This is a genomic window from Stappia sp. (genome assembly GCF_965276915.1).
Taxonomy (GTDB): Bacteria; Pseudomonadota; Alphaproteobacteria; order Rhizobiales; family Stappiaceae; genus Stappia.
This window is the reverse complement of record NZ_OZ255709.1, coordinates 3118656-3174421: the sequence shown is the minus strand read 5'-3', so window position 1 is coordinate 3174421 and position 55766 is coordinate 3118656. Positions and strand designations below refer to the sequence as shown.

The window sequence follows — 55766 nt, the reverse complement described above, 5'->3', positions numbered from 1 at the left end:
GGATCCCAAGCAGCTCAAGCAGCTGGTCGCGCATCTGCTCAAGGCAACGCACAACACGGCCGATTCCAACAAGCAGCTGGAGGACCAGCTGGTGGAATCGCGCAAGCAGATCGAGGATCTGCAGGAAAGCCTCGAGGCGATCCGCTACGAGTCGCTCACCGATGAGCTGACGACGCTCAGCAACCGCAAGCATTTCGATCACACGATCGAGCGGATGGTGAAGGATGCCTCGGAAAGCCAGGAGCCGCTGTCGTTGCTCTTGACCGATATCGACCATTTCAAGAAGTTCAACGACACCTACGGCCACCAGACCGGCGACCAGGTGCTGCGCCTCGTCGCGCTCGCGGTGAAGCAGAACGTCAAGGGCCACGACGTCGCCTGCCGCTATGGCGGCGAGGAGTTCGCGATCCTGCTGCCGCATACCTCGCTGCGCCAGGCCGTGACCGTGGCCGAGCATATCCGCCGCGCGGTGCTGTCGAAGGAACTGGTGAAGCGCTCGACCGGCGAGAATCTCGGCCGGATCACGATCTCCATCGGCGTCTCCACCTTCAAGCCGGCGGACACCACGCAATCGCTGATCGGCCGCGCCGACAGCGCGCTTTATGCGGCGAAGGGCGCCGGGCGCAACCTGGTGCGCTGCGAGACCGACCCGGATGTCGAGGAAGACAGCCGCGTGGCGTGACGCGGCGGTGTAGTGCCGGACGACCGCCGGCGCTTTCGGGCCCGCGCGCCGCGACGGACGGGATTTCTTCCCCATATCGCAGAATTGAAACCAGCCCCCGGACGCCCGCACGCGCGCCGTTCCGGTGACGCGCGGGCCGTTGCCCGTTGTCATTCGCCGTCGTCGATTGCCCGGCGGCCTGCCGCGCCCCCGCCTCAGGCTTGCGAGGCCCCGGCCCCGAGCGGATCGCCCTCGGCAGCCTTCAGGTTGACGGATTCGCCGCAACCGCAGGCGGAAACCTCGTTGGGGTTCCTGAAGACGAAGCCCGAGCGGAACTTCGAAATCTCGTGATCCATCTCGGTACCGAGAAGGAAGAGAGCGGCGGAGGGCTCGATGAAGATCTTGACGCCCTTGTCGTCGATGACATCGTCGCCGGCACGCGCCTCGTCCACGAGGCTCATGTCGTATTCCATGCCCGCGCAGCCGCCCTTCTTGATGCCGACCCGAAGGCCGAGGGCGGGCGTTGCGGCATTGTCGACGATCTCGCGCACGCGATCAGCGGCGGCGTCGGTGAGTGTCAGGACCTGAAATCTGGAAGCCATGAGTGTCGAATTCCCGAATTTGAGGTGCCGGGCCGCCGGCGGCATGGATCGGTCCAAGTCGGACCACGTCCATCGCGCGGCGGCATATCGTTACCCGTAATATAGGGTCAAGACCGGCTCAGTACCAGTTGAGCGCGACCTTCGCCTCTTCCGACATGCGCTCCGGCGTCCACGGCGGATCGAACACCATCTGCACGTCGACATGGCCGATGCCGGAGACGGACGCGACCGCGTTCTCGACCCAGCCCGGCATCTCGCCGGCAACCGGGCAGCCCGGCGCGGTCAGCGTCATGTCGATCTTGACCGAGCGGTCGTCCTCGATATCGACCTTGTAGATCAGGCCGAGCTCGTAGATGTCGCAGGGAATTTCCGGGTCGTAGACCGTCTTCAGCGCCCCGACGATATCCTCGGTGAGGCTCTTCAGCTCGTCCTCGGTAAAGGCCGAGCCGGCCGCCCCGATCTCGGCCTGCAGCTCCTCGGCGACCGTGTCCGCCGGCAGTGTCGTCTGTTCGCTCATCTCGCCCTCATGCGAAAAAGTCGTGGGCCTTTTGCAGCGCCTCGACCAGACGGTCGACCTCGTCGACCGTGTTGTACAGGCCGAAACTGGCGCGGCATGTCGATGTTACACCATATCGTGCGAGCAGGGGCTGCGCGCAATGGGTGCCGGCGCGCACCGCAACGCCCTCGCGGTCGATGATCGTCGACACGTCGTGCGCATGCACGCCCTTCATCTCGAACGCGACGATGGCGCCCTTGCCGGGGGCCTCGCCGAAGATGCGGATCGAGTTGATCTGCTTCAGCTGCCGATGCGCGTAGTCGCGCAAGGCCGCCTCGTGCGCCGCGATCCTGTCGCGGCCGATGCCGTCCATGTAGTCGAGCGCAGCGGCAAGGCCGATCGCCTGGACGATGGGCGGGGTGCCGGCCTCGAACCGGTGCGGCGGGCTGTTGTAGGTGACGTTGTCCTCGGTGACATCGAGGATCATCTCGCCGCCGCCGTTGAACGGGCGCATCCGCTCCAGATGCTCCATCTTGCCCCACAACGCGCCGATGCCGGAGGGCCCATAGACCTTGTGGCCGGTGAAGACGAAGAAGTCGCAGCCCAGATCCTGCACGTCGACAGGCATGTGCACGGCCGACTGGCTGCCGTCGACCAGCACCGGAATGCCGCGCGCATGGGCGATCTGGCACAGCTCGCGGATCGGCACGACGGTGCCGAGCACGTTGGACATGTGGGTGATGGCGACGAGCTTCGTCCGCGGCGACAGGGCCGCCTCGAAGGCCTCCAGGTCGAAGGAGCCGTCCTCGCGCACAGGGACCCATTTCAGCACGGCGCCCTGCCGTTCCCGCAGGAAGTGCCAGGGCACGATGTTGGAGTGGTGCTCCATGATCGAGAGCACGATCTCGTCGCCCTCCCCGATCCGCTCCGCGCCAAAGGTCTGGGAGACGAGGTTGATCGCCTCGGTCGTGGAACGGGTGAAGATCACCTCGTCGACGGACGGCGCATTGAGGAAGCGGCGCACGGTCTCGCGCGCCGCCTCGAAATTGTCCGTGGCGGTGTTCGACAGATAGTGCAGGCCGCGATGGACATTGGCGTATTCGTGGGAATAGGCCTTCGTCACCGCGTCGATCACTGCCTGCGGTTTTTGCGCCGACGCGCCATTGTCCAGATAGACGAGCGGCTTGCCGTAGACTTCGCGCGACAGGATCGGAAAGTCGCGGCGCACGGCCGCCACGTCATAGGGCGCGGCGAGCGTATCGGGATTGGCGGTCAGCGTCATGTCGGTCCCCTTCCGGAGGGAAGTTTGGCCCGTTTCCGGGCACAAGATCAGGCGGCCTGGTCGAGCCAGTCGCGGATACGCGCCTCGAATGCCTCGACAATGACCTCCTCGCCGATTTCCTCGACAGCCTCGGCGAGGAAGGCGAGCACCAGCAGGGTGCGGGCTTCCTTTTCCGGAATGCCGCGCGCGCGGAGATAGAACAGGAGGTCCTCGTCGATCTCGCCGCTGGTCGCGCCATGGGCGCACTGGACGTCGTCGGCGAAAATCTCCAGCTCCGGCTTCAGCGCCATCTCCGCGTCTTCCGACAGGAGAAGCGACTGGGTCATCATCTGGCCGTCGGTCTTCTGCGCGTGCGGGCGGACGATGATCTTGCCCTGGAAGATGCCCTTGGCGCCGTCGTCGACAACCGTCTTGAACAGCTCCCGGCTGTCGCAATTGGGCACCGCATGGTCGATCACCAGCGTCTGGTCGACATGCTGGCCCTTGCGCACCATGGTGATGCCAAGAAGGTCGGCACGGGCGTGCTCGCCGGTGAAGGAGACGAAGGCCTGGTGACGGGCAAAGCCCGATCCGATGCCCGCCCCGATCACCTTGACGGCGGTCCTGGCGCCAAGGGTGACGACGGCGGTGCCGACATGGGTGGTGCCGGCGGCCTCCGCCTGCAGGCGGGCCACGGTGAGCTTGGCCCCGTCTTCGGCGCGAATGTCGGTCAGCGTGTTGGAGAAGGTGCCATCGGTGCCGCCCAGGAACGTCTCCAGGACGATGGCCTCGGCGCCTTCCCCGGCCCGGATCACGACCCGCTCGGCGGTGCTGGCCGCGGCCTGTCCGAGCGCATGGACGATCTCGACCGGCTTCGACAGGGTCACTCCGGCGGGAACGACCAGCTCCAGCCCGTCGGCGCAGAAGATGGCGTTGAGGCCGATGGCGGCGTCCTTGGTGGCGATCGCCGGAAGGTCCATCAGCGTCTCGCCGGCCTCGGCCAGCGCCTCGGCGAGCGGACGCGCCAGGGCGCCGTCGGCGGCCAGCGCGGCCATGTCGGAAAGGCCCGCATGGAAGTGGCCGTCGACGATCACCAGCCGGTGGCGGTCGACGTCGCCATAGACGTTGTCGAGCCCGGCCAGAACGGATTTGGCATCCGCCTCGTCCCGGCGCGCGGCGAAGGGTGCGACGCTCTTCAGCCGGTTGCGCAGGTCGGAATACTTCCATTCCTCGACGCGGCGATGCGGCAGGCCGGTCTGGCGGAAGGCGTCGAAGGCGGCCTTGCGGCGGCCGGCGACGGCCTCGTTGCCCGGGAGCGCGTCGCGCTCCTTGTACCAGGCTTCCGTCAGTTCGGTTTCGGCGCGGGTTTCAAGCGCGCGCGGTTCGATGGTCATGTCGGGTCCCCGCTTGTTCACGCGGCCGCGTCGACGAAGTCGGCATAGCCGTTCTTCTCGAGCTCGAGCGCCAGGTCCTTGTCGCCGGTCTTGACGATGCGGCCCTTCGACAGGACGTGGACGACGTCCGGCACGATGTGGTCGAGCAGGCGCTGGTAGTGGGTGATGACGACGAAGGCGCGCTCGGGCGAACGCAGCGCGTTGACGCCGTCCGAAACGACCTTCAGCGCATCGATGTCGAGGCCGGAATCGGTCTCGTCGAGAACGCAGAGCGAAGGCTCGAGCAGCGCCATCTGGAGGATTTCCGAGCGCTTCTTCTCGCCGCCGGAGAAGCCGACATTGAGCGGGCGCTTCAGCATGTCCATGGTGATCTGGAGCTTCGCAGCCTTGTCCTTGACGCGCTTCATGAAGTCGGGCGTCGAAAGCTCGCCCTCGCCGCGCGCCTTGCGCTGCGCGTTGAGCGCGGTCTTGAGGAAGGTCATGGTCGCCACGCCCGGGATCTCGATCGGGTACTGGAAGGCGAGGAAGAGGCCGGCGGCGGCGCGCTCGTCCGGCGACAGCTCCAAGAGGCTCTCGCCATTATAGAGAATGTCGCCCTCGGTGACCTCGTAATCGGTCTTGCCGGCGAGGATGTAGGAGAGCGTCGACTTGCCGGATCCGTTCGGGCCCATGATGGCGTGCACTTCGCCCGGCTTCACCACAAGGTCGATGCCGCGCAGGATCTCGGTGCCGTCATCGGCGATGCGGGCGTGCAGGTTCTTGATCTCAAGCATGATATCTTCCGTTCAATAGGTACGTGCTTCCAGCAACTCGTAATGGGCGGAAAGCTCGTCAAACCGTTTCAAGACAGCTCTCGCAGCAGGCGGGACGTAACATTTCTCGTAGTCGTCCCCGACGAAGGCCTTGATCGCATCGATGTCGTCGAATTCCATGATCGTCACGAATTCAACCTCATCAGCCAGGGGACGCCGCATCATCTCGAAGCGCCGAAGCCCGGAGATCTGCATCGCCTCGATGCCCACGGACACCTCTTCGCGCAGCAGCTTCTCATAGGTGTCGGCGTTCTCAGGTGTCGTCCATCCGTGCCAGACCCGTTTGACCGTCATCCAACGCTCCCCTCCAGGCTGATCGAGATCAGCTTCTGGGCCTCGACCGCGAACTCCATCGGCAGCTGCTGGATGACGTCCTTGACGAAGCCGTTGACGATCAGCGCCACCGCTTCCTCGTCGCTAAGGCCGCGCTGCTGGCAGTAGAACATCTGGTCGTCGGAGATCTTCGAGGTGGTCGCCTCGTGCTCGAACACGGCGGTCGAATTCTTCGATTCGATATAGGGAACCGTGTGGGCGCCGCAGTCCTGGCCGATCAGCAGGCTGTCGCACTGGGTGAAGTTGCGCGCGTTGGAGGCCTTGCGATGCGCCGAGACGAGGCCGCGATAGGTGTTCTCGGACTTGCCCGCCGAAATGCCCTTGGAGATGATCCGGCTCGACGTGTTCTTGCCCAGATGGATCATCTTGGTGCCGCTGTCGATCTGCTGGCGGCCGTTGGACACGGCGATCGAGTAAAACTCGCCGCGCGAATTGTCGCCGCGCAGGATGCAGGACGGGTATTTCCAGGTGATCGCCGAACCGGTCTCGACCTGGGTCCAGGAGATCTTGGAATTCCTGCCCCGGCAGTCGCCGCGCTTGGTGACGAAGTTGTAGATGCCGCCCTTGCCCTCGCTGTCGCCCGGGAACCAGTTCTGGACGGTGGAGTACTTGATCTCCGCATCGTCGAGCGCGATCAGCTCGACCACGGCCGCGTGCAGCTGGTTCTCATCGCGCTGCGGCGCCGTGCAGCCCTCCAGATAGGAGACGTAAGCGCCCTTCTCGGCGATGATCAGCGTGCGCTCGAACTGGCCGGTGTTCTTCTCGTTGATGCGGAAATAGGTCGAGAGCTCCATCGGGCAGCGCACGCCCTCGGGCACGTAGACGAAGGATCCGTCGGTGAAGACCGCCGAGTTCAGCGTCGCGTAGTAGTTGTCGGTGACCGGAACGACGGTGCCCAGGTACTTCTTCACCAGTTCGGGATGCTCGCGCATCGCCTCGGAGATCGAGCAGAAGATGACGCCGGCGGCGGCGAGTTCCTTCTTGAAGGTGGTGACCACCGAGACGCTGTCGAAGACGGCATCGACGGCGACGCGGTTCTTCGGCTCGACACCGGCCAGGATCTCCTGCTCGCGCAAGGGGATGCCGAGCTTCTCGTAGGTGGCGAGAAGCTCCGGGTCGACCTCGTCGAGGCTCTTCGGCCCCGGCGCCGATTTCGGCGCGGAGTAGTAGTAGATGTCGTTGAAGTCGATCTTCGGATAGCTGACGCGGGCCCAGGTCGGCTCGCTCATCGTCAGCCAGCGGCGATACGCGTCAAGCCGCCATTCCAGCATCCATTCCGGCTCGTCCTTCTTGGCCGAGATGAAGCGGATGATGTCCTCGTTGAGGCCCTTGGGCGCCTTGTCGGACTCGATGTCCGTGAAGAAGCCGTACTTGTACTGATCCACATCGATCGACCGGACGCGGTCGATCGTTTCCTGAACTGCAGGCATGCGTGTCTCCATCCACTGCGGTGTCAAGGACCGCGGGTTGTCGCACTATGTAAGGACGCGGCAATGCCGCCGCATCCGGTCGTGATGGGTCGGACCCTCAGGCGGCGCGTCCCGCGCCTGCCTGCCTGATCCGTCCCGAAATCTGCCGCCAGGCGGCAAGAAAGCCTTCAATTTCCCCTTCGCCGCTGTCGCGGCCGAGGCTGACCCTGATGGCGCCGCGCGCCAGATCCGCCGAAACGCCCATGGCGAGAAGCACCGGCGAGACGCCGACCTTGCCGCTGGAACAGGCGGAACCCGAGGACACGGCGATGCCCGCAAGGTCGAGGGCGATCAGCGCGGTCTCCGCCGAAACGCCGGGAACGGCGAAGCAGCAGGTGTTGGCCAGGCGCGGCACGCCGGCCCCAAAGACGACGGTGTCGCTCCATATATGGCAAAGCGCACGTTCCAGACCATCCCGAAACGCGGCAATTTCGCCCCAGCCGCCGGTTTCCGCCAAGGCCAGATCGGCGGCAAGGCCGAAACCGGCGATGGCGGCGACGTTTTCGGTGCCGGCGCGGTTCCAGTTTTCCTGGCCGCCGCCAGTCAGAAGCGGTGCCGGACGCAGGCCCGCATCGCGCAGGACGAGGGCGCCCGCCCCTTGCGGTCCGCCGATCTTGTGGGCCGAAAGGGCAAGGCTGTGCGCGCCCCAGCCGGCCATGTCGATCCCGATGCGGCCGGCCGCCTGCACCGCGTCGACATGAAGGATCGCGCCGGTGCCGTCAAGCACCCGGGCGATTTCGGCGAGTGGCTGCAGCACGCCGGTTTCGCTGTTGGCGGCCTGGATCGCGACCAGCGGCATCTCGCCGGCCTCCGACAGCGCCTGAACTCTTGCGGCGAGCACGGCGACATCGACAATGCCGCCGGCATCGACCGGCAGAAGCTCGCGCGCAGCAGCGGGAAAACGGCCGCCGGCGATCACGGACGGATGCTCGGTGTCACAGGTGAGCAGGTGCGTGAACCGGCGCTCTCCCCTGCCCGCCTTCCAGACAGGCGACAAGGCCGTGACATTGGCCTCGGTCGCGCCGGAGGTGAAGGCGACATGGGATGCGGGCACGCCGCAGAGCCGCGCCACCTGGGCGCGGGCCGTCTCGACGAGAGCGCGCGCGGCGCGGCCCTCGCCATGGACGGAGGACGGATTGCCGGTGCGCGTCAGCACCTCGCAGACAAGCCCGGCCACGCGCGGGCGCAGCGGCGCCCCCGCATTGTGATCGAGATAGATCCTGCCTGCATCCGTCATCGTCAAACGTGCCATTCCCGCCGGAACCCGGAAATGCCGGGCCCATTCATGAAAACCGCGCCCGGCTTCCCTCTTGTGCGATGCAATCCTTGCAATTCCGCGTGGAGATCGGTTTAAGACATGCCTATATACCACGCTGGCCGGACAGGCTGATCCGACAGACCGCCCACCTGAACCGAAGGAAGCCCGGCGCGAGCCGTCAACTTTCGAACGATTCTAAAGAAGTTGTAGGAACCAGGGGCATCCGAGTCAAGCCGGAGCCAGGTGGCAACCCTGAGTTTTCGCGACGCGCGCCGCCCGGATCACGAGGCCAGAAAACAAGGAATACGAGCCCCATGAACGAGGTGGTCCATGCCTGAAGTGATTTTCAACGGTCCGGCCGGCCGGATCGAAGGCCGCTTTCAGCCGGCGAAATCGCGAACGGCGCCGATTGCGTTGATCCTGCATCTGCACCCGCAGTTCGGCGGGACGATGAACAACCAGATCGTCTATCAGCTCTACTACATGTTCGCGAAGCGCGGCTTCGCGGTTCTGCGCTTCAACTTCCGCGGCGTTGGACGCAGCCAGGGCTCGTTCGACCATGGCCAGGGGGAGCTCTCCGACGCGGCGGCCGCGCTCGACTGGGTGCAGACCGTTCATCCGGACGCGCGCTCGTGCTGGATCGCCGGCTTTTCCTTCGGCGCCTGGATCGGCATGCAGCTCTTGATGCGCCGCCCGGAAGTGGAAGGCTTCATCTCGGCCGCACCGCCGGCCAACCTGCATGACTTCTCGTTCCTGGCGCCCTGCCCCTCCTCCGGCCTGATCATCCACGGCGATGCCGACAAGGTGGTGCCGAACAAGGACGTGCAGACGCTGGTCGACAAGCTGAAGACGCAAAAGGGCATCGTGATCGATCACAAGATCATTCCCGGCGCCAACCACTTCTTCGAGAACCACATGGACGAGCTGATGGGCGAATGCGGCTCCTATCTCGACAAGCGGCTCGGGGTGACCACCGAACGCGCCTGAGGTTCCTGAGATTCCGCCCGCTTGCGGGCGGGTGTGAGCCGAAACGAAAAACCCGCAGCCGCGAACAGCGACTGCGGGTTTTTCGTGTTCAGTTGCAGGCAGGCCGGAACCGGCCGCCAATCAGGCGAGGTCGGCGGCGACCTTCAGCGAGACGATCTTGTCCGGGTTGACCACCGGCTCGCCGCGCTTGATCTTGTCGACGTTCTCCATGCCCGACAGGACCTGACCCCAGACGGTGTACTGGCCGTCGAGGAAGGAGGCGTTGTCGAAGCAGATGAAGAACTGGCTGTCGCCGGAATTCGGATCCTGGGCGCGCGCCATCGAGCAGGTGCCGCGCAGGTGCTTGCCGGCGTTGAATTCGGCCGGAAGCTTCTTGCCCGAGCCGCCGGTGCCGGTGCCCTTGGGGCAGCCGGTCTGGGCCATGAAGCCCTCGATCACGCGGTGGAAGACGATACCGTCGTAAAAGCCGTCGCGCGCCAGTTCCTTGATGCGGGCGACATGGCCCGGGGCCAGATCCGGCCGCATCTCGATGACAACCTCACCCTGGGTCGTCTCCATCACCAGGGTGTTTTCTGCGTCCTTGTAGTCAGCCACCTGAGCGTCTCCTTGTTCGGTGGTGGGCGGCGCGGCCCGGGCGCACCCGGGGCCGCACCTGCGTCACTGTTCACTTGGCGTCGGCGGCAACCTGCAGCCTGACGATCTTGTCCGGGTCCTGGACCGGCTCGCCGCGCTTGATCGCGTCGACGAACTCCATGCCCTCGACCACCTCGCCGAAGACCGTGTACTGGCCGTTCAGCCAGTCGCCGTCGGCGAACATGATGAAAAACTGCGAGTTGGCGCTGTTCGGGCTCTGCGAGCGGGCCATGCCGAGCGTGCCGCGCGCGAAGGACGCATCGGAAAACTCCGCCTTGAGGTCCGGCAGCTCGGAGCCGCCCATGCCGGTGCCGGTCGGATCGCCGGTCTGGGCCATGAAGCCGTCGATCACCCGGTGAAAGACGATACCGTCGTAAAAGCCCTGCCGGGTCAGCGTCTTGATGCGCTCGACATGGACGGGCGCCAGGTCCGGGCGCAACCGGATGACGACGCGGCCGTCCTCGAGATCGAGATAGAGCGTGTTTTCGGCATCGGCCTGCTGCGCCGAGGCCGTGCCGAGCGAGGCCGGCAGCGCGAACGCCACCACAAGGGCGAGCGCGGAAATCATGGAAAGCAGTCGGGTCATCACGAAGGGCTCCCGGAACGGATGAAGCGGTGTCAGGATTTTTCGGCCAGGCGCCGGGCCAGGCAATCGGCGACATGCGCCGGCACGAAATGGCGGACGTCGCCCCCCATCTTCGCGATCTGCCGCACCAAGGTGGCGGTGATGTGACGCACCTCGGGCGAGGCCGGCAGGAACACCGTCTGGACCTCCGGCGCGAGCGAGCGGTTCATGCCGGCCATCTGCATCTCGTAATCGAGATCGGTGCCGTCGCGCAGGCCCCGCACCAGGAAGGCGGCGCCCTGGCGGCGGGCCGTCTCGATGACAAGGTCGTCGAAGGCTATGACCTCGAGGCGGGCCGCGTCATCGGCGCCGAAGGCCGCGCGGGCGACCTCGCCGATCATCGCGACGCGCTCCTCGAAGGAGAACATCGGCACCTTGCCGGGATGAACGCCGATCGCCACCACGACGCGATCGGCAAGATCGAGCGCGTGTCGCAGGATGTCGATATGGCCGTTGGTGACCGGGTCGAAGGAGCCCGGATAGAGCGCTGTGCGAGTCATTCCGTGTGTGTACAGAGGCCGCCGCGGCTAGACAAGCACCGGATTGAACCTGTGTTGCGAAAATGACGCTGGGATGGAACTTATTTCTCAATGCCGCGTTTTCTGCTAGACTGTTGCCAATAAGCATAAGGAGGCGTCCATGCGTGGCATTGCAGCTTTGGGCCTTGGCGGCCTCGCCGCCGCAGCCATCGTCGTCGCGGCAGCCGGCTTTGTCCTGCAGCCGACGGACAGTATTGCAGCCAAGAAGGGCGACCGCCTGTCCAGGGTGGTGCAGGTCGCCTGCGGCACGTCCACCGTCTCCGACACCAAGAGTTGCGACGAGCTTGCCCGCGCGCTGGTGCCAAACTCCGGTCCCGTCTATGCAACCGTCGCTTCGACGGAAGGCACAACGACGGTGCTTCGGCGCATGCGCGTTTCAGAGTGATCCGAAAAACCTGACCTCGGACCTCTAGACAGCGTGACGGCGGGTTCCCCGGCCCGCCGTCATGTTTTTGTGCAGCGCGCATCGACCGCGGCCGATCCACGGTTTCCGCCTGCGATCCTCCAGGTTCTTCCCCTTCTCTTCCTTTCCCCTTTGCCGGCCAGGGCCGGCGTCGACCCGATTGCCGGTCGTCGGGCGGGCCCGATCCTTGAAGGCCGGGGGCCGTTCACGCGAAGGTGACCGGCATTTGCCGTCGCGGCGCCAGCCAGCGGACGTTTCATTGTTTCCCGGACGGCGCGAGCGAATGTGCATTGCCACCTGGCGGCGCGATTGAAGAAAAGCCGGATACGCACCATATGCGGGATATCGGGTTCAGCCGGGGGACTGGCGCAGACTTGGGCCGATGCCATGCAAAGAGCGCATGGCAGCCATGTTTATTTGTGCCCGGCTATCATTTAACTCCCTGAAACCGTTCACGAAACCTGTACTCTCCGTTCACGCTTTTCTGAAGCGGGGGGATATTGCCGTGGGCTCCAAAAGCGCCCATATGACGCTCATGATGACGATTCACAAAATTCATCAGCTGTCGCTACCGATAGCCATGTGGGGCGCCGGCATCGCCGTGTTCGCCACCACGCTCAGTCTCGGCGTCGCCTTCTCGGACGTGGAAGCCTCCGTCGAGGCGCTCGAGCAGCAACCGGCGATGACGCAGTCCCGCGCCATCGCCTCGACCATCGAGCCCGCATGCGAGGGCATTATTTTCCGCGAGGAGGACCCGGACTGCTTCAGCGGAGGCCCGGCTTCCGAAGCGGCGCCGATGCCCACGCTCGCGGCCGAACCGGCACGTTCGTCCCAATCCGCCGGATCGTGACGCAGGTCACGGTTTCCTTGCCGGTCCCGGGGCATTCTGGCCCCATCAAAAGACGGTAACCAGCAGGGACGTGACGACAATGACCTTCATTTATGACGAGCACGAACAGCATACCCACCGCATCCGCGACCTGGCCATCGCCACCGTCGCAGCCCTTGCAGTCTTCGGAGGCATGGTGAGCATCGCCCACTCGATCCGCACCGCTTCCGCCAGCGCTGTCGAGGCTCCGGTCGTGGCCGCCAAGACCGACCGCATCGCCTCCGCACTGCCGGGCGCATGCAACGGCGAAAGCTGGGGCAACTGGTCGCCGGCCTGTGTCGCGGCGATCAGCGGCAATGGCAGCACGCGCCAGGTGCGGTTCGAAACCTTCGAGGCCCGTCAGCCGGCCGCCAACACATCCGTCCTGGAGCGCGTTCCCGCCAACTCGTAAGACGGATCGCGGGAAACGATCCGGCCGCAAGACATGACTGCAAAAGGCGACGCCCTGCGAGACGCAGGCGTCGCCTTTGCCGTTTCAGGGGCCAGGGCGCTTCAGGGGCCAGGGGGCTTCAGGGGCAAGGGCGCTTCAGGGACCGCAAATCCCGCCAGGGGTCCGAGCCGGGCGGCGCTCAACCCTCCCCGCCCCCATCAGCTCCTCCGTTCGCTCTCCCACTCACGCCCCGTCCGGGCCGCCGGCGAGCGCGCTCCGTTCAGCCGCCAGCATCTCGTCATGGTGATGGCTGGCCTGCACCTCGATGAAGACCCGGCGGACGATCGGGAACCGGTCCTTGATGCCGATCTCCAGCGCGTGGATCGCCTCCTCCACCTTGCCGGCGGTGAGGTTGTTCTCGAAATCGATCGACAGGGCGAGCAGAACGTCCTGCGGGCCGCGATGCAGGGTGCGGATCTCGTTCATGCGATCGACGGTCGGCGTCGCCTCGACAAGCGCGCGGATGGTCTCCACGACTTCCGGATCGGCCCCCTCTCCCACGATCAGCCCCTTGGTCTCGTAGGCAAGGAAGGCGGCGGTCGCCGCCAGGATCAGGCCGATGGCGACGGAGGCGGCCCCGTCCAGCCAGGGAAGATCGAATATCTGCACACAGGCCAGGCCGATCAGCGCCACGAGGAGGCCGGCCATGGCGGCGGTGTCCTCGAACAGCACGGTGAAGACGGCCGGGTCCTTGCTTTCGCGCACGGCCTGCAGCACGCCGCGCCGGCCGCGCGAGCGGTTGAACTCCTTGTAGGCGATCCACCAGGCAACGGATTCGAAGACGATGGCGAGCCCGAGCACGACATAGGCGATGATCGGAGAGGAGATCGGATGCGGATGCAGGATCTTCTGCACCCCCTCGTAGATGGAGATGCCCGAGCCGACGGCGAAGATCAGGATGGCGACCACGAAAGCCCAGAAATAGAGCTCCACACCATAACCGAAAGGATGTTTTTCATCAGCAGGCTGCGAGGATTTCTTCAACCCGTACAGGAGGAGACCCTGGTTGCCCGTGTCGACCAGCGAGTGAATGCCTTCCGACAGCATCGCCGAGGAGCCCGTATAGGCGGCGGCAAAGAACTTGGTGACGGCGATGAGCGCATTGCCGACCAGAGCGGCATAGATGACTTTCTTCGAACCGGTCGCCGCCATGCGGGCTTCCTCCTGTGCTGTGCCTGCCGATACGTTCGAGGAACGCGCGGACGTGAAACGGCGTGACTCGCAAGTTCCCGCGCCGGGCGCTAATGAAGGACGTCCAGCCCCGGAAGATCAACCCGCAGGAGAAGACATGACGATGACACGGCGGGCGCGGGCTCCCCGTCGCGTGGACGTCTCTCCGCCTGGTGGGCACCGGGGCATGTCGGATACAGGTCGCTTTTGCAGGCTCTGCCTCTCATCGGCAAATATCATGCAATGAACAGTCGGAATTGAAAGGCAGTACCGTGAAAAATCTTTGGAGCGCTATTGCTATTTCGTTCGCGGCGCCTGCGTTCGCAGGCGATCTCCTGTATTTTTCGGCAGATGGCCATCAGTACAGATATTCAAACAACGAGAACGGTGCCGTTCTTCAATCCGTGAACCCGATCTCTCGCTTCAAGGGACAAGGAGCCGCGACGGAAATCGTCACTGGGACAGAAACCATTTACCTTGGAAAATCATGTGATGCCTATTCCGAGTTTTTCGGAAGTGGCACCTGGGGATGGGCGAATGGAGGCTTCATCGTCGACTTCCAGAAGGGGGCGGTGCGCTTCCCGCGCCAGGAAATCGACGTTCCGAGCGGTATGCATTGCCGGCTTTGAGACCACCCCGCAGGAGGAGACATGACGATGACAGGCCCTGCAATCCGCCCTCTCCTTGCCGGTTTCGCGGCGGCGGGCATCTGGATTTCGGTCTCTGCGGCGCAGGCCGGCGAGGCCGACGTGCTCGCCGCAAGGGCCGAACAGGCGGCCGACGGCACGTGGCGGTTCGAGGTGACGGTGGCGCATGAGGACGAAGGCTGGGAGCACTATGCCGATCTTTGGCAGGTGCTGGCGCCGGACGGCACGGTGCTCGGCGAGCGGGTGCTGGCCCATCCGCATGTGGAGGAACAGCCCTTCACGCGCGCACTCGGCGGGGTGGCGATCCCGGACGCGACACGCAGCGTCGAGATCCGGGCGCGCGACAGCGTGCACGGGTTCGGCGGCCGGCGCGTAAGCGTGGAGCTGCCGCGCTAGATCCGGCTCAGCCGGCGGCGATCATGGCGCGCACGCCATCGGCGATGAACTGGATCGACAGGGCGGCGAGAAGCACGCCGAGAAGCCGGGTGATCACCACGGCGGCGGTGTCGCCCATCAGCCGCTCTATCCGGTCGGCGAGCAGGAACGAGACGAAACAGCTGCCGATGATCACCAGGATCACGCCGACAAGGCCGGCGAGCGAAAACGTGTCGGCGGCCTGCGACGACAGGAGGATGACCGCGCTGATCGCCGCCGGGCCCGCGATCAGCGGGATCGCCAGCGGAAAGACGGCAACGTCATGCAGCTCTTCCTGATGGGCCACGGCCTTCTCGGCCGTCTCCGACTTGCGCCGGTTACGCTTCTCGAAAACCATCTCGATGGCGATGATCAGGAGCAGCAGTCCGCCGGCGATCTGGAAGGCCGGCACGGAGATGCCAAGCACGCCGAGAACGCCCTTGCCGGCAAACAGGAAAAGAAAAAGAATGCCGCCGCCGATCAGCGTGGCACGGATCGCGATGCGCTTGCGCGTCTGCGCCGTGGCCCCGGCCGTTACGGCCAGGAACATCGGCGCCAGCCCGACCGGATCGATGGTCACGAACAGCGTCGCGAAGGCATTGACGAGATAGTCCGGCACCATTTCGCAGCCCCCCAAACGACTCGGCTGGCCCCCTTATATCAACGAAAAGTCACGCTGTCGGGCATGGCCGGCCACCCGCTTCCCCAAGTTTCCCCAGGGATATATTCAAGGCATTGTTTTAATTGTATTTTTTTGCCCTCCAAACTGGTGTCATAATTTGGATGTGAACGCGGAATCGTCTATAAGACGGGTTCAGATTCAACAAGTGCGAGAGATCCCTTGACAGATCGGGACACGAACGCTCCGTCGGGCGGCCTGCCGTCCGACATCCGGCCGATTTCCATTACCGACGAGATGAAGCGCAGCTATCTCGACTACGCGATGAGCGTGATCGTCAGCCGCGCCCTGCCGGACGTGCGCGACGGGTTGAAGCCGGTGCATCGGCGCATTCTCTATGCGATGCACGAGAGCGGCTACGACTGGAACAAGGCCTACAAGAAGTCGTCCCGCGTCGTCGGCGACGTGATGGGTAAATATCACCCGCATGGCGACAGCGCGATCTACGACGCCCTGGTGCGCATGGCGCAGGACTTCTCGCTGCGGCTGCCGCTGATCGACGGCCAGGGCAATTTCGGCTCGGTCGACGGCGACCCCGCCGCCGCCATGCGTTACACAGAGGTGCGCCTGGAGAAGGTGGCCCACAGCCTTCTTGCCGACATCGACAAGGACACGGTCAACTTCCAGGACAACTACGACAATTCCGAGAGCGAGCCGGTCGTCCTGCCGGCAAAGTTCCCGAACCTTCTGGTCAATGGCGCCGGCGGCATCGCCGTCGGCATGGCGACCAACATCCCGCCGCACAATCTCGGCGAAGTGATCGACGCGGCCATCGCGCTGATGGACAATCCGGCGATGACCACGGCCGAGCTGATGGAGATCGTGCCGGGCCCGGATTTCCCCACCGGCGGCATCATCCTCGGCCGTTCCGGCATCCGCTCCGCCTACGAGGTGGCGCGCGGCTCCATCGTCATGCGCGGCCGGGCCGAGGTGGAGGAGATCCGCAAGGACCGCTACGCCATCATCATCACCGAGATCCCCTACCAGGTGAACAAGGCCTCGATGATCGAGAAGATCGCCGAGCATGTGCGCGAGAAGCGGCTGGAGGGCATTTCCGACATTCGCGACGAGTCCGATCGCTCCGGCATGCGGGTGGTGATCGAGCTGAAGCGCGACGCGGTCGCCGACGTGGTGCTCAACCAGCTCTACCGCTACTCGGCGCTGCAATCGACCTTCGGCGCCAACATGGTGGCGCTGAACGGCGGACGGCCCGAGCAGCTCGGCCTGAAGGACATGCTGAGCGCCTTCATCGCCTTCCGCGAGGAGGTGATCGGCCGGCGCACGCGCTTCCTTTTGAAGAAGGCACGCGACCGCGCCCATGTGCTGGTCGGTCTCGCCATCGCGGTCGCCAATATCGACGAGGTGATCGCGCTGATCCGCACCGCGCCGGACCCGGCGACGGCCCGCGGCCAGTTGATGGAGCGCCACTGGCCGGCACGGGACGTGGAGCCGCTGATCCGGCTGATCGACGACCCGCGCCACATGGTCGGCGAGGACGGCACCTACCGCCTCTCCGAGGAGCAGGCGCGCGCCATTCTCGACCTGCGCCTGCAGCGCCTGACGGCACTTGGCCGGGACGAAATCGCCGACGAACTCAACAAGATCGGCGAGGAAATCCGCGACTACCTGGAAATCCTGCGCTCTCGCGCGCGCATCCTCGACATCATCCGCGAGGAGCTGACCTCCGTGCGCGACGAGTTCGCAACGCCGCGGCGCACCGAGATCATGGACGGCGGCGCGGACCTCGAGGACGAGGATCTGATCCAGCGCGAGGAGATGGTCGTCACCGTCAGCCATGCCGGCTACATCAAGCGCGTGCCGCTCGACACCTACCGGGCACAGCGGCGCGGCGGCAAGGGCCGCTCCGGCATGTCGACCAAGGACGAGGATTTCGTCACCCGCATCTTCGTCGCCAACACGCACACGCCGGTGCTGTTCTTCTCCTCGCGCGGCATCGCCTACAAGATGAAGGTGTGGCGCCTGCCGGTGGGCGGACCGACCTCGCGCGGCAAGGCCCTGGTCAACATGCTGCCGCTGGAACAGGGCGAGCAGATCACCTCGATCATGCCGCTGCCGGAGGACGAGGAGGCCTGGGGCAATCTCGACGTGATGTTCGCGACCCGTCGCGGCACCGTGAGGCGCAACAAGCTCTCCGACTTCACGCAGATCAACAAGAACGGCAAGATCGCGATGAAGCTGGAGGACGGCGACGGGATTGTCGGCGTCTTCACCTGCACCGAACATGACGATGTGCACCTGACCACCTCTCTGGGGCAGTGCATCCGCTTCCCGGTGACGAGCGTGCGTGTCTTCGCCGGGCGCAATTCCGTCGGCGTGCGCGGTGTCGCGCTGGCTGCGGGGGACGAGGTCATCTCGATGTCGATCCTGCGCCACTTCGACTGCACGGCGGAAGAGCGTGCGGCCTATCTGCGCTGGCGCCGCCTGATGCGCGGCGAGGCGGACGATGCCAACGGCGAGAACGGGACCGAGACGGGCGGCGATGACGAAGCGGTCCCGGCCGGGGAACTGAGCCAGGAGCGCTACGCCGCGATGAGCGCGGCCGAGCAGGTCATCCTGACGGTTTCGGAAAACGGCTACGGCAAGCGGTCTTCTTCGTTTGAATACCGGGTGACAGGGCGCGGCGGCAAGGGCATCACCGCGATGGCCGTGACCAAGCGCAACGGGCCGCTGGTCGCCTCCTTCCCGGTGGAGGACAACGACCAGATCATGCTGGTGACCAATGGCGGCCAGCTGATCCGCTGCCCGGTGGACGGGATCCGCATCGCCGGACGCGCCACCCAGGGCGTTACCGTCTTCAACACGGCCGAGGGCGAGGAAGTCGTCTCCGTCGAGCGTGTTTCCGACGAGAGTGGCGAGGCGGATGTCGAGGACCTTCCGGGCGTCGACGGCGAGACCGGCGGCACACCGGCCGAGGGCGGAACCGCTGATGGCGACACTGCCGGCGACGGACCGCAGGACGATGCGCCCTCCGGAAACGATGGTCCCTCGGACGAGGGCTGACGCCGACCGGCGAGAGCGAAACGGAACTTGGAAAAAGGGCGCGGAGAGTGATCTCCGCGCTCTTTTTCCTGCCGTGCAACAGCCGGCTCAGCCGGCCTGGTGCAGGGCCCGTTCGCGGGGAAGCCGCAGGCCGACAAGGACCGTCACGCTGAGGGCGGCAAGCACCAGGGCGGCGACGCGGAACGCATCGACATAGCCGATCGCCTCCACCGCCGGCTGCATGGCAAGCGGCGAGATGAACTGCCCGAGGAAGATGCTCGTCGTCAAGGCGCCGCTCGCCAGCCCGCGCCGCGCCGGCGGCGCGACATCGAGCGCAGCGGCAATGAACCCGGGCAGCACAAGGCCGAAACCGCAGCCGACGAGGGCGACGGCCGCGGCAATGACGGGAAGCGACAGCGCGGCGGACAGCAGCAGGAAACCCGCGCCCATCACCGTAAAGCCGAGCGCCGGCGTGCCGCCAGGTCCCATCCGCCGGCGCAGGGCGCCGAAAGCGAAGGCCGCGCATCCGGCGGCCAGCGGCACCGTGGCGACGACGATGCCGGCCGCGGCCGGTTCTCCGTGGCCGATCCGGGCCAGATGGAAGGGAACCTGCGTCGGCACCACGTAGAAGAGAACGAAGGTGACGCCGGCGAGAAACACGAGAAAGGACAGTTGCAGGACCCAGGGACCGGAGCCGCCTTCTCCCCCGTCCGTTCCGGCGGCGGGAGTATCGCGCGGCGGGCGCGTTGCCGGAATGGCGCGCCACAGGAACGGCAGGTAGAGGAGCCCCACCCCGTAGAGCGCGAAGACCCAAAACACGTTCACCCCTGCGAGCCAGCCGGCGAGGGCAACGAAGACGAAGCCGCCGAAATTGGTCGCCGCCATCTGAAAGCCCATGAACCGGCCGCGGGCCGCGCCTTCGAACAGGTCGCCGACAAGCGCCGCCTGGGCGGTCATCAGCATCGCCAGTGCCAGCCCGAGCAGCAAGCGGCTGGCAAGAAGCATGTAAAGGTCGGGCACTATCAGGCCGGCACTGCCCGACAGGGCGAACAGCGCCACCCCGGCCAGCAGGAACGGCCGGCGCCCGTAGCGGTCGACCGCCATGCCGGCAAATGGCGCGATGAGCGCCACCGTCAGCGACGGTGCCGTGACGAGCAGCCGGGTGAGCAGCGCCGCGTCGGGCGTTCCGGCGAACCAGGCCTCGATGCCCGGCAGGGCCGGGCTGATCGTGGCGTTGGAAAGGATCGTCAGCGACGCCGCAAGAAGCAGCGCCAGGGCCTGACGGTCGCGCAGGAGTTCCATCATGCGGCCCTCTTTTCATAGGGCCGCCTTTCGCGTGCGGCGCGCAAGGCATGACCCCACCAGGCGAGAGACGCACCGAAGGTCGCCATGGCGGCATCGGCCCTGGCCGCCTCGTCCGCATCCATCATCTCGCCGTCCTCGCCGAACCGGTTGAAGGGCATGGCGAAGCTGACCGTGTCACGCAGGGTCATCGCATGAAGCTCGGCAAAGACCGGGCGCAAAGTCTCGGACGCACGCAATCCGCCGGAAATCCCGCCATAGGAGATCAGGCCGACGGGGCGGGCCTGCCATTCGGCACTGGCGGCATCGATCAGCGTCTTCAGCGGACCGGGGGCGGCGTGATTGTATTCCGGCGTGACGACAACGAAGCCATCGAGGCCGCCCAGCCGCTCGCGCAGGCGGTCGGCGGCCGCCTCATCGCCGGTCTGCAGCGGCAACAGGTGCGGATCGCGCGGGTCGATGCGCCGCAGGGAAAAGCCCTGCCCTTCCAGGCGGCGGGCGGCCCAGCCGGCGATCCTGTCGTTGAAGCGTCCCTCGCGAATGCTGCCCTGGATGAGGCCGATCCGAAGTATGGCAGTCATGGCAATCTCCTTGCAAAACGGGTCGATGGTCGGCACCCTAAAGCCTCAACTATAGTTAAGGGCAAGGACGAAGTTTTGAAAAATAACCAGCAGAATCAAGCGCCGGAAAAATTTCTCACGGTCGGCATGCTGTCACGGCGCAGCGGTGTGCCGGTTTCCGCCATCCATTTCTACGAGCGAAAAGGCCTGATCCGGTCGGAACGGGACGCGTCCAACTATCGCCGGTTCCCGCGCTCGGTGCTGCGGGTGCTGGCGGTCATCAGGGTGGGACAGGGGGCGGGCATCCGGCTGGAGGAGATCCGCCAGAGGCTCGGCGATGCGGCGCAATCCTCGACGCTTACCGCAAGCGACTGGGCGCGCATCTCGGCCGGCTGGGAGAGCGATCTCAACACGCGGATCGCCGCGTTGAGCCGGATGCGCGACCGGCTGACCGGCTGCATCGGCTGCGGCTGCCTGTCGATGGCCTCGTGCCCGAGCATCAATCCGGGCGACCGCGCGGCCGGCGACGGGCCGGGCGCCCCCGGCCTCGACGGGCGGGTGTAAGGAGCCCGCCGGCTCGGCGCGCGCGGTGCGGGGGCAAGCCTATTTAAGAAGGCAGCGGGTGCGCGGTGCCCAGATCATCACCTCGTCCCTCACCGCGTCCCAGAACCGGTCCGAGCAGGTGTATTCGGAGCTTTCGCCGACCTTGGTGCGCCACAGGTGCCGTCCCTCGATCTCGCTTCGCCGCAAGGTGCAACGCTTGCCTTCGGTTGGGGACAAACCTCCACCACCGATCCCGTTCTCCCCCTGTATCCAGCCCTCGATACCGTACCCCATCCAGAAATCGGTCTCGGCGACGACAAGGCAGTCGACCAGCGGTGGCGGTAGCAGGATGTAATGCTCGCCATGCTCTGTGCGCCCGGCGATTTCCACCGTGCTGTGGAGGTCGATCGGCAGGAAGCGATGCACGCCAGGCTCGAGGTTCTCCAGAAGGTCTCGAATCTTCGGAGTGATAAACAGGAGCGCGGCCAGAAAGCCGAACACTGCAGGGATACCGGTTGTGCCCCCAAAGCGAGCCTCGATGATCATCCTTGGTTGTCGCGGAAGCGCAGCGATCTCCGCGTCGGAGAGCATGTCGCCTGAGAGGCGCGCCTGTGTTCTTTCGTCTATTTCCGGCTCGAACGGAAAAAACCCTTTCGGGTTTCCTCCAACCAGAGAATGGCGCAGCACATAGGCGTCCTTCATCGGCCGGCGGCCGGCAAGGCTGATCAGCTCGCCGGTCCGATCCGTTCCGGAACGGGACACCATCGGTCCCGACCTCCCGCCGGCCGCCCCGCTCAGAACGGGATTTCGTCGTCCATATCGCCCGGGCCGCCGAAGCCGCCGCCCGAGGACCCGCCGCCGCCGGAGCTGCCGCCCGATCCGCCGCCATAGCCGCCACCGGAACCACCGCCCGAGCCGCCGCCATAGCCGCCACCGGAACCACCACCCGAGCCGCCGCCATAACCGCCGCCGGACGAGCCCTCGTAGCCGCCCTGCCCGCCGCCGCCGGCACCACCTTCGCCGCGCCCGTCAAGCATGGTCAGCGACGAGTTGAAGCCCTGCAGCACGATCTCGGTCGAATAGCGGTCCTGACCGGACTGGTCCTGCCACTTGCGGGTCTGCAGCTGGCCCTCGACATAGATCTTCGATCCCTTGCGCAGGAAACTCTCGGCGACCTTGGCAAGGCCCTCGTTGAAGATCACCACCCGGTGCCACTCGGTGCGCTCCTTGCGCTCGCCCGAATTGCGGTCCTTCCAGGTTTCCGAGGTCGCCACGCGAAGGTTGACCACGGGGCGTCCGTCCTGCATCCGACGAACCTCCGGGTCCGCTCCCAGATTGCCCACGAGGATCACCTTGTTGACGCTTCCCGACATCGTTGTCTCCTTGTTCGCCGGACAGGCCGGTCTTTTTTCCGCCGGCGCGGCATTGCCGGCCGCCTGGTCCGTTTCGCCGGATGGTGCCGGCGCTGATGTTCCTGTCGCCGGGTCGCCCCGGCCGTCCCCACGACATTAGCCCCGGGCGGGAGCCCGGCGAAAGGCCCGCGCGGGCGCAAGACCGGTGCCCGCGCTCATTTTGGCGTTTATCCACACTTGCGGGGGCAAAACCGGCGGACAGCGCCACCCGCAGCCGGTACGGCCGCCGGTTTCAGCCATCTTGCGGAACCATACATGTTCCTGATATGTTCACGCAATCGGATTCGCCCCCGGACACGTAGAGAACACCGGATCATCAACAGGACAAGACCGGTTGCCGGCCGGGTCATCGGAAAACGGGGGCTGGCGGTTGCCGCCGCCGGCCGGGCCACCGATATGTGGTTCGACGCGCGGGAGGCCGCAAACGCGCAACGCGGATTGCGGAAGGACGGATTACCTAACGATGCGGCGAGCGCCGGACGAGGTACGCAAGCCGGGAACCGCAAGACGGGGAACCGCAAGGCAGGGAACGCAAGCCGGGAGACGCAAGCCGGGGAACGAACGCTGCCAGACACGGAATCGACGGCGGCCGGTGCTTGTCGTAGAAGATCATCAACGGCCTGCCGCGCCATTCACGCCGGGGCGGCAGGCCAAGCAGGAAATCAATTCTGGCGTTCAGCCCCGCGCCCTCCCGCGCGGAAGGGAATGCCGCGCGCCGCAAGGCCGTCATCCAGGGACACCGCACGCACATGCCGAAGTCGCGTTCGACCTCAACGCCGCCCGTTTCCCCCGCCTCCGCCGCCGACCGGCGGGTGATCAGCGTACGTGGCGCGCGCGAGCACAATCTGAAGAATGTCGATCTCGACCTGCCGCGCGACGCGCTGATCGTGATGACCGGCCTTTCCGGCTCGGGCAAGTCGTCGCTCGCCTTCGACACGATCTATGCCGAGGGCCAGCGCCGCTATGTCGAGAGCCTGTCGGCCTATGCGCGCCAGTTCCTGGAGATGATGCAGAAGCCGGATGTCGACCAGATCGACGGGCTGTCGCCGGCGATTTCCATCGAGCAGAAGACGACCTCGCGCAACCCGCGCTCCACCGTCGGCACGGTGACGGAGATCTACGACTACCTGCGCCTGCTGTTCGCGCGTATCGGCGTGCCCTATTCGCCCGCGACCGGCCTGCCGATCGAGAGCCAGACGGTCAGCCAGATGGTCGACCGGGTGCTGGCCCTGGAGGAAGGCACGCGGCTCTACCTGCTGGCGCCAGTGGTGCGCGGGCGCAAGGGCGAGTACCGCAAGGAACTGGCGGAGCTCATGAAAAAGGGCTTCCAGCGGATCAAGATCGACGGCGAGTTTCACGAGATCGCCGAGGCGCCGGCGCTCGACAAGAAGCTGAAGCACGACATCGACGTGGTCGTCGACCGCATCGTGGTGCGCGAGGATATCAGCGGGCGGCTGGCGGATTCGCTGGAGACGGCGCTCGGCCTCGCCGACGGCATCGCGATTGCCGAATATGCCGACCGGCCGCTGCCGGAGCGCGATGCCGACGCGGTGCTGCAGAACCGCAACGAGACGCATGAGCGGATCGTCTTCTCGCAGAAATTCGCCTGCCCGGTTTCCGGCTTCACGATTTCGGAGATCGAGCCGCGGCTGTTCTCCTTCAACAACCCCTTCGGCGCCTGCCCGACCTGCGACGGGCTGGGCACGACGCTCGCCTTCGAGCCGGACATGGTGGTGCCGGACCAGACGCTGACCCTGCGCGAGGGCGCGGTGCTGCCCTGGGCCAAGACCGGCTCGACCTCCCCCTATTACGCCCAGACGCTGGAAGCGATCTGCCGCCATTTCGACGCGTCGATGGCCACACCCTGGTCGGAGCTGCCGGAGGCGGTGCGCGACACGATCCTCAACGGCTCGGGCAAGGAGAAGATCGAGTTCACCTATGATGACGGGGTCAGGAGCTACCGTACGGCGAAGACCTTCGAGGGCGTCGTCGGCAATATCGAGCGGCGCTGGCGGGAAACCGACAGCGACTGGGTGCGCGAGGAACTGTCGCGCTACCAGTCCGACCGCCCCTGCCCGGCCTGCGGCGGATACCGGCTGAAGCCCGAGGCACTGTCGGTGAAGATCGCCAGACGGCATGTCGGCGAGATCGCGCAACTGTCCATCCGCGATGCGGCCGAATGGTTCGAGGCGCTGCCGGCGCAACTGACCGACAAGCAGTCGGAAATCGCACTGCGCATCCTCAAGGAAATCCGCGAGCGGCTGAAATTCCTCAACGATGTCGGCCTCGACTACCTGTCGCTGTCGCGCAATTCCGGCACGCTTTCGGGCGGTGAGAGCCAGCGCATCCGGCTCGCCTCGCAGATCGGCTCGGGGCTGACCGGTGTGCTCTACGTGCTCGACGAGCCCTCGATCGGCCTGCACCAGCGCGACAATGCAAGGCTGCTCGATACGCTGAAGCACCTGCGCGACCTCGGCAACACGGTGATCGTCGTGGAGCATGACGAGGACGCGGTGCTGACCGCCGACTATGTGGTCGATATCGGCCCGGGCGCCGGCATCCATGGCGGCGAGATCGTCGCCCGGGGCACGCCGGCGGAAATCCTGGCAAACCCTGCCTCTCTGACCGGGCAATACCTGTCCGGCGCGATGGCGATCCCGATGCCGGAGGGGCGGCGCAAGCCGAAGACGCGCCGGCAGATCCACGTGGCGGGCGCGCGCGGCAACAACCTGAAGAACGTCTCGGCCGACATCCCGCTCGGCACCTTCACCTGCGTCACCGGCGTTTCGGGCGGCGGCAAGTCGACCTTCCTGATCGACACGCTCTACAAGGCGGCGGCGCGGCGGCTCAACGGGGCGCGCGAGACGCCGGCGCCGCATGACCATATCGACGGGCTGGAACTGCTCGACAAGGTGATCGACATCGACCAGTCGCCGATCGGGCGCACGCCGCGCTCCAATCCGGCCACCTATACGGGCGCCTTCACGCCGATCCGCGACTGGTTCGCCGGGCTGCCGGAGGCCAAGACGCGCGGCTATGCGCCGGGGCGCTTCTCCTTCAACGTCAAGGGCGGGCGCTGCGAGGCCTGCCAGGGCGACGGCGTCATCAAGATCGAGATGCACTTCCTGCCCGATGTCTACGTCACTTGCGACGTGTGCAAGGGCAAGCGCTACAATCGCGAGACGCTGGAGGTCGAGTTCAAGGGCAAGTCGATCGCCGACGTGCTCGACATGACGGTGGAGGAAGGGGCGCGGTTCTTCTCCGCCGTGCCGGCGGTGCGCGACAAGCTGGAGACGCTGGCGCGGGTCGGCCTCGGCTACATCAAGGTCGGCCAGCAGGCGACGACGCTTTCCGGCGGCGAGGCGCAGCGCGTCAAGCTCGCCAAGGAGCTGTCGAAGCGCGCGACCGGCCGCACGCTCTACATCCTCGACGAGCCGACGACGGGCCTGCATTTCCACGACGTGGCAAAGCTGCTCGAGGTGCTGCACGAACTGGTCGAGCAGGGCAACACGGTGCTGGTCATCGAGCACAATCTCGAGGTTATCAAGACCGCCGACTGGATCATCGATCTCGGCCCCGAGGGCGGCGATGGCGGCGGCACGATCGTGGCACAGGGAACGCCGGAGGATGTCGTCGAGGTGGAGGCAAGCTATACCGGGCGCTTCCTCCGGGAGGTGCTGGAGCGGCGACCGTCGCGGCGCGGCAAGGACCGCGCGGGCGAGCGCTCCGGTGAACGCATGAGCGCGGCGGAGTAGACGACGGCGCCTGTCGTCCGCCAACGACAAGACGAGTTCGGCGCGGCGGCCGGCGCAGGAGGCTCCGTGCCTGACGCGACCGCCGGGGGCCATTGCACATGCCGGGGTTGCCAATGGATCCCGGATCAAGTCCGGGATGACGCCTGAGAGGGGGGCCAAGACCGGAGCACTCCGTCTTGCGTGGTGCCGCCACACGCTCAGGCCGTCACCCCGGGCGAGCATTGCGAGACCCGGGGCCCATTCGTTCCCAGAGCGGGCGCCAGGAGATCGGGGAGGCTGCACAGCACTCCGCCCCAAGAACGGTGCAGGCGGTGCAGGGCTCCATGCCTGCCGCGACCACTCAGAGCCGTCACGCCTGCCGGGGTTGCCAATGGATCCCGGATCAAGACCGGGATGACGCCTGAGAGGGGGCAAGGCCGGCGTGACATCGGTGGCGCGAACGATTTACGGCCTGCCTCTGTAGGCCTGAAGGCGAAGGCAACGCCGGCGGTTGCGGCGCACACCCCCTCCCTTTCCACAGAATTCGACCGGAATGCGCCCACGCCATGCGTTGGCGACATTTCCCCGGCAACGACTGACGCCGGGTTTCCCGCGACTTTGCATACGTTGCAGGAGAAACTATTGCTGCGATGCACAATCTGCATGGCTGACTTGCAGAAATCGCGCTTTTTTTCGGGATCTGAAAAAACTATCTCTTGGTCATCGGATCGGAGCGCTGCCGACGGACAAGCCGGGCAGCCAACTCCCTTTGGACATGCACACAGAGGCTATCATGTTCGACACCCTTGCTCGCACCTACCGCAACTGGCGGACCTATCAGAGCACTGTTTCGGAGCTTTCGCGGCTTTCCGCCCGTGAGCTCGACGATCTCGGCATCGCACGCGGCGACATTCGTTTCATCGCCAAGCGCGCCAGCCGTTAACAGTTCACGTTCAAAGAGATAGACCTCCTCCCCTATCTCCTTGACGTGTCCCGGCGGGGCATCCTCCTCCCAGCCCCGTTCGGATATTGCGACGCCCGCCGGTTCTCCTCCCTCCGGCGGGCGTTCGCTTTTTCACAGTGCCCTTCCGCATGATTCACGCCGTCTCGCAGGCATCCAGGGGATGACGCGGGCGTGACACGACCCCGGCGCTTTTCGCAGGGCGGGCATGCGAAGACAGCGCGCCACAAACGGCGCGACGCACCCCATATCTGACTTGCCGGAGCGATGACGCGATGCAGCATCCGCTGCCTCGGACGGCCGCTTCACCTCAACACCGTTCTCATGGAGAGACCAATGCTCAACACCCTCGTTCGCAAGTACAATTCCTGGCAGAAGTACCGTCAGACCTATGACGAGCTGTCCCGCCTTTCCAACCGCGAGCTCAGCGATCTGGGCATCGGCCGGGGCGACATCGACTTCATCGCCCGCAGCCACACCCGCTGAAGCTGTGCGGCGGGTCGCCGCACCTGCCGACAACACGTCCGAACGCCGCCCGAGAGGGCGGCGTTTTGCGTTTCATATCGCTGATTCGATTGATCTTTCCCGGTTTCATGTTGCTCTGCACAAAAAGCGGGGCTGATATGCATCATCGGGTCTGGAAATGCGGAAGAGACTCGCCCATATCATTTGTAACGGAGCAAGCGATCCTCCTCCCGCGCTTCGCTCCCGTTCCGGCCGATGATCCTCCTCCCTTCATCGGCCACCGAAAAACGACGCCCACCGGTTCTCCTCCCTCCGGTGGGCGTTCGTTTTTTCAGGCACCGTCCCCTTCCGCTCCCCTCGCTCCCGGACGACCCGGTTCCACGCACAGGCAACCGCCAATGCGCGAACGGCTTCGCGGCCGCTCGGGTCATGTGATCGTTTCAGGGAAACGGCGCTGTGGCAGGTGCAGCCGGAGGCTCATGCAGGCAAAGGCACCCGGCCCGCCTTCAGCGCCTGTCCGAAGAACCCATCATGTCCAGATAGGCCTTCTGCATGTCGCCGATGCGGCCGGCGACGCGCGCGTTCGCCTTGAAGGAGGTTTCCGCCTGCATCATGTCGACCATGGCGCTCGCCATGTCGGGAGCAAAGCCGATCCGCCCCGAACCGGTCGGCTGGCCGCCGCCTTGCGACGCCCCGTCTCCGCTCGCGCCCCCGGCTGGCGATGCCGCGGCAACCAGGTTGTTGCCGGCCTGGGCACTGGCTTCGGCGCCGGCCGCGACGACGCGACGGGCGGATGCCTCGAAGCGCTGGCCGGCGGCCTGGAGGCCGGAAAGGGATATGGACAGGGCGGACATGATCTGCACAGTATCGCCACCCCCTCTTAACGAATCCTGAGTCCCTTCCTTCGCATTCGAGCCAGACGTTCCCGAGCCGTCCCTGTTATTTCAATCAAGGATTGCACTTCATGCTTCTGACACTCTCGATTACCGGCCCGTTCTTCGCCGTCATCGCGTTTGGTTTCTTCGCGGCGAAACGCGGCTGGATGCCGGACGGCGCGGTGCGCAGCCTCAATGTCTTCGTCTTCAACTTCGCCATGCCGGCGCTGGTCATCCGGGCCCTGGCCGGACAGGACATCATCGCCGCACTGACCGGACCGATGGTGCCGGTCTGGGTGCTGGCGGGGGCGGCGACCTTCGCCATCTCGATGCTGGCGATGCGGCTCCTGTGCCGCGGCAGTCTGGCCGAGATGGCGGTGAGCGGCCAGGCCGGCACGATCGGCAATATCGGCTTTCTCGGCCTGCCCCTGATGCTGGCGGCCTTCGGCGACCGGGCGGCCGCCCCCATGGCGGTGGTGCTGATCGCCGACCTGACGATCTTCATCCCGCTGTGTATCGGCCTGCTGGAATGGGCCTCGGGCAAGGGCGCAAGCTGGAAACTGATTGCGACGGTGGCGAAGGGCGTCGTCTTCAATCCCTTCGTTCTCGCCATTTTCGGCGGCACGCTGCTGTCGCTTGCCGGCGGCAAGCTGCCGCCGGCGGGCGACAATCTTCTGAATTTCCTGGGCGATGCGGCGGGGGCCACCGCCCTCTTCTCCCTCGGCGTGCAGCTCGCCGCCCGGCGGGTGGAGGGCGAGGCGCGCGCGATCTCACTGATGATCGTGCTGAAGCTGTTCCTGCATCCGCTGGCGGTGCTTACGGCGGCGATGCTGTTCGGCCTCGATCCGTCCCTGACAGCGGTGCTGGTGGTGGTCGCCTCGCTGCCGATCGCGGGCAATGTCTTCGTCGTCGCCGAGCGCTACGGCATCTTCATCCAGCAGCTGTCGGCGGCGATCCTGCTGTCAACGACGGCAGGCGTCATCACCGTGTCGCTCGCCCTGATGTGGGCGGGAATATGAGGGGCACGCAGCGCCCCGGGGGCTGACAGAGCACCCGCGCGGTCCCATATTCGGCATCGACATGGCCGGCGCCTCCCGCCGGCCGGCACCGCCTGAAGGACATTTCCCATGACCGACGCCGTCGTCGCCGACCGCAACCCGCTGCTTGCCGAATGGAGCGCGCCCTTCGGGCTGCCGCCGTTCGCCGAGATCGAGGCCTGGCACTACGAGCCCGCCTTCGACGAGGCGCTGAGGCTGGCGCGGCAGGCCATCGACGCGATCGCGGCCAACCCGGACCCGGCAAGCTTCGCCAACACGATCGAGGCGATGGAGCTGTCGGGCGCAGAGCTGACCCGCGTCGCCTCCGTTTTCTTCAACCTCTCCGGCTCGCACACCTCCCCGGAACTGCAGCGGATCGAAAGAGAGATGGCGCCGAGGCTTGCCCGCCATTCCAGCGAGACGCTGCTCAACCAGGCGCTCCATGCCCGCGTCGCCGCCCTGTGGGAGGCGCGCGGGGACCTCGACCTCGACACGGAACAGGCGCGGGTGCTGGAACGCTATCACCGCATGTTCACCCGCGCGGGCGCCGGGCTCGACGAGGCGGGGCGGGCCCGCATGGCGGAGATTTCCCAGCGGCTTGCCGTGCTGGGCACGACGTTTTCGCAGAATGTGCTGGCCGACGAGGCGGGATACCAGTTGCTGCTGGAGCGCGAGGAGGATCTTGCCGGCCTGCCGGCCTTCCTGCGTCAGGCGGCGGCGGAGGCTGCAAGCGAACGCGGCCATCCGGGCAAGCACGTGATCACCCTGTCCAGGTCGCTGATCGAACCCTTCCTGCAATTCTCGACAAGGCGCGATCTGCGCGAAATCGCCTTCAATGCCTGGAGCGCACGCGGCGAGGCGGAGGGCGAAACCGACAACCGGGCGGTGATCGCCGAGATCCTTGCCCTTCGCGACGAACGGGCAAAGCTGCTCGGTTTCGACAGTTTCGCCGCCTACAAGCTGGACGACACGATGGCCGGCACCCCGCAGGCGGTGCGCGACTTGCTGGAGACCGTGTGGAGCCCGGCGGTGGCGCAGGCGCGCAGGGAGGCGGAGGCGCTGCAGCGGCTTGCGGCCGAGCACGGCGAGAACATCGCCATCGCCCCGTGGGACTGGCGCTTTTTCGCGGAGAAGCTGAGGAGCCGCGACCACGCGCTCGACGAGGCGGAGCTGAAGCCGTATTTCCAGCTCGAGAACATCATCCAGGCGGCCTTCCATACGGCCGGGCGACTGTTCGGCCTGAGTTTCCGCGAGGTGGAGGGGGTGACGCTCTACCATCCCGATGTGCGCGCCTTCGAGGTTCTGGACGCGGACGGCGCCCATGTCGGCCTCTTCCTCGGCGACTATTTCAACCGCTCGACCAAGCGCAGCGGCGCCTGGATGAGCGCCTTCCGCCGGCAGGAAAAGCTGGCCGGCAGCATCCGCCCGATCATCGTCAACGTGATGAACTTCGCCAAGGCGCCGAAGGGCGAACCGGCGCTGCTGACCTTCGACGACGCACGCACGCTGTTTCACGAATTCGGCCACGCGCTGCACGGGCTCCTGTCGGACGTCACCTATCCGATGATCTCCGGCACGTCGGTGTCGCGCGACTTCGTCGAACTGCCCTCGCAGCTCTACGAGCACTGGCTGTCGGAACCGGAAATCCTGACGCGCTTCGCCCTGCATGTGGAGACCGGCGAGCCGATGCCGTCCGAGTTGATGGAACGGGTGCTGGCGGCGCGCAACTTCAACCAGGGTTTCGCCACGGTCGAATATCTTGCCTCGGCGCTCTTCGATCTCGACGTGCACACGCGGGGCGCGGACGGCGCGACCGACGTTGCTGCACTGGAGCGCGAGACACTGGCGCGCATCGGCATGCCGGCGGAAATCACCATGCGGCACAGGCCGACGCATTTCGCCCATGTGTTTTCCGGCGACGGCTATTCGGCCGGCTATTACAGCTACATGTGGTCGGAGGTGATGGATGCGGACGCCTTCACCGCCTTCGAGGAGACGGGCGACATCTTCAACGCGGAACTGGCAAAGCGCCTGCGCGAGGCGATCTATTCGGCCGGCGGGCGTCAGGACCCGAAGGACGCCTATGTCGCCTTCCGCGGCGCGCTGCCCGATGCCGGGCCGCTCTTGAAGAAGCGGGGATTTGCGTGAGCTGATCGCGCACGGCGAAGCGTGACGGCGGCGCGAAACCCGCGCCGCCGCATTCCCGTCAGACGAGGTCGACCTTGCCTGTGGCGATGTCATAGACCGCGCCGACGACACGGACCTTGCCGGCGGCAACGGCCTCGGCAACGATGGGCCCGGCGGCCTTCAGCTTCTCGACATTGTGCAGGACATTGGCCCGGGTCGCGGCGGCCAGCGGATCGGCCGGCTTTTCCGCCAGTGCCGCCTCGACGCCGGGCTTCAGCGCCTTGACCAGCTCGGGCAGATGGCCGGGCAGCTCCGTGCCGCTCTCGACGACATTGATGGTCGCCGAAACGGCCCCGCAATTGGTGTGACCCATCACCACGAGAAGCGGAATGCCGAGTACGGCGACGCCATATTCGATGCTTGCCAGCCCGCTGACATCGACGAAATTGCCGGCAACGCGCATGATGAAAAGCTCGCCCGGCCCCTGGTCGAAGAGCAGTTCCGGCGCGACGCGCGAGTCGGCGCAGGAGAGGATGCCGGCAAAAGGATATTGCGCACCGGCGCGCGCCGCGCGGCCGGCGGAGAAGTCGCCGTTGCAACCGGCGTCGGCGACGTAGCGGGCATTGCCCTCTGTCAGACGCTTCAACGCCTCATCGGGGCTGATGTCGTTGGGCGCCGCTTTCGTCTCCGTTGCCCGGGCGTTCCCGGGCATCGCGAAGGCACCGGCGAATGCGGTCGATGCGGCTGCGGCGCCGAGGCCGAGCAGGCCGCGCCGCGACACGTCAAAACGATGATCTTCACACATTTGATGAAATTCCCTTTTGGGGCCGGCGCGGCCAGCCGGGTCATCCGGTTGGTGGCGCCAGACCGTGCCAGTCAATCGACCCCGGAACCCGTCACCGCGGACAGGGCAATGGCCGAGATCCGCTGGGCTTTCGGACCGGTGACGGAGAAAACCGTGTTTCCCGCCTGGCCGCACTGCAATCCATAGCAGCTGCGTGACCGGCGCCAGTCCCGAAAAAGGCGTCGGCGCCAGTTACATGAATTGTTGGTTTCCCGGAAATTATCTTTTCAATGCAATATGCTACAGGTTTTCGACGCGGCAGCGACGACCTTCCGCCACGTCCCTCACCCCTCGATGAGCAGGCCCTCGACGTAAGGGGCGAAGCTGCGCCAGACCTCAATGGCGAAGGCCTCGTCGCCAAGACGCCAGAGGGTGATTTCCGCCTTGGTGAAGAGCGTGCGCGTCACCATGCCGACCGGGAAGGCCTCCGGCGAAAGATCGAGGAAGACATGGGCGTTGAGGAGGTCGGCGGCCCCTGCCCCCTCGACCAGAAGCGCGACACCGCGCTCCGAAACGTCGACCAGGGAATGGGGCGTGTCGCCAAGCGCTGCGGCGATCCCGCCGGCGAGTTTCCGGGCCAGCGCATCGACCGCTTGCTCCCCGTCAGCTTCCGGGCACGCCAGCAGCAGCCACTCGTCCGGCCCCTGCCACAGCGCGGCGCGGGCGCCGAGCGCATTGGCCGCAAGCGGCGCCACGGGGAGCGAGGCGCCGAAGGCCCCGCCGGCCTTGCCGGCGGCCGTTGCATCGCCGCGGAAGACAAAACGGGCAAGCGGCGCGGCGCGGGTCACCTTGATGCCGGGGCGCGCAAGGACCTCGGCATCGGCCTGATTGCCAGCCAGGGCGGGACGGTAGAGGGCGGTCTCAGACATTGAGCCGGTTTCCTTCCGGATCGACGAAGACGGGCGACACCACCTCGACGGCAATGGCACCGCCTGGCATCGGCACATGGAGGGTCTCGCCCATGCGGGCGCGGCCATTGGCGATCATCGCCAGCGCGATGGGCCGGCCGGCGGCGGGCGAGACATAGGAGGACGTCACATGGCCAAGGGCCGGCGTACGGCGGGCGGGCTCAGCCTCGACCGTGACCTGTGCGCCCTCCTCCAGCAGCGTGGTTGCGTCCTTCGTCAGCAGGCCGACCAGCTGCTTGCGCCCCTCGGCGACAAGATCGGGCCGGGCAAGCGAGCGCTTGCCGACGAAATCCGGCTTCTTCTTGCCGATCGCCCAGGACATGCCGACATCGTCGGGCGTCACCGTGCCGTCGGTCTCCTGGCCGACGATGATGTAGCCCTTCTCGGCGCGCAGCACATGCATCGTCTCGGTGCCGTAGGGACAGCCGCCAAGCCTCTCGACATTGGCGTGAACCGCCTCCCAGACCTGGCGCGCGCGGCTTGGCGGCACGTTGATCTCGTAGCCGGCCTCGCCGGTGAAGCTCATGCGGAACAGCCGGCAGGGAATGCCGCCCATGACATGGCCCTCGCGCACCGACATGTGCGGCATGGCGTCGGTCGACAGGTCGATGTCGTCGACGAGCGGGGCGATCGCCTCGCGCGCCTTCGGCCCCTGCACGGCGACCACCGCCCATTGCTCGGTGGTCGAGGTGAGCCAGACCTTGAGGTCCGGCCACTCGGTCTGGAGATAGTCCTCCATGAGGGCGAGGACGCGCGGCGCGCCGCCGGTCGTCGTCGTCACGTGGAAGCGGTCCTCGGCCAGGCGCCCGACGACGCCGTCGTCGATGATGAAGCCGGCCTCGTTGAGCATCAGCCCGTAGCGCAGACGGCCGACACCGAGCTTCTTCCAAGGATTGGTGTAGATGCACTCGAGGAACTCGGCCGCATCCGGTCCGACGACCTCGATCTTGCCAAGCGTCGTCGCATCGAAGATGCCGACGCTTTCGCGCACGATGCGGCATTCCCGCTCCACCGCCCGGTGCATGTCCTCGCCGGTTTTGGGGAAGTACCAGGCGCGCTTCCACAGCGCGACATCCTCGAAGGCGGCCCCCTTTTCCACTGCCCAGGGATGGATCGGCGTGCGGCGCACCGGATCGAAGAGATCGCCGCGCGAGGTCGCCGCCAGGGTGCCGAAAGTGACCGGCGTATAGGGCTGGCGGAAGGTGGTGAGGCCGACCTGCGGGATCTGGTTGTCGAGCTCGCTGGAGGCGATGGAGAGCGCGTTCATGTTCGAAAGGCGCCCCTGGTCGGTCGCCATGCCGGTCGTCGTGTAGCGCTTGATGTGCTCGATGGAATGCATGCCCTCGCGCACGGCAAGCTTGACGTCCTTGGCGGTCACGTCGTTCTGGAAATCGACAAAGGCGCGCACCCGGGCGGCATCGCGATCATGCGGGACCGTGCCGAGCCACCAGCCGGAGCCTGCCTCGCCGCCCGTTGCGGGAAAGTCGGGGACGGGCACGGGCGTGCCGGTCGCCGCTTCCATAGCCTGTGCGCCGGCCATCGCGCCATCGGCCAGCACCGCGGCGAGACCGTCGACGCCCCGGCAGCTGCCGGCTGAGCGCTGCGCCTGGACCGGATCGGCGGGCAGGAAGGCGCCCTTCTCCGGCTGCCAGTCGAGCTTGCCGCGCGCCTGCGAATGAAGGCTGACATTGGGCGTCCAGCCGCCCGACATCAGCAGGCAGTCGCAGGAAATCTCGCCGGCGGCGATGACACCCGATGCCGTGCGCCGGCCGATGAGAACACCCTTCACCCGCTTCTTTCCGAGAACGCCGGTAACGACGCAGTCGGTCTCGGCGCGGATGCCGGCTTCGCGGGCGCGGGCGACCAGCGCCGCATCCGGATCGGGTCGCATGTCGAGGATCGCCGCGACCTTGCCGCCGGCCGCCGCGATGTCGAGCGCCGCGACCCAGGCGCTGTCGCAGGCGGTGGCGACAACGATCGCCTCGCCCGGCAGCACCCCGAAACGGCCGGCATAGATGCGCGCGGCCTCGGCCATCATCACCCCGGGCCGGTCGTTTTCCGGGAAGACCAGCGGGCGCTCGATGGCGCCTGACGCGATCACCACCTGGCGCGCCCGGACCTGCCACAGCCGCTCGCGCGGCAGCGCGGGATCGGGGGTCGCGAGATGGTCGGTGACGCGCTCGGCGAGCGCGACGAAATTCTGGTTGAAATAGCCAAACACCGTTGTGCGCGGCAGGATCGTGACACGCGCGTTGCCGGCAAGCTCGGCAATGGCCGAGGCGACCCATTCCGCCGCCGGCTTGCCGTCGACCGTGGCGCCGGCCTCATGCAGCAGCGAGCCGCCGAATTCTCCCTGCTCGTCGGCGATGATCACACGCCCCCCGGCGCGAGACGCCGCAAGTGCGGCTGCCAGACCGGCCGGACCACCGCCGGCGACGAGCACGTCGCAATGGGCATAGCGGTTGGCGTAGCGGTCGGGATCGGGTGCGGTCGGTGCCTTGCCCAGACCCGCGGCGGAGCGGATGAACGGCTCGTAGACGCTGTTCCAGAAGCTCTTCGGCCACATGAAGGTCTTGTAGTAGAAGCCGGCGACGAAGATCGGGGCCAGCCTGTCGTTGACCGCACCGATGTCGAAGGCAAGCGAGGGCCAGCGGTTCTGGCTGACGGCGACCATCCCCTCGTGGATCTCGACCTGGGTGGCGCGCAGGTTCGGCACGCTCTGGCCGGCGGCGGCGGCATCCGCGGACTTCGCCACGCCGACAAGCGCGTTCGGCTCCTCCGAGCCGGCAGTGAGGATGCCGCGCGGACGGTGATACTTGAACGAGCGGCCGACCAGATGGATGCCGTTGGCAAGCAGCGCCGAGGCGAGCGTGTCGCCGGCATAGCCATGCACGGTCTCGCCGTCGAAGGTGAAGGTCACGGGCACCGAGCGATCGATGCGGCCTGTGGCGCGGGTGCGATGCGGCTGGCTCACTTCGCGCCCTCCCCGCCGGCGGGTGCGCCGTCAAGGTCCGGGCGCGGTTCGCCGGTCCTGTAAACCGCGAGGAAGCGGTCGCTGACGGTGTCGCGCAGCGCGTTGAAGAAGCGCCCGCAACCGTGCACATGCCGCCAGCGCTCGGCCGTCACGCCTTTCGGATTGCTGCGCATGTAGAGAAAGTCGGCCCATTGATGGTCATCGAGGGCGGACGGATCGGCGGGGCGCGCGACATGCGCCTCGCCGCCGTGGCGGAACTCGATCTCGGGGCGGTCGACGCCGCAGCAGGGGCAGTGGATCAGAAGCATCGGCCCTGTCCTAGATCTCGGTCTTCTGCGCGGCCGTCTCCGGGTCGCCGGTATTGGGCGTGCCGGAGGGCTCGATCAGCAGAACGTGGGTTTCGGTCTCGGCGACGGGGCAATGCTCGACGCCCTTGGGGACAACGTAGATCTCGCCCGGGCCGAGGGTCACGTCGCCGTCGCGCATGCGAATGGTCAGCCGGCCGGAGAGAACCTGGAAGAAATCGTCCGTATCGGGATGCGAATGCCAGGTGAACTCGCCCTTGACCTTGACCACCATCAGGTCGTGTCCGTTGAAGGACCCGACGATCCTGGGCGACCAGTGCTCGGAGAAGAGCGAGAGCTTTTCGGCAAGATTGACGGGCTGACGGGTCATGTGCGGCCTCAATGTGCGACGGCGGCGGCCGCCGCCTCGTCGATGAGCCGGCCGGTGCGGAACCGGTCCAGCGTGAAGGGCGCGTTGATCGGGTGCGGCTCGCCATGGGCGAGCGTATGGGCGAAGACATGGCCCGAGCCCGGCGTTGCCTTGAAGCCGCCCGTGCCCCAGCCGCAATTGACGAAGAGCCCCGGCACCGGGGTCTTGCCGATGATCGGCGAGCGGTCGGGCGTCACGTCGACGATGCCGCCCCAGTTGCGCAGCATGCGCATGCGGCGGAACATCGGGAACAGCTCGCAGATGGCATCGACCGTGTGAGTGGTGATCTGCAAGCCGCCGGTCTGGCTGTAGGAAACGTACTGGTCGGTGCCCGCGCCGATCACCAGTTCGCCCTTGTCGGATTGCGACAGATAGGCATGCACCGTGTTGGACATGACCACGCAAGGGAAGCACGGCTTCACCGGCTCGGAGACCAGCGCCTGCAGCGGGTTCGATTCCAGCGGCATGCGCACGCCCGCCATCTCCATGACGACCGAGGAGTGGCCGGCGGCAACCACGCCGACCTTCTTTGCCTTGATGAAACCGCGCGAGGTCTCGACGCCGGCGACGGAACCGTCGGCATGGCGGCGAATGCCGGTGACGGCGCAGTTCTGGATGATGTCGACGCCGCGCCTGTCGGCACCGCGCGCATAGCCCCATGCGACCGCGTCGTGGCGGGCGACGCCGCCCTTGCGCTGCAGCGCAGCGCCCATCACCGGATAGCGGATGTTCCTGCCGATGTTGAGCGGCGGGCAGAAGTCCTTCGCCTCCTCCGCGCTCAGCCACTCGTTCTGGACGCCGGCAAGCCGGTTGGCGTGGACATGGCGCTTGAACACCTGCACGTCATGCACCGTGTGGGCGAGCATCATCACCCCGCGGGCCGAATACATGACGTTGTAGTTCAGCTCCTGGGAGAGATCCTGCCACAGGTCCATGGCGTGGTCGTAGAGCCCCTCGCTCTCCTCCCACAGGTAGTTGGACCGCACGATGGTGGTGTTGCGGCCGGTGTTGCCGCCGCCGAGCCAGCCCTTCTCCAGCACCGCTACATTGGTGATGCCGTGCTGGCTGGCAAGGTAGTAGGCCGTCGCCAGCCCGTGGCCGCCAGCGCCGACGATGACGACGTCATACTCGGGCTTCGGATCGGGCTTGCGCCACTGGTGGCCCCAGTCCTGATGGGCGTTGAGTGCCTTCAACGCCAGATCCCAGAAGGAATAACGGGTCATGCGAGCCTCGATCAAGACGGCGCCGGCAACAGGACAGGCGATCAGCGTGTCCTGTTGTTGTGCAGCCGATAAAGCGGCACGGCTTGTACAAAACCGACATCGGGGCTAGCCATTGCGTCGCCTCCCGGGAGAGCGCCGCGATGCAGTGGCACAGGCGGGTGTCTTTCAGGTGCGACGAGCGGCGAGCCGCATCGCGCCGGCCAGGAGAACGGCGAGCCAGCCGCTCATCAAAAGCGTGCCGCCAAGCGGCGCTGCGAAGGCAAAGAGCCTGTGGCCGAGCAAGGCGCGCGCGCAGAGATCTCCGCAAAAGAGCAGAAGCCCGAGGCCGAGCGCGATGCCGGCGACCGCCAGCACCCGGCGCACCATGCCGCCACCCCTGCCCCGCGCCGGCACGAGAACCGCCAGCGCCAGGAAGGCCGGCGCGTGAAACAGCAGCATGCGCGCGGCCGGATCGAGAAGATCGGCCGCAGCACTGTGGGCGGCAGCTGCGGACAGCGCGACGCCGGCAAGTCCGGAAAGGCCGGCGGCCACGAGGCAGCCGCCATTGAGGGGCAGTGCCGGGTTCGCGGAGAGTTCGTTCATGTGCCTCAGGTCCTCGCCAGGATGATCTTGTCGGCCGACCAGTTGCCCGGCCAGACCTCGGCCCCGCCGGCGCGCAACTCGCGGATGGCGGCGACCGGCACATCGGCGATGAGGAAAGGCTCCTCGCCCTTCGTCCCGTCCACGGGCGCGATTTCACCGGCAACACCGCGATAGCCGAGCGAGGGCTCGCACGGGATATAGAGGGCGGCTCCGGAGACATTCGTGTCGTTCTGCGTGGTTCCGGGCGCGGCGCCGACCACACCGCAGACCGCGACCGAGCACATCAGTTCGACCGCGCGCGCCTTCGCACAGCCGAAGACGCGGTGATAGCCGGCAAGGCTCGAGGTCATCGACGGCACGATGAGGAGGTCCGGCGCATCGCGGGCGATGAGGCAGGAGAGCGCCGGCATCTCGATATCGAGGCAGATCAGCATCATCATCGACAGGCCGGCGAACTCGAAGCGCACGACCCTGTCGCCCGGCGTCAGCAGCCAGCTGTCGCGGTCGAGCTCGAACGGGGTGAGCGCCAGCTTGTCATGGACAATGTCGCGCCCGTCGGACAGCAGCGCGACAGCCCGGTTGAGATGGCCGCCCGCCCCGTCGGGCCAGGGCACGGAGCCGGCAATGAGCGATACGCCATGCCGCGCCACCAACGCGCGAAGGTCGGGCAGAAGCGCCTCGGCCTCGCCCGCCATGTAGGCGAGTTCCTCAGTCGGGGCGAGGCCGTCCGGTTTCCAGGCGAGGAAGGCTTCGCTCAGATATTCGGGCAGGACGAGGAGCGCGGCGCCTTCGTCTCTTGCCCGCGTAAGACGGGTGTCGATCGCTGCAAGAAAGCTGTCCCGCGAAGGGCCGCCCCTGGCAAGGTTGAAGGCGCAAAGCGCGATGCGGAGGGTGTCGGGCAATGAGGCTGGCTGGGTCATGCCGGCGATGCTGACCGCAAGCCGTGCCCGGATCAAGACGACAAAACGCGCGGGCGGTCCGCGCGTCGGTCAATCCTGTTGACGATCAGGCCTGTCGATGACCGGGCCCAGAGGGCGTCGTCAGTCCTGCAGGCCGAGCATCTTGGCGGCCATCAGCAGGGATGCCAGCACAAGACCGGCGCGGACCGGCGTGACGGCCGGTTCACTGTCCTCGACGCGGGCGGTGACGCCCTTTGCCTGAAGCCGGCGCAAGGCACGCTCCGCATTGTCGGCGGCACTGTCGACATCGGCCATCAAATGACGCAACTGGGCCCGAGGAGACATGATTCCATCCCGCTTCTTCCATCCGCCGTCAGGGTAGCGCTGCCGGGGTTTCCCCTTCCTTAACGGAGCGGCAATTCCTGCCGATGGGCAAAAGCGGCCATACGCGCCCGTCAACGCCTCGGCACGAACACCTCAGGACCGGCGCGGGGCCGGGTCGAGGACACTGCTTGTGGCAATGTCGGCGGGCCCGCTGGCAAAGACCAGTTCGACGGCGAACATCGGCCAGCACCCGGCATTGACCTCGATCACGCGGTTCTCCAGGTCGGTGTTGAAGGAACGTGAGCGCAGCAATGGCGCGCCGACGGAGACCTGAAGCTCGCCCGCCTCGGCCTCGGTGGCGAAGTCGGCAAAGATACGCGTCTCGGCGCGCACGTAGCGCGGAATGCCGGCCGCCGCATAGGCATCGAGGATCGAGCCGCCGCGCGCCACCACCGCCTCCATGCCGGTGAAGACGTCGATGCGGAATTCCTTGGCGGCGAGATAGACCGGCGTCGCGCCGACGACGATGGCACTGCGCATCGCGAACACCTCCTCCCCCTCGGCAAGGGAAAAGGCACGGATCGCGGCGGCAGAGGCAGGCTTGCGCACCAGCGAGAGGATCTTCAGTTCGGCCGCATCGTCGCAGACCGCTTCGTTGAACGCCTCGTGGCGATGCACGAGATAGCGCACCGTGGGGGCGCGCACGAAGATCCCGACGCCCTTTCGCGCCTGAAGCCGCCCTTCGCGCTGGTGACGGTCGAGAGCGCGGCGCAGGGTGATCCGGCTGACGCCGAACAGGGTGGCGAGATCGTCTTCGCCGGGCAGTTTCTCCCCTTCGGCGAGCGTTCCGCTTTCCAGCGCAACCTCGATACGGTCATAGATCTGCAGCCAGATCGGACGGTCGCTCCGATTCAGATAGGCCGTCGATGCAAGCCGCCTCAATTCCTCGATCGCATCCAACCCGCTGATCCCTTTCACATCTGCCCGACAGCCGCCTCAGAATTTTTCTGGCCGACGCCTCGTGACTCGGCACCGTTCCGAAAAAGCTTTATGTCACATATAGTTATTACTCATGAACTGTCACAGATCTTTCGTCGAGCCCCGGTAAAACCGGCAAGTCGCTGCTGTGTATACAGGAAAGAGCGGCACGTCACTCCTGCTCCCCACAGGCTCTCCGAGAGGTTTCCGACATGGCACAATTCACGTCCACGCGCCGCACCTTCCTGGCCGGAACGGCAGGTCTCGCCGCCGCCTCCCTGCTTCCCCACAGCGTTCTTGCCAGCTCCGACACGACCGTCACGGTTTCCAGCCCCTGGGGCTCCAACCAGCCGTTCCAGAAGGTCGTCGACGCCTATAACGCCAGGAAGACAGGCGTCAGCGTCGTCAACCGGATGGATGGCGACTACCAGGAGATGGCCACCAAGGCGCTCGCCTCCATCGCTTCGGGCCGCCCGCCGGAAATGATGGTCACCGGCTGGAAGTTCGGTTACTTCGCCCGCCGGACCCTTGGCGCACGCGACCTTGCCGAGATCGACGCCGCCAGGGCGGAAGAGATCATCGACCAGTTCAAGCCGAATGTGCGCCCGCTCGTCACCATCGACGACGCGCTGATCGGCCTGCCCTGGGCAATGTCGACGCCCGTCACCTGGATCAACATGAACCTGTGGCGCGAGGCCGGCCTCGACGACAACATCCCGCTCGACGTGAGCCATGCCTGGCTGATGGAACAGGCGGCGAAGATCGACAAGGCGCTCGGCGGCAAGAACCATCCGACCTATCGCTCGGCTCTCGACCTGTCCAACAACGAATGGACCTCGCAGGCCTATGTCCAGAATGCCGGCGGCTTCATCCTCGATGGCGACAGGCTCGTGTGCGACAGCGCCGAGGCGATCGAGGGCATGACCCGTTTCGCCGAGCCGGTGCGCGCCGAACTGTGGAGCAACATGGACTACCGCGCCCAGCAGAAGGCCATGTTCGCCGGCAACATCGCCATCGTCACCACCTCCTCCTCGCGCGCCGCGGCCGCCGCCAAGGCCGACATCGAGTTCAAGGACGTGATGTTCCCGAGCATCGAGGGCAACCGCAACATGAACTCCGGCGGCAACTTCCTGGCCGTCTATGCCCGCGACGAGGAACTGGCGAAGGCATCGATGGACTTCCTCGCCTTCTGCGCATCGAGGGAAGGCCAGGAGATCTGGTCGGAGGTCGGCTACCTCAACACCTCCGTGCACGACATCGCGCGCGGGCCGCTGCAGGAGGCATCCCATGCCCAGCTCGAGGCCGGCCTGACGCCGGAGACGATCTGGCCGGGCGCGCGTGGCCTGGAAGGCCAGGACGTGTGGCGCCAATGGGTCGCCCGCATTCTTGACGGCGAGGTCCGGCCGGCCGAGGGTCTTGCCCGCGCCAAGGACGATCTCGCCCGTCTCGTCGCCAACTGAGACGGCGCGGGACGAGACAACACATCATGACCCGCGCCCTTGTGCGGACCACGATGACGACGCTGGCCCCGTATCTGCTGACGGGGCCGGCGATCGTGTTCGTCGCCGTGTTCCTCTATGCCCCGGTGCTGTTTTCCGTCGGACTGTCCTTTTCCGACTGGAACTTCATCCATCCGCAAGCCCGTTTCGTCGGACTGGACAACTACGTCCAGGTTCTGGGCGACCCGTATTTCCGCGAGGCGGCCTGGAACACGGCTCTCTACTGCATCGTGCTGATCCCGGCACAGATCGTTATCCCGCTGGCGCTCGCCGCCTTCCTACTGCGCGTCGGCGAAAGCCGGGCGGGCCGGATCTACAAGCCCTTGCTGTTCCTGCCGACGATCCTTGCCTATTCGACCGCCGGCATCGCCTGGCTGTGGCTCTTCGATCCGCTGAACGGCTTCCTCAACACGGTGCTGACCACGTTCGGACAATCGCCGAGCCGCTGGTACACGGACCCGGACCTGGCGCTGTGGACCGTCGCGATCGTCACCTTCTGGAAGACGTTCGGGCTGAACATGCTGCTGTTCCTGGCCGCCCTTGTCAGCATCCCGAAGGACATCCTGGAGGCGGCGACCATCGACAAGGCGGGGCCCTTCACGCGGTTCAGGACCATCGAGCTGCCGCTGATCTCGCCGACCTTCTTCTTCGTCGCCGTCACCACCAGCTTCAGCATTCTCGACGATATTGTCGGCGTGATCGACGTGCTGACCGGAGGCGGACCCTACGGCTCCTCGACCAACATCCTCTACTACATGTTCGAGCGGGGGCTGAAATACTTCCAGTTCGGCCAGGCAAGCGCCGCCTCGGTGATCATCATCATGCTCGTGCTCGTGGTCACCTGGGCGCAGTTCCGCCTGCTGGAGCGAAAGGTCCACTATGAAAGCTGATGCCTTCGCGCGCCGCCACCTGGTGAGCCATGTCCTGCTTGCAGTGGCGACCCTGCTTGCGATCTTTCCGCTGTTCTGGATGACGACGACGGCCTTCACGCCCAACGAACTGGTGCTCACCAAGGCGTTCCGATTCTGGCCCGACGAACCGTCGCTCGCCAATTTCCGCATGGCGTTCGCCGAGCAACCGGTCGGCGCCTGGCTGGTCAACTCGGTCGTGATCGCCAGCCTCGTCACGCTCGGCAAGCTCGCCATCGCCTTCCCGGCGGGCTTTGCCTTCGCGCATCTGCGTTTCGCGGGGCGCGAGTGGCTGTTCCGCGCCATCATCGCGACCATGGCCTTTCCGGTCGCGATCGGCATCGTGCCGCTCTATGTCGGCGTGTCGCTGACCGGCTGGTACGACACCCGGGCCGGGGTGATCGTTCCCTCCATCGCCTATGTGGGCTTCTACGTCTTCTTCGCCCGCCAGGCGTTCAAGACGCTTCCGCCCGAGATGTTCGAGGCGGCAAGGCTCGACAATGCCGGCCCGTTCCGGCAGTTTTTCCAGATCGCGCTGCCCAACGTCGTTCCCGCCATCGCCTCGCTGGCGGTGGTGAGCTTCATGGGCGCTTGGAACATCTATCTGTGGGCCTTGCTTGTGCTGGACTCGCCGGAAAAACGGACGCTCGCGATCGGCCTGAAGGCCTTCACCTCGCTCGACGACGTGGAGCCCTTATGGGGCCCGATGATGGCGGTCGCCCTGCTCTCGGCCCTGCCCGTGCTCGTCCTCTTCGCCTTCGCGCAGCGCTTCATCATGGCCGCCTTCAGCGGCAAGGTCGGCGCATGAGCCGCATCGCGATCCTCGGCAATCTCGGCGTCGACATCCTCTACCGCGTACCGCAGCTGCCGCGTCAGCACGAGAAGGTGCAGACCCCCGACATGACGATCGCGGGCGGCGGCGCGCCGGCCAATGTCGCCCACTGGCTCGCCCGTCTCGGCCATGACGTGAGCTTCCATGCGGTCACGGGAACGGACCCGGTGTCGCGGATGGCGACCGGGTTTCTCGCCGAGGCGGGTGTCAATGTCGCCGGCATTGCCCACCTCGCGGATGTCGGGCCGTCGGTCGCCTCGATCTTCTCGGGCGGAACGACGAAGGCGATGGTCTGCGGCGGCCCGCGCGGGGTCGATGCACACTGGCGGGCGCTCGCAGCCGGAACCAGCCTTTCAGGTGTCGACCACGTCCATTTCGCGCCCTCCCTTCATGCCCTGCTGTTCGAAGGGGGCCGGCGCGCGGATCTCGCGCAGGCAAGCGTCTCCACCGATCTCAACGGCAGGGTCAGCCTGGTGTTACTTCAGGATCCGGATATCGCCTTCACCAACGAGGACGAACTGGACGCCGCCCTGAAAACCGCCGGCGTAGCGGATCTGGCGGTGCTGCTTGCCGGGGCCCATGCGGACGGGACAAGGCGGCTGATCGTGACGCGGGGCGACAAGGGCGTCACCTGCCATCGCGGCGCGGAGACCGTGACCGTCCCGCCAGAACCGGTGGTGCCGGTGGACCGTACGGGCGGCGGCGATGCCTTTGCCGCCGGATACCTTCACGCAAGGCTTGGCGGATGCGATGACGCAGTTGCGCTGCGGGCCGGGCTGAGGCTGGCGCGGGCCGCGCTGTCGGGGATCGGCAGCCGGCCGGAGACGGAGGATGTCGCTGCCGCGCTCGATGAGCTTGCAAAGCCGGCGTGATCAGTCTGCCGGCGAACTGGTCGGCGGGGCGTCAGGGCGTCAATGACGGACCTTGCGCGGATCGGCGACGTCGATGACCCGAAGCTGGACGCGCTCGCGCCCCTGCCAGTTGTCGATCGAGAGAGACCCCGCGACATGCAGCGGCGCACCGCGCGCCTCGAGGATCGCCTGGCCGAGCGGCGTGTCTGCCGCCTTGAAGGCGATGGCCTTGAGCGAACCGCCGCCGCCATCGCCAAGCGTCAGCCGGACATGGCCCTTGCCGACCACGTCGGCATAGGAAATGCGGTGGCTGGGGAAGGCGAAGACCGGCTCGGGATGGCCGGCGCCGAAAGGGCCGGCCTGCTCCAGCGCATGGATGAGCTCGACGCTTGCCGCACTTGCCGTCAGCGCGCCGTCGATCTTGAGTTCCGTCGCGGCGCGGGCGGCCTCGACATCGGCCTTGAGCCGCTCGTCGAGGAAGGCCGCCAGATCGGCAAGCCGCTCGCGGCGGATGGTGAGACCGGCTGCCATGGCGTGGCCGCCGCCCTTTTCCAGGAGCTTTTCCTCGACCGCCTTGCGCACGGCGGCGCCGAGATCGACGCCGGGGACCGAGCGACCCGATCCGGTGCCCTTGCCGTCGACGTCCCAGGCGATGGCGAAGGCGGGCCGGCGGTAGCGGTCCTTCAGGCGCGAGGCAACGAGCCCGACAACGCCGGGATGCCAGCCATCCGAGCCGGTGAGCAGCACGGCGGGATCGGTGGCCTCGACGGCGACCAGCGCCTGCGCGTCGCCCTCAAGCAGCATCTCCGCCTCGATCGCCTGGCGTTCGCCGTTGAGGGCGTCGAGCCGCTCGGCAATGCCGCGCGCCTCGTCCATGTCGTCGGTGGTCAGCAATCGCGCGCCGAGCGCCGCGTCGCCGATGCGCCCGCCGGCATTTATGCGCGGGCCGATCATGAAGCCGAGATGATAGGGCGTCGGCGGGCCGTGGATGCGGGCAACGTCACCAAGGGCCGCCAGGCCGGCATTGGCGCGGCCATGCAGCGCCAGCAGGCCCTTGCGCACGAAGGCGCGGTTGAGACCCTTGAGAGGCACCACGTCGCAGACCGTGCCGACAGCGGCAAGATCCAGCAGCAACAGCAGGTCAGGCGCGTGGCGCGCGTTGAAAAAGTCGCGCCGGCGCAGTTCGCGATTGAGCGCGACGACAAAGACGAAAGTAACGCCGACGGCGGCAAGATGGCCGAGGCCGGACAGGTCGTCCTGGCGGTTGGGATTGACGAGTGCCGCGGTGTGGGGAAGCTCCTCACCGACCTGGTGGTGGTCGAGAACGACGACATCCAGCCCGACGGCGCGGGCGTCCTCGAAAGCCTCGAAGGAGGTGCTGCCGCAATCGACGCAGACGAGGAGACCCGCGCCCTCCTCCCGCAGCATGCGGATCGCCGGACCGTTCGGCCCGTAACCCTCGACGATGCGGTCGGGAATATGGATGCGGTTCGGCGTGCCAAGCGCGGCGAGATAACGCGACAGCAGCGCCGAGGACGTGGCGCCGTCGACGTCATAGTCGCCGAAGATCGCAACCGGCACGCCCGCCATGACCGCATCGGCGACGCGGGCGGCGGCCGCGTCCATGTCCCGAAGGGTCGAGGGGTCCGGCATCAGCTCCTTGATCGTGGGATCAAGGAAGCCGGCGGCGGCTTCCAGCGACACGTCGCGGGCGGCAAGCACCCTTGCAACGATCTCCGGCAGGCCGAGGCGCTGCGCGATGGCGAGCGCGGTTGCCCCTTGCTGCGAGGTCAGCCGTTCCCGCCAGGCCTTCTCGCCGACCGAGCGCGCCACGCCGAGAACGCGGCGACGCGCGTCGTCGGAGGGGGCACTCGGATCGGGTCGGGTCATGCGGTCGCCTTCAGCGCCTCGCGTTTCAGTCGAGGTGGAACTTCTCGAGCTGGGTGTGGCGTGCCTTGATGTAGCGGACCGTTCCGGTCGCCGCGCGCATCACCACGGTGTGGGTGGTGATGTCGGTGCGGCCGAAGCGGACGCCCTGCAGGAAGTTGCCGTCGGTGACGCCGGTGGCGGCAAAGAGCACGTCGCCCTTGGCCATTTCTTCCATCGTGTACTTGCGCTTGATGTCGTCGATGCCCATCCGGTGGGCGCGCTCGACCTGCTCGTCGCGGGTGATCACCAGACGCCCCTGCATCTGGCCGCCGATGCAGCGCAGGGCCGCCGCCGCGAGCACGCCTTCCGGTGCGCCGCCGATGCCCATGTAGATGTCGATGCCGGTCTCGTCGGCATCGGTGGTGTGGATGATGCCGGCGACATCGCCATCGCCGATCAGGCGAACCGAGACGCCCGTGGCGCGCAGTTCCTCGATCAGGCGGGCATGGCGCGGACGATCAAGAACGCAAGCCGTGATCTCGCCGACCGGAACGCCCTTGGCCTTGGCAAGCGCCTCGATGTTCTCGGCCGCCGGAGCGTCCAGGTCGACAATGCCGGCCGGATAACCCGGGCCGATGGCAATCTTGTCCATGTAGCTGTCGGGCGCGTTGAGCAGCCCGCCCTTCGGTGCCATCGCGATGACGGCGAGCGAATTCGGCAGGTTCTTGGCGCAGATCGTCGTGCCTTCGAGCGGGTCGAGGGCAATGTCCACCGCCGGGCCGTCGCCGGTGCCGACGGTCTCGCCGATATAGAGCATCGGCGCCTCGTCGCGCTCGCCCTCGCCGATGGTCACCGTGCCGTCGATCGGCAGGCAGTTGAGCTCGCGGCGCATCGCATCGACGGCGGCCTGGTCGGCGGCCATCTCGTCGCCCCGGCCACGCAGGCGGGCGGCGGCGACGGCGGCGCGTTCGGTGACGCGGGCCAGTTCCAGGGTCAGAATGCGGTCGAGAGCTTCACTGGGGACGGTTTCGGTCTTGGACATCGGTTCCTCGAATATGGGGCTTTGCTTGCGGCTCAGCCGAGTTTCTCGATCCGGATCATCTGCGGCGTGCCGGCAACGACGTTCTGTTCGGAGATCGTCGCCAGCGCGCGCTTGACCGCGGCCTCTGTGGTTTCATACGTGATCAGGATGACAGGCTGAGGCGCATCGGTATGCGCGCCCGCCTCGCCCGACTTGCGGGTGCGGTCGCGCTGGACGATGGACTCCAGCGAAATCCCCTCTACAGCCATGATCCGGGCAATCTCGGCAAAGGCGCCGGGACGGTCGTAGACGGCAAGGCGGATGTAATAGCCGCCCTCGTGCAGGCGCATGCGCGCGGCCCGGTAGGGCGACAGCTCGCCGACGGGACGTCCGAGCGTGGGCACATGGATGCCGCGGGCGATGTCGGCGATGTCGCCGAGAACGGCGGAGGCCGTCGCGTTGCCGCCGGCACCGGGGCCGACCAGCACGACCTCCCCGACAGCGTCGCCGTCGATGGCGACCGCGTTGAGCACACCGTCGATGCGGGCAATGGCCGAGGCGCGCGGGACCATGGTCGGATGGACGCGCTGCTCGATGCCGCTTTCGGTGCGCTGCGCGACGCCCAGCAGCTTGATCCGGTAGCCGAGCTCGCTCGCCGCCTCGATGTCGGCGCGGGTGATGGAGGAAATGCCCTCCAGGTAGATCGCATCGACGTCGATCTCGCAGCCGAACGCGAGCGAGGTGAGAATCGCGAGCTTGTGGGCCGTGTCGAAGCCTTCGATGTCGAAGGTCGGATCGGCCTCGGCATAGCCGAGCCGCTGGGCATCGGCGAGGCAGTCGGAAAAATCGAGGCCGTCCTGCTCCATCCGGGTCAGGATGTAATTGCAGGTGCCGTTGAGAATTCCGTAGATGCGGGTGATGTCGTTGCCGGCCAGCGCCTCGCGCATCGTCTTGACGACCGGGATGCCGCCTGCCGCGGCCGCCTCGAAGGACAGGCTGACGCCATTCTGCTCGGCAAGACGGGCAAGCTCGACGCCGTGGCGGGCAAGCAGCGCCTTGTTGGCGGTGACCACGTGCTTGCCGGCGGCAAGCGCTGCCCGGACACCGTCCTCGGCCGCGCCGCTGTCGCCGCCGATCAGCTCGACAAAGACGTCGATGTCCGGCGAGACGGCGAGCGCCGTGGCGGTGTCGTGCCAGGCGAATTGCGACAGGTCGATGCCGCGATCGCGCGAGCGGTCGCGCGCGGCGACGCCCGTCACCACGACCTTGCGGCCGCAGCGGGCGGCGAAACTGTCTGATTTCTGCCGCAGCAGGCGAACGAGGGACGCACCAACCGTACCGAGGCCGGCGACGCCGACGCGCAAGTCAACTTTCATGAAAATCGCGATCCGTTTGCGGAAGGCCGCGTCGCACGAGGCGGCACGCCCTCAACCCGAGGCTCCGATGGGGATGACGTTGTGCAACTTTTCGTCCGCCGTTTCAAGGAAGCGGCGCAGCCCGCGCGCCGCCTGGCGGATGCGCTGCTCGTTTTCCACCAGGGCGATGCGCACATGGGTGTCGCCATACTCGCCGAACCCGAGGCCCGGCGCGACGGCAACGTCGGCATGCTCGATCAGGAGCTTGGAGAATTCCAGCGACCCCAGGTGGCGGTATTTCTCCGGGATCGGAGCCCAGGCGAACATCGAGGCCTCCGGCGAGGGGATCTGCCAGCCGGCGCGACCGAAGGAATCGACCAGCGCGTCGCGGCGCTTGCGGTAGGTCTCGCGGGCCGCGACGATACAGTCCTCCGGGCCGTTCAGGGCCGCGGCCGCCGCGACCTGGATCGGCGTGAAGGCACCGTAGTCGAGATAGGACTTCACCCGGGCAAGGGCCGCGATCAGCCGCTCGTTGCCAACGGCAAAGCCCATGCGCCAGCCGGGCATGGAAAAGGTCTTGGAGAGCGAGGTGAACTCCACCGCGACATCCATGGCGCCGGGCACCTGCAGCACCGAGGGCGGCGGCGTCGAGCCGAAATAAATCTCCGAATAGGCAAGGTCCGAGAGGACGAAGATGTCGTGCTTCTTGGCGAAGGCGATGACGTCCCGGTAGAACTCGATATCGGCCACATAGGCGGTCGGGTTGGCCGGGTAGCACAGGATCAGCGCGATCGGCTTGGGCACCGAATGGATCAGCGCCCGCTCCAGCGCATGGAACACCTCCGGCCCCGGCTCCGCCGGAATGGCGCGCAGCACGGCGCCGGCCATCAGGAAGCCGAAGGCGTGGATCGGGTAGCTCGGATTGGGAACCAGCACCACGTCGCCGGGCGCGGAAATCGCCTGCGCCATGTTGGCAAAGCCCTCCTTGGAGCCGAGCGTGGCGACGACCTGGGTGTCCGGGTCGAGCTTCACGCCGAAGCGGCGCTCGTAATAGGCGGCCTGGGCGCGGCGAAGGCCCGGAATGCCCTTGGAGGACGAATAGCGGTGGGTCTTGGGATTCTGGACCGTCTCGGTCAGCTTGTCGACGATGTGCTTCGGGGTCGGCAGGTCGGGATTGCCCATGCCCAGATCGATGATGTCGGCGCCGCCCGCGCGTGCCTTTGCCTTGAGCCGGTTGACCTGTTCGAACACGTAGGGCGGCAGCCGCCGCGTCTGGTAGAACTCTTCCATGGCTCAATCCTCACCCGCAAAGCGTGGTGTCCGCCCGCGCCGGGGTCGATGCGCGCCTGCGGACTTCGGCACACGTCCTGGCGGCGGCCTCCGCCTGACCGGACGTGAACGGCGGTTTCATACCAGCCGCGAGGCCGGCATGCACCGGCAAAAATCGTCGTAGCCGTCAAAATACCGGGCTCTTTGCGCCCCGTTTCGCGGCCGCGCGGACAAACCCCGGATGCCGCGCTAGTCCGCCGCGTCCGCCTCGATCTCCGAGATGGCGCGCGATCCGTGATTCTCGCGCAACTCGCGCAGCTGGCCGGCCGTCGTGGAGGCGCGCGGCCGCGCATCCGCGCTGCGCGTCTGGGCAATTCCCTTGAGCCAGTCGCGGGTGGCGTCGGCCTGGTCACGGGAGAGAAGCGTGCCCGGTCCGCCGCCGTCCGGGTTGGTTCCGGCCTGGCCGGCCCCGAGCGGACCGACTTCTCCGGGAACGGCCGCAACCGCCTCGCCCGTCGGACCATAGGCCGTGGGCGGGGGCAAAGACTGCAGGCCTGTGTCCGGCACGCCGGCCGCCAGATCCGTCGGCGCGCCGGCCGCGGGCTGGCGGGAGAGTTCGGCTTGAGAGGCCGGTGCCGTGAGGGTTGTGCCCCGGGCGTGTTCGGGCTCCAGGGCCTCGACCAGAGTGCCGGAGGGCGCGTAGGCGCAACCGGTGACCATCGCGGACGTCAAAAGCAGGATTGCCAGACACCTGTAGCGCATGGAGTTTCGAACCTGTCCCGAATTTGCCAAGCTTCTCGGTTTGCAGCCCAAGCTTCTCGGTTTGCAAGCCAGAGGCCACTTGCAAGCCAGAGGCGACCTACGACATTGTAGGTGCATTGTCCAACTTGTCAGTCGCGCGTCATAAAGGGCTATTATGGCGGCAACTGGCCCAAGGTCAAAAGACCGGCACCGGAGCCGGCCGGCAAAGCGCCCCAACGCGGCCCAGCGGAGGACAGATCAAGGATGACTGACGAGAAACACGGCCCCCTGCTCCAGTACATCGTCAAGAATCCCGAAGCCTTTGCACAGAACCTCGCACGGATCGTCGAAAATGCCGGAAAGGCCATGGCGGCCTATGTGGAGCCGCGCGAGAAAGGCGAGATAAAGCCGGAACTTGCCGATGAGATGACGGTCATTTTCAAGACGCTGGCGCAGGTTGGCGAGTACTGGATGTCCGACCCGCAGCGCGCGATGGAGGCGCAGACGCGGCTGTGGACGCGCTATGTCGATCTGTGGAACTCCTCGTTGAAGCGGATGATGGGCGAGCAAAGCGCGCCGACCGCCGCCCCCGATCCGCGCGACAAGCGCTTCGGCGACCCGGAGTGGAACGAGAACCAGTTCTTCGATTTCGTCAAGCAGCTCTACCTGATCACCTCGCAATGGGCCGAGCAGCTCGTCGTCGAGGCCGGCGACCTCGACGAGCACACCCGCCACAAGGCGGATTTTTACGTCAAACAGATCGCCAACGCCCTGTCCCCGTCGAATTTCGTGCTGACCAACCCGGAACTGTTGCGCGAGACGCTGGAGACGAACGGCGAGAACCTGGTGCGCGGCATGAAGCTGCTGGCCGAGGACATCGAGGCGGGCAAGGGCGAGCTTAAAATCCGCCAGTCGGACCCGACCAAGTTCCGGGTCGGCACCAACCTCGCCCTGACGCCGGGCAAGGTGGTCGCGCAGAACGACGTGCGTCAGGTGATCCAGTACACGCCGACGACGGAAACCGTGCTGAAGCGGCCGCTTCTGATCGTCCCGCCGTGGATCAACAAGTTCTACATCCTCGACCTCAACCCGGAGAAGTCCTTCATCAAGTGGGCCGTCGACCAGGGCCACACGGTCTTCGTCATCTCCTGGGTCAATCCGGACGAGCATCAGGCGAAAAAGAGCTTCGAGCACTACATGCGCGAAGGCATCCTGGAGACGCTCGACGTGATCAAGCGGGCGACGCGGACCGAGGAGGTCAACGCGATCGGCTATTGCGTCGGCGGCACGCTGCTCGGCGTCACCCTCGCCTACATGGCGGCGACCGGCGACACGCGGATCGCCAGCGCCACCTTCTTCACGACACAGGTCGATTTCACCCATGCCGGCGACCTCAAGGTGTTCGTCGACGAGGAGCAGATCCAGGCGGTGGAAAAGCGCATGGGCGAGAAGGGCTATCTCGACGGGTCGAAGATGGCCTCGGCCTTCAACCTGCTGCGCTCCAACGACCTGATCTGGCCCTATGTGGTCAACAACTACCTGAAGGGCCGCGAACCGTTCCCCTTCGACCTGCTCTACTGGAATTCGGACAGCACCCGCATGCCGGCGGCCAACCACTCGTTCTACCTGCGCAACTGCTACCTGGAGAACCGGCTGACCAAGGGCGAGATGGAGATCGGCGGCAAGCGGCTCGACCTTAGCAAGGTGAAGATCCCGATCTACAATCTTGCAACGCGCGAGGACCATATCGCGCCGCCGCAATCGGTGTTTGTCGGCTCGCAGTTCTTCAGCGGCCCCGTCGACTACGTCCTGTCCGGATCGGGCCATATCGCCGGCGTCGTCAATCCTCCGGCCCGCAACAAGTACCAGTACTGGACAGGCCCGCGCCCCAAGGGCGCCTACGAGGACTGGGTGGCGAAGGCGAAGGAGCATCCCGGTTCCTGGTGGCCGCACTGGGACGCCTGGATCCGCGACCTGGACGACGAGACCGTGAAAGCCCGCAAGCCCGGCGCCTATCGGATGAAGGTCCTGGAAGACGCCCCTGGCAGCTTCGTCAAGGCGGCTTCGTGAAGGCCCTGGCCTGACGCTAGGGAACACTTCCCGCGCCACACGCGATCGGAGCGCGCGGATATGGCGTCGGCGAACGAGTTGCGATAAGCTTCCCGCCGGAGGAAGGACGCAACCAGGGGCGACAGTCGTTTCGGACGACTGGATCTGTCCGTTCGCCGAGGCAGGGCGGGCGCGACAGGGGACGGGCTGTTATCGACAGTGTGTCCGACCGGCTTTGGCGTCCCTGCCCTCCCGTACGAAACACCCGCGAGGGACCCTTTCAGAACGCCGGTGCACGGAGCATTGCGCATTCGAAGGGGCGGGCAAGCGACAAGACGATGCAGCAATTGGCAAGGATCAAGGAACCGAGCAAGCGCTACGCCGCCTACAGGCCGATGAATGCCGGCCGGCTGCGCATGCTCGGAATGGACCAGGATATCTGGCATCGCCATGCGAGCGGCTGGAGCGTATGGACACGCTTTGCCACGCTTCCGGTGTTGTTCCTGTCGATCTGGTCGCATGCCTGGTTCGGATGGCCGCTGGCCGGCCTGCTGATCGCCACCGTCTGCCTGTGGCTGTGGTTCAATCCGAGGATCTTTCCTCCGCCGCGACGGTTTGACACCTGGCACGCGCGGGCGACCTTCGGCGAACGGGTCTGGCTCAACCGGGGTATCGTTCCCATTCCCGCCGACGACAACCGCCGCGCGGTCCTGCTCTCGCTGCTTATGGCCGCCGGTTTCCTGCTCGGCATGTGGGGGGCGGTCTCGACCCACCTGACCGCCGTGCTGATCGGCACGGCGCTGACCTATGCAGGCAAGATCGCCTTCCTGCATGGCATGGTCGCCCTCTACGACCAGATGCGCGATGCCCACCCTGTCTACCGCTCCTGGACAACCGTTCCCGACAATGACAACACGGCCCAAACCCCTAAACACCACAAGACGGCGTCCTAGGACGTGGGCTCATAATTGAGCCGGACCGGACGCCCTCCAGGTATGAGGGAACGGGCTCCCGGGCTACGGGATTCTCAATTTTCCGCAGGTTCCGCCTCGTCCCGCGCCTGCCCCGGCGCCCGAAACGGTACACCTCCTCGTCATGCCCTGGATACAGCGCCCCGCAGGCCATCGGCGACGGCACGCGCGACGGGAGCGGGATCCTATCGCATGAAGCCGTCTCACTCCGGAAAAGCGGGCAAGGCAAGCGCGGACGGCAGCCGTCATCGGGCGCTGGTCAGCACCTTCTCGAAACGCTCGAGCGCCCAGTCGACCTCCTCGGCGGTGATGACAAGCGGCGGCGCGATACGGATCGTGTGGTCGTGGGTGTCCTTGGCAAGGATCCCCTCATGCCTCAGCGCCTCGCAATAATCGCGCGCGGGGCCCGCCTCCTCGTGCAACTCGACGGCCAGCATCAGGCCCCGGCCGCGCACATCGCTGACCGCGTTGGAGCGGATCGAACGCAGGCCCTCGACAAAGCGCTGGCCTTGTTTTTCGGCATTCTCGATCATCCCTTCCTCGACCAGCGCCTTGAGAGCGGCGCGCGCGACCGCGCAGGCGAGCGGATTGCCGCCGAAGGTGGAGCCATGCTCGCCCGGGTTCAGCACGCCGAGCACCTCGGAATTGGAAAGCACGGCGGAAACCGGATAAAAGCCGCCCGACAGCGCCTTGCCGACCAGCGTCACGTCAGCCTCGATGCCCTCGTGCTCCTCGGCAAGCAGCTTGCCGGTGCGCCCGAGGCCGGTCTGGATCTCGTCGAGGATGAGCGTGACGTTGTGGGCGGTGCAGAGTTCACGGGCGCGGGCGAAATAGCCGGCCGGCGGAATGAGGATGCCCGCCTCGCCCTGGATCGGCTCGACCAGGAAGGCGACGGTGTTTTCCGTGATCGCCTGCTCCAGCGCATCGGCATCGCCGAAGGGCACGACGCGAAAGCCCGGCGCAAAGGGACCGAAGCCGGTGCGCGCGGTCGGATCGGTGGAGAAGCCGACGATGCCGAGCGTGCGGCCATGAAAATTGTTGGCGCAGACGATGATCTCGGCCTTGTTCGCCGGCACGCCCTTGACCTCATAGCCCCATTTGCGCACCGCCTTGACGGCGCTCTCGACGGCCTCCGCTCCCGAGTTCATCGGCAGGATCTTGTGGGCGCCGGTCAGCCTGGCCAGGTCCTCGTAGAGCAGCGCCAGCTGGTCGTTGCGAAAGGCGCGCGAGGTCAGCG

General features: G+C 66.4%; 54 protein-coding genes (2 of these 54 cut by a window edge). 20 read left to right on the top strand and 34 right to left on the bottom strand.

The features are described from left to right. A protein-coding gene (locus ACQY46_RS14715) for a diguanylate cyclase (protein ID WP_428696782.1) crosses the window boundary here: on the top strand, positions 1-682 show its 3' portion. It extends 377 nt beyond the left edge of the window; only the last 682 of its 1059 coding nucleotides appear in the window; its start codon lies off the left edge, out of view; the stop codon is at positions 680-682. 194 nt (positions 683-876) lie between these two features. Here the strand turns inward: ACQY46_RS14715 and sufA are convergent, their stop codons facing one another. The 8 genes from sufA to ACQY46_RS14675 all read right to left on the bottom strand — a co-directional run bounded on the left by sufA (position 877) and on the right by ACQY46_RS14675 (position 8280). Next, a complete protein-coding gene (gene sufA, locus ACQY46_RS14710; RefSeq protein ID WP_428696781.1) occupies positions 877-1263 on the bottom strand; it encodes a Fe-S cluster assembly scaffold SufA in 387 nt (128 codons plus the stop codon). Positions 1264-1381: 118 nt separating this feature from the next. Next, a complete protein-coding gene (locus ACQY46_RS14705; RefSeq protein WP_428696780.1) occupies positions 1382-1780 on the bottom strand; it encodes an SUF system Fe-S cluster assembly protein in 399 nt (132 codons plus the stop codon). A 7-nt stretch (positions 1781-1787) separates the two neighbouring features. Beyond that, complete coding sequence (locus ACQY46_RS14700) at positions 1788-3041, bottom strand: cysteine desulfurase (protein WP_428696779.1); 1254 nt, start codon at positions 3039-3041, stop codon at positions 1788-1790. Between the two features lie 47 nt (positions 3042-3088). Beyond that, the gene (gene sufD / locus ACQY46_RS14695; RefSeq protein WP_428696778.1) at positions 3089-4414 is read right to left on the bottom strand and encodes a Fe-S cluster assembly protein SufD; all 1326 of its coding nucleotides are present in this window, start codon (positions 4412-4414) and stop codon (positions 3089-3091) included. Positions 4415-4431: 17 nt separating this feature from the next. Then, entirely contained in the window at positions 4432-5187 is a 756-nt protein-coding gene (gene sufC / locus ACQY46_RS14690) for a Fe-S cluster assembly ATPase SufC (protein WP_306027515.1), read from the bottom strand. Between the two features lie 12 nt (positions 5188-5199). Continuing rightward, entirely contained in the window at positions 5200-5520 is a 321-nt protein-coding gene (locus ACQY46_RS14685) for an antibiotic biosynthesis monooxygenase (protein ID WP_428696777.1), read from the bottom strand. Beyond that, on the bottom strand, positions 5517-6989 hold the full coding sequence (gene sufB, locus ACQY46_RS14680; protein ID WP_428696775.1) for a Fe-S cluster assembly protein SufB: 1473 nt from the start codon (positions 6987-6989) through the stop codon (positions 5517-5519). The genes ACQY46_RS14685 and sufB overlap by 4 nt, the downstream gene beginning before the upstream one ends. 97 nt (positions 6990-7086) lie before the next feature. Then, positions 7087-8280: a cysteine desulfurase family protein gene (locus ACQY46_RS14675; protein WP_428696774.1), complete on the bottom strand. Its 1194-nt coding sequence runs from the start codon at positions 8278-8280 to the stop codon at positions 7087-7089. A gap of 336 nt (positions 8281-8616) precedes the next feature. Between ACQY46_RS14675 and ACQY46_RS14670 the strand changes: the two genes are divergently transcribed. Further along, positions 8617-9273 (top strand): alpha/beta hydrolase, encoded by a 657-nt coding sequence (locus tag ACQY46_RS14670; protein ID WP_428696773.1) that lies wholly within the window; start codon positions 8617-8619, stop codon positions 9271-9273. A 120-nt stretch (positions 9274-9393) separates the two neighbouring features. Here ACQY46_RS14670 and ACQY46_RS14665 read toward each other — a convergent pair whose 3' ends face one another. The 3 genes from ACQY46_RS14665 to coaD all read right to left on the bottom strand — a co-directional run bounded on the left by ACQY46_RS14665 (position 9394) and on the right by coaD (position 11031). After that, the gene (locus tag ACQY46_RS14665) at positions 9394-9831 is read right to left on the bottom strand and encodes a peptidylprolyl isomerase (protein WP_428700496.1); all 438 of its coding nucleotides are present in this window, start codon (positions 9829-9831) and stop codon (positions 9394-9396) included. A gap of 106 nt (positions 9832-9937) precedes the next feature. Then, positions 9938-10492: a peptidylprolyl isomerase gene (locus tag ACQY46_RS14660; RefSeq protein ID WP_428696772.1), complete on the bottom strand. Its 555-nt coding sequence runs from the start codon at positions 10490-10492 to the stop codon at positions 9938-9940. Between the two features lie 32 nt (positions 10493-10524). Then, positions 10525-11031 carry a pantetheine-phosphate adenylyltransferase gene (gene coaD, locus ACQY46_RS14655; protein WP_428696771.1) on the bottom strand — a complete coding sequence of 169 codons (507 nt, stop codon included), beginning with the start codon at positions 11029-11031 and terminating at the stop codon, positions 10525-10527. 139 nt (positions 11032-11170) lie between these two features. Between coaD and ACQY46_RS14650 the strand changes: the two genes are divergently transcribed. The 3 genes from ACQY46_RS14650 to ACQY46_RS14640 all read left to right on the top strand — a co-directional run bounded on the left by ACQY46_RS14650 (position 11171) and on the right by ACQY46_RS14640 (position 12753). Then, positions 11171-11455: a hypothetical protein gene (locus tag ACQY46_RS14650; RefSeq protein WP_428696770.1), complete on the top strand. Its 285-nt coding sequence runs from the start codon at positions 11171-11173 to the stop codon at positions 11453-11455. Between the two features lie 418 nt (positions 11456-11873). Then, entirely contained in the window at positions 11874-12323 is a 450-nt protein-coding gene (locus tag ACQY46_RS14645; RefSeq protein WP_428696769.1) for a hypothetical protein, read from the top strand. A gap of 79 nt (positions 12324-12402) precedes the next feature. Further along, positions 12403-12753: a hypothetical protein gene (locus ACQY46_RS14640; RefSeq protein ID WP_428696768.1), complete on the top strand. Its 351-nt coding sequence runs from the start codon at positions 12403-12405 to the stop codon at positions 12751-12753. 222 nt (positions 12754-12975) lie between these two features. On the opposite strand, the gene ACQY46_RS14635 is transcribed toward ACQY46_RS14640, so the two are convergent. Then, positions 12976-13944, bottom strand: a complete 969-nt coding sequence (locus ACQY46_RS14635) for a cation diffusion facilitator family transporter (protein WP_428696767.1) — start codon at positions 13942-13944, stop codon at positions 12976-12978. 275 nt (positions 13945-14219) lie between these two features. On the opposite strand from ACQY46_RS14635, the gene ACQY46_RS14630 reads away from it, so the two are divergent. Next, a complete protein-coding gene (locus ACQY46_RS14630) occupies positions 14220-14591 on the top strand; it encodes a hypothetical protein (RefSeq protein ID WP_428696766.1) in 372 nt (123 codons plus the stop codon). A 27-nt stretch (positions 14592-14618) separates the two neighbouring features. Then, positions 14619-15005, top strand: coding sequence for a hypothetical protein (locus ACQY46_RS14625; RefSeq protein WP_428696765.1), 387 nt, complete (start codon positions 14619-14621; stop codon positions 15003-15005). A 7-nt stretch (positions 15006-15012) separates the two neighbouring features. Here ACQY46_RS14625 and ACQY46_RS14620 read toward each other — a convergent pair whose 3' ends face one another. Continuing rightward, the gene (locus ACQY46_RS14620) at positions 15013-15645 is read right to left on the bottom strand and encodes a MarC family protein (protein WP_428696764.1); all 633 of its coding nucleotides are present in this window, start codon (positions 15643-15645) and stop codon (positions 15013-15015) included. A gap of 294 nt (positions 15646-15939) precedes the next feature. Here ACQY46_RS14620 and gyrA point away from each other — a divergent pair, with 294 nt between their 5' ends. Beyond that, positions 15940-18723: a DNA gyrase subunit A gene (gene gyrA, locus ACQY46_RS14615; protein ID WP_428700495.1), complete on the top strand. Its 2784-nt coding sequence runs from the start codon at positions 15940-15942 to the stop codon at positions 18721-18723. 87 nt (positions 18724-18810) lie between these two features. Here gyrA and ACQY46_RS14610 read toward each other — a convergent pair whose 3' ends face one another. Next, on the bottom strand, positions 18811-20007 hold the full coding sequence (locus ACQY46_RS14610; RefSeq protein ID WP_428696763.1) for an MFS transporter: 1197 nt from the start codon (positions 20005-20007) through the stop codon (positions 18811-18813). Continuing rightward, on the bottom strand, positions 20004-20585 hold the full coding sequence (locus tag ACQY46_RS14605) for an NADPH-dependent FMN reductase (protein WP_428696761.1): 582 nt from the start codon (positions 20583-20585) through the stop codon (positions 20004-20006). Before ACQY46_RS14605 ends, ACQY46_RS14610 begins: the two co-directional genes overlap by 4 nt. A 75-nt stretch (positions 20586-20660) precedes the next feature. On the opposite strand from ACQY46_RS14605, the gene soxR reads away from it, so the two are divergent. After that, positions 20661-21128, top strand: coding sequence for a redox-sensitive transcriptional activator SoxR (gene soxR, locus ACQY46_RS14600; RefSeq protein WP_428696760.1), 468 nt, complete (start codon positions 20661-20663; stop codon positions 21126-21128). 39 nt (positions 21129-21167) lie between these two features. Here soxR and ACQY46_RS14595 read toward each other — a convergent pair whose 3' ends face one another. Both ACQY46_RS14595 and ACQY46_RS14590 read right to left on the bottom strand, forming a co-directional pair. Next, positions 21168-21872 (bottom strand): imm11 family protein, encoded by a 705-nt coding sequence (locus ACQY46_RS14595; RefSeq protein WP_428696759.1) that lies wholly within the window; start codon positions 21870-21872, stop codon positions 21168-21170. Between the two features lie 29 nt (positions 21873-21901). Next, positions 21902-22480: a single-stranded DNA-binding protein gene (locus tag ACQY46_RS14590; protein ID WP_428696758.1), complete on the bottom strand. Its 579-nt coding sequence runs from the start codon at positions 22478-22480 to the stop codon at positions 21902-21904. Between the two features lie 788 nt (positions 22481-23268). On the opposite strand from ACQY46_RS14590, the gene uvrA reads away from it, so the two are divergent. The 3 genes from uvrA (at position 23269) to ACQY46_RS14575 (ending at position 27700) form a co-directional block, all read left to right on the top strand. Then, positions 23269-26274: an excinuclease ABC subunit UvrA gene (gene uvrA, locus ACQY46_RS14585; RefSeq protein WP_428696756.1), complete on the top strand. Its 3006-nt coding sequence runs from the start codon at positions 23269-23271 to the stop codon at positions 26272-26274. Positions 26275-27046: 772 nt separating this feature from the next. Beyond that, positions 27047-27196, top strand: a complete 150-nt coding sequence (locus ACQY46_RS14580; protein WP_428696755.1) for a DUF1127 domain-containing protein — start codon at positions 27047-27049, stop codon at positions 27194-27196. A 354-nt stretch (positions 27197-27550) separates the two neighbouring features. After that, complete coding sequence (locus tag ACQY46_RS14575) at positions 27551-27700, top strand: DUF1127 domain-containing protein (protein WP_306027536.1); 150 nt, start codon at positions 27551-27553, stop codon at positions 27698-27700. Between the two features lie 485 nt (positions 27701-28185). On the opposite strand, the gene ACQY46_RS14570 is transcribed toward ACQY46_RS14575, so the two are convergent. Continuing rightward, complete coding sequence (locus ACQY46_RS14570; protein ID WP_428696754.1) at positions 28186-28533, bottom strand: hypothetical protein; 348 nt, start codon at positions 28531-28533, stop codon at positions 28186-28188. A 110-nt stretch (positions 28534-28643) separates the two neighbouring features. Here ACQY46_RS14570 and ACQY46_RS14565 point away from each other — a divergent pair, with 110 nt between their 5' ends. Together ACQY46_RS14565 and ACQY46_RS14560 are read left to right on the top strand one after the other, a co-directional pair. After that, positions 28644-29573: an AEC family transporter gene (locus ACQY46_RS14565; protein WP_428696753.1), complete on the top strand. Its 930-nt coding sequence runs from the start codon at positions 28644-28646 to the stop codon at positions 29571-29573. A 108-nt stretch (positions 29574-29681) separates the two neighbouring features. Next, on the top strand, positions 29682-31739 hold the full coding sequence (locus tag ACQY46_RS14560; RefSeq protein WP_428696752.1) for a M3 family metallopeptidase: 2058 nt from the start codon (positions 29682-29684) through the stop codon (positions 31737-31739). A 58-nt stretch (positions 31740-31797) separates the two neighbouring features. On the opposite strand, the gene ACQY46_RS14555 is transcribed toward ACQY46_RS14560, so the two are convergent. From ACQY46_RS14555 to ACQY46_RS14510, 10 genes are all read right to left on the bottom strand, one after another. After that, positions 31798-32523: a carbonic anhydrase gene (locus ACQY46_RS14555; protein WP_428696751.1), complete on the bottom strand. Its 726-nt coding sequence runs from the start codon at positions 32521-32523 to the stop codon at positions 31798-31800. A gap of 323 nt (positions 32524-32846) precedes the next feature. Further along, entirely contained in the window at positions 32847-33431 is a 585-nt protein-coding gene (locus ACQY46_RS14550) for a sarcosine oxidase subunit gamma (RefSeq protein WP_428696750.1), read from the bottom strand. After that, the gene (locus ACQY46_RS14545) at positions 33424-36444 is read right to left on the bottom strand and encodes a sarcosine oxidase subunit alpha family protein (RefSeq protein ID WP_428696749.1); all 3021 of its coding nucleotides are present in this window, start codon (positions 36442-36444) and stop codon (positions 33424-33426) included. The genes ACQY46_RS14550 and ACQY46_RS14545 overlap by 8 nt, the downstream gene beginning before the upstream one ends. Beyond that, complete coding sequence (locus ACQY46_RS14540; RefSeq protein ID WP_428696748.1) at positions 36441-36752, bottom strand: sarcosine oxidase subunit delta; 312 nt, start codon at positions 36750-36752, stop codon at positions 36441-36443. Before ACQY46_RS14540 ends, ACQY46_RS14545 begins: the two co-directional genes overlap by 4 nt. Before the next feature lie 10 nt (positions 36753-36762). Then, a complete protein-coding gene (locus tag ACQY46_RS14535) occupies positions 36763-37119 on the bottom strand; it encodes a cupin domain-containing protein (RefSeq protein WP_428696747.1) in 357 nt (118 codons plus the stop codon). 8 nt (positions 37120-37127) lie between these two features. Continuing rightward, entirely contained in the window at positions 37128-38381 is a 1254-nt protein-coding gene (locus ACQY46_RS14530; RefSeq protein ID WP_428696746.1) for a sarcosine oxidase subunit beta family protein, read from the bottom strand. Between the two features lie 165 nt (positions 38382-38546). After that, positions 38547-38963: a DUF423 domain-containing protein gene (locus ACQY46_RS14525; protein ID WP_428696745.1), complete on the bottom strand. Its 417-nt coding sequence runs from the start codon at positions 38961-38963 to the stop codon at positions 38547-38549. A gap of 5 nt (positions 38964-38968) precedes the next feature. Continuing rightward, positions 38969-39883 (bottom strand): nitrilase-related carbon-nitrogen hydrolase, encoded by a 915-nt coding sequence (locus tag ACQY46_RS14520; protein WP_428696744.1) that lies wholly within the window; start codon positions 39881-39883, stop codon positions 38969-38971. A gap of 120 nt (positions 39884-40003) precedes the next feature. Further along, on the bottom strand, positions 40004-40207 hold the full coding sequence (locus tag ACQY46_RS14515; RefSeq protein WP_428696743.1) for a hypothetical protein: 204 nt from the start codon (positions 40205-40207) through the stop codon (positions 40004-40006). A 132-nt stretch (positions 40208-40339) separates the two neighbouring features. Beyond that, positions 40340-41146: a GntR family transcriptional regulator gene (locus ACQY46_RS14510; RefSeq protein WP_428696742.1), complete on the bottom strand. Its 807-nt coding sequence runs from the start codon at positions 41144-41146 to the stop codon at positions 40340-40342. 230 nt (positions 41147-41376) lie between these two features. Between ACQY46_RS14510 and ACQY46_RS14505 the strand changes: the two genes are divergently transcribed. The 4 genes from ACQY46_RS14505 to ACQY46_RS14490 are packed head-to-tail and all read left to right on the top strand — an operon-like array spanning position 41377 to position 45275. Next, entirely contained in the window at positions 41377-42624 is a 1248-nt protein-coding gene (locus ACQY46_RS14505) for an extracellular solute-binding protein (protein WP_428696741.1), read from the top strand. A 26-nt stretch (positions 42625-42650) separates the two neighbouring features. Continuing rightward, positions 42651-43553, top strand: coding sequence for a carbohydrate ABC transporter permease (locus ACQY46_RS14500; RefSeq protein ID WP_428696740.1), 903 nt, complete (start codon positions 42651-42653; stop codon positions 43551-43553). Then, positions 43543-44379, top strand: a complete 837-nt coding sequence (locus tag ACQY46_RS14495; protein ID WP_428696739.1) for a carbohydrate ABC transporter permease — start codon at positions 43543-43545, stop codon at positions 44377-44379. The genes ACQY46_RS14500 and ACQY46_RS14495 overlap by 11 nt, the downstream gene beginning before the upstream one ends. Continuing rightward, positions 44376-45275: a carbohydrate kinase family protein gene (locus tag ACQY46_RS14490; RefSeq protein ID WP_428696738.1), complete on the top strand. Its 900-nt coding sequence runs from the start codon at positions 44376-44378 to the stop codon at positions 45273-45275. The genes ACQY46_RS14495 and ACQY46_RS14490 overlap by 4 nt, the downstream gene beginning before the upstream one ends. Before the next feature lie 39 nt (positions 45276-45314). Here the strand turns inward: ACQY46_RS14490 and recJ are convergent, their stop codons facing one another. The 5 genes from recJ to ACQY46_RS14465 all read right to left on the bottom strand — a co-directional run bounded on the left by recJ (position 45315) and on the right by ACQY46_RS14465 (position 51530). Then, positions 45315-47144, bottom strand: a complete 1830-nt coding sequence (gene recJ / locus ACQY46_RS14485; RefSeq protein WP_428696737.1) for a single-stranded-DNA-specific exonuclease RecJ — start codon at positions 47142-47144, stop codon at positions 45315-45317. Positions 47145-47169: 25 nt separating this feature from the next. Continuing rightward, a complete protein-coding gene (gene glpX, locus ACQY46_RS14480; protein ID WP_428696736.1) occupies positions 47170-48165 on the bottom strand; it encodes a class II fructose-bisphosphatase in 996 nt (331 codons plus the stop codon). Positions 48166-48197: 32 nt separating this feature from the next. Further along, positions 48198-49520 (bottom strand): homoserine dehydrogenase, encoded by a 1323-nt coding sequence (locus ACQY46_RS14475; protein ID WP_428696735.1) that lies wholly within the window; start codon positions 49518-49520, stop codon positions 48198-48200. Between the two features lie 51 nt (positions 49521-49571). Continuing rightward, positions 49572-50789: an LL-diaminopimelate aminotransferase gene (locus ACQY46_RS14470; RefSeq protein ID WP_306027556.1), complete on the bottom strand. Its 1218-nt coding sequence runs from the start codon at positions 50787-50789 to the stop codon at positions 49572-49574. Between the two features lie 228 nt (positions 50790-51017). Then, a complete protein-coding gene (locus tag ACQY46_RS14465) occupies positions 51018-51530 on the bottom strand; it encodes a hypothetical protein (RefSeq protein WP_428696734.1) in 513 nt (170 codons plus the stop codon). Positions 51531-51773: 243 nt separating this feature from the next. Between ACQY46_RS14465 and ACQY46_RS14460 the strand changes: the two genes are divergently transcribed. Next, complete coding sequence (locus ACQY46_RS14460) at positions 51774-53579, top strand: PHA/PHB synthase family protein (protein WP_428696733.1); 1806 nt, start codon at positions 51774-51776, stop codon at positions 53577-53579. A 317-nt stretch (positions 53580-53896) separates the two neighbouring features. Beyond that, positions 53897-54511 carry a DUF6653 family protein gene (locus ACQY46_RS14455; protein WP_428696732.1) on the top strand — a complete coding sequence of 205 codons (615 nt, stop codon included), beginning with the start codon at positions 53897-53899 and terminating at the stop codon, positions 54509-54511. Between the two features lie 263 nt (positions 54512-54774). Here the strand turns inward: ACQY46_RS14455 and rocD are convergent, their stop codons facing one another. Further along, on the bottom strand, positions 54775-55766 hold the 3' portion of the coding sequence (gene rocD, locus ACQY46_RS14450) for an ornithine--oxo-acid transaminase (protein ID WP_428696731.1). The gene runs 220 nt beyond the window's last position; the window shows 992 of its 1212 coding nt (coding positions 221-1212); its start codon lies off the right edge, out of view; it ends in the stop codon at positions 54775-54777.

Bases quoted from the DNA above. Each gene is read 5' to 3' on its own strand.
- sufA (WP_428696781.1), bottom strand. From the start codon at position 1,263: ATGGCTTCCAGATTTCAGGTCCTGACACTCACCGACGCCGCCGCTGAT.
- ACQY46_RS14705 (WP_428696780.1), bottom strand. From the start codon at position 1,780: ATGAGCGAACAGACGACACTGCCGGCGGACACGGTCGCCGAGGAGCTG.
- ACQY46_RS14700 (WP_428696779.1), bottom strand. From the start codon at position 3,041: ATGACGCTGACCGCCAATCCCGATACGCTCGCCGCGCCCTATGACGTG.
- sufD (WP_428696778.1), bottom strand. From the start codon at position 4,414: ATGACCATCGAACCGCGCGCGCTTGAAACCCGCGCCGAAACCGAACTG.
- sufC (WP_306027515.1), bottom strand. From the start codon at position 5,187: ATGCTTGAGATCAAGAACCTGCACGCCCGCATCGCCGATGACGGCACC.
- ACQY46_RS14685 (WP_428696777.1), bottom strand. From the start codon at position 5,520: ATGACGGTCAAACGGGTCTGGCACGGATGGACGACACCTGAGAACGCC.
- sufB (WP_428696775.1), bottom strand. From the start codon at position 6,989: ATGCCTGCAGTTCAGGAAACGATCGACCGCGTCCGGTCGATCGATGTG.
- ACQY46_RS14675 (WP_428696774.1), bottom strand. From the start codon at position 8,280: ATGGCACGTTTGACGATGACGGATGCAGGCAGGATCTATCTCGATCAC.
- ACQY46_RS14670 (WP_428696773.1), top strand. From the start codon at position 8,617: ATGCCTGAAGTGATTTTCAACGGTCCGGCCGGCCGGATCGAAGGCCGC.
- ACQY46_RS14665 (WP_428700496.1), bottom strand. From the start codon at position 9,831: ATGGAGACGACCCAGGGTGAGGTTGTCATCGAGATGCGGCCGGATCTG.
- ACQY46_RS14660 (WP_428696772.1), bottom strand. From the start codon at position 10,492: ATGACCCGACTGCTTTCCATGATTTCCGCGCTCGCCCTTGTGGTGGCG.
- coaD (WP_428696771.1), bottom strand. From the start codon at position 11,031: ATGACTCGCACAGCGCTCTATCCGGGCTCCTTCGACCCGGTCACCAAC.
- ACQY46_RS14650 (WP_428696770.1), top strand. From the start codon at position 11,171: ATGCGTGGCATTGCAGCTTTGGGCCTTGGCGGCCTCGCCGCCGCAGCC.
- ACQY46_RS14645 (WP_428696769.1), top strand. From the start codon at position 11,874: ATGGCAGCCATGTTTATTTGTGCCCGGCTATCATTTAACTCCCTGAAA.
- ACQY46_RS14640 (WP_428696768.1), top strand. From the start codon at position 12,403: ATGACCTTCATTTATGACGAGCACGAACAGCATACCCACCGCATCCGC.
- ACQY46_RS14635 (WP_428696767.1), bottom strand. From the start codon at position 13,944: ATGGCGGCGACCGGTTCGAAGAAAGTCATCTATGCCGCTCTGGTCGGC.
- ACQY46_RS14625 (WP_428696765.1), top strand. From the start codon at position 14,619: ATGACAGGCCCTGCAATCCGCCCTCTCCTTGCCGGTTTCGCGGCGGCG.
- ACQY46_RS14620 (WP_428696764.1), bottom strand. From the start codon at position 15,645: ATGGTGCCGGACTATCTCGTCAATGCCTTCGCGACGCTGTTCGTGACC.
- gyrA (WP_428700495.1), top strand. From the start codon at position 15,940: ATGAAGCGCAGCTATCTCGACTACGCGATGAGCGTGATCGTCAGCCGC.
- ACQY46_RS14610 (WP_428696763.1), bottom strand. From the start codon at position 20,007: ATGATGGAACTCCTGCGCGACCGTCAGGCCCTGGCGCTGCTTCTTGCG.
- ACQY46_RS14605 (WP_428696761.1), bottom strand. From the start codon at position 20,585: ATGACTGCCATACTTCGGATCGGCCTCATCCAGGGCAGCATTCGCGAG.
- ACQY46_RS14595 (WP_428696759.1), bottom strand. From the start codon at position 21,872: ATGGTGTCCCGTTCCGGAACGGATCGGACCGGCGAGCTGATCAGCCTT.
- ACQY46_RS14590 (WP_428696758.1), bottom strand. From the start codon at position 22,480: ATGTCGGGAAGCGTCAACAAGGTGATCCTCGTGGGCAATCTGGGAGCG.
- uvrA (WP_428696756.1), top strand. From the start codon at position 23,269: ATGCCGAAGTCGCGTTCGACCTCAACGCCGCCCGTTTCCCCCGCCTCC.
- ACQY46_RS14580 (WP_428696755.1), top strand. From the start codon at position 27,047: ATGTTCGACACCCTTGCTCGCACCTACCGCAACTGGCGGACCTATCAG.
- ACQY46_RS14575 (WP_306027536.1), top strand. From the start codon at position 27,551: ATGCTCAACACCCTCGTTCGCAAGTACAATTCCTGGCAGAAGTACCGT.
- ACQY46_RS14570 (WP_428696754.1), bottom strand. From the start codon at position 28,533: ATGTCCGCCCTGTCCATATCCCTTTCCGGCCTCCAGGCCGCCGGCCAG.
- ACQY46_RS14565 (WP_428696753.1), top strand. From the start codon at position 28,644: ATGCTTCTGACACTCTCGATTACCGGCCCGTTCTTCGCCGTCATCGCG.
- ACQY46_RS14560 (WP_428696752.1), top strand. From the start codon at position 29,682: ATGACCGACGCCGTCGTCGCCGACCGCAACCCGCTGCTTGCCGAATGG.
- ACQY46_RS14555 (WP_428696751.1), bottom strand. From the start codon at position 32,523: ATGTGTGAAGATCATCGTTTTGACGTGTCGCGGCGCGGCCTGCTCGGC.
- ACQY46_RS14550 (WP_428696750.1), bottom strand. From the start codon at position 33,431: ATGTCTGAGACCGCCCTCTACCGTCCCGCCCTGGCTGGCAATCAGGCC.
- ACQY46_RS14540 (WP_428696748.1), bottom strand. From the start codon at position 36,752: ATGCTTCTGATCCACTGCCCCTGCTGCGGCGTCGACCGCCCCGAGATC.
- ACQY46_RS14535 (WP_428696747.1), bottom strand. From the start codon at position 37,119: ATGACCCGTCAGCCCGTCAATCTTGCCGAAAAGCTCTCGCTCTTCTCC.
- ACQY46_RS14530 (WP_428696746.1), bottom strand. From the start codon at position 38,381: ATGACCCGTTATTCCTTCTGGGATCTGGCGTTGAAGGCACTCAACGCC.
- ACQY46_RS14525 (WP_428696745.1), bottom strand. From the start codon at position 38,963: ATGAACGAACTCTCCGCGAACCCGGCACTGCCCCTCAATGGCGGCTGC.
- ACQY46_RS14520 (WP_428696744.1), bottom strand. From the start codon at position 39,883: ATGACCCAGCCAGCCTCATTGCCCGACACCCTCCGCATCGCGCTTTGC.
- ACQY46_RS14515 (WP_428696743.1), bottom strand. From the start codon at position 40,207: ATGTCTCCTCGGGCCCAGTTGCGTCATTTGATGGCCGATGTCGACAGT.
- ACQY46_RS14505 (WP_428696741.1), top strand. From the start codon at position 41,377: ATGGCACAATTCACGTCCACGCGCCGCACCTTCCTGGCCGGAACGGCA.
- ACQY46_RS14500 (WP_428696740.1), top strand. From the start codon at position 42,651: ATGACCCGCGCCCTTGTGCGGACCACGATGACGACGCTGGCCCCGTAT.
- ACQY46_RS14495 (WP_428696739.1), top strand. From the start codon at position 43,543: ATGAAAGCTGATGCCTTCGCGCGCCGCCACCTGGTGAGCCATGTCCTG.
- ACQY46_RS14490 (WP_428696738.1), top strand. From the start codon at position 44,376: ATGAGCCGCATCGCGATCCTCGGCAATCTCGGCGTCGACATCCTCTAC.
- recJ (WP_428696737.1), bottom strand. From the start codon at position 47,144: ATGACCCGACCCGATCCGAGTGCCCCCTCCGACGACGCGCGTCGCCGC.
- glpX (WP_428696736.1), bottom strand. From the start codon at position 48,165: ATGTCCAAGACCGAAACCGTCCCCAGTGAAGCTCTCGACCGCATTCTG.
- ACQY46_RS14475 (WP_428696735.1), bottom strand. From the start codon at position 49,520: ATGAAAGTTGACTTGCGCGTCGGCGTCGCCGGCCTCGGTACGGTTGGT.
- ACQY46_RS14470 (WP_306027556.1), bottom strand. From the start codon at position 50,789: ATGGAAGAGTTCTACCAGACGCGGCGGCTGCCGCCCTACGTGTTCGAA.
- ACQY46_RS14465 (WP_428696734.1), bottom strand. From the start codon at position 51,530: ATGCGCTACAGGTGTCTGGCAATCCTGCTTTTGACGTCCGCGATGGTC.
- ACQY46_RS14460 (WP_428696733.1), top strand. From the start codon at position 51,774: ATGACTGACGAGAAACACGGCCCCCTGCTCCAGTACATCGTCAAGAAT.
- ACQY46_RS14455 (WP_428696732.1), top strand. From the start codon at position 53,897: ATGCAGCAATTGGCAAGGATCAAGGAACCGAGCAAGCGCTACGCCGCC.